Genomic DNA, 57,671 nt, shown 5'->3' with positions numbered 1-57,671 from the left:
CCCGTGCTGGTGGATAGCAGTGAGAATGCCACACTGCCAGCGAAAGGAGGCGAACTGCAACTACACAATGTGAGCTTTGCCCACACCACCGAGCAGCGTTCGGTATCGATCCTGCGTAATGCCAACCTGCACATCCCATCTGGTAGCAAAATCGCTATCACCGGTCCGTCCGGAACAGGGAAGTCCACCCTTATCGACCTGCTGCAGCGCCATTACGATCCTCAACAGGGGCAGATAACCCTGGATGGCATCGACCTGAAACACTGTGCGCTTTCAGGTTTACGTCGCCACATCGCGGTCGTCAGCCAGGAGATTGTGTTGTTTCGCGGCAGCGTAGCCGACAACATCCGCTACGCCGCACCCAATGCCACCGACGAGCAGGTCAAAGCCGCCGTCATACAGGCGCAGTTGGGTGAATTGATCGAACAGATGCCACAAGGACTGGACACACCACTTGGTGAGCGAGGACAACAACTTTCTGGCGGGCAACGCCAGCGCATCGCCATCGCCCGTGCGTTGCTTCAGCAGCCGAGTGTATTGGTGATGGATGAAGCCACCTCGGCAGTGGATGAAGCCACCGAACGGGAGATCATCACCGCTGTGGATCAGCTTTTTAAAGACCGAACCCGCATCCTGATCAGCCATCGCGCTTCAACACTGCAAAACGTCGATCGCTGGTTTGAGTTGATTAACGGTCAGTTGATCGAAGCTGCTTTGGAGGCCCGTTAAGATGAATGCCATCAGGGTGGGTATCGTTGATAGCGGCTTTGCCCCATACCAAGCGGAATGGATCGCTGACGCCGCCGCATTCATCCTGCAGGACGATGCACTTTGGCAAAGCGAGTCAGAACCGGATCAGTTGGCTCACGGCACCAAGATTATTGACGTGATCCACCACTGCGCACCCGGTGCAGAAGTTACGGTCGCTCAGGTATTCCAGGACCGTTTTACAACGACCGCTCTACAGGTAGCTGCAGCTATAGAGTGGCTGACGGAACAACAGGTCGATGTGATCAACCTGAGTCTTGGCCTGCGTACAGACCGGGAGGAGCTGCGCGCCGCGATCGCCTCAGCCGTTGAAGCAGGCATCCTGATCTGCGCATCGTCCCCTGCCAAAGGAGATCCGGTTTACCCCTCAGCGTACCCCGGCGTGTTACGTACCACCGGTGACGCCCGATGCGATAAAACAGAGTGGTCACTACTCAATACCCAATACGCTGATTTTGGAGCGCATGTTCGTTGCCTGGAGGGCAGTATTGCTGGCGCGAGCATCGGTACCGCGTATATGTGCGGCCATATCGCTCACTATATGGCTGAGCATCCAGATGCAAACCGCGCAGAGCTGGGGCGCTACCTGAAATCCTACGCCAACTACTTTGGTGCTGAGCAGCGCGGTCCGGATGAAGTCTGGACCGGGCCTTAAGGAGATAACACATGCAAACGCCAATCCTCATACTCGGTGCTGGCCCCGCAGGTGGCGCGGTAGCCTTGGGGCTAATCCGTTTGGGTTACCAAGTAGTTATCATCGGCCAGCCACGTCCATTCGATGCGGTGGAAGGGATCTCCGAGCGCGTTGTTGAAGGCCTGAAAGGCGCAGGCTTTAAGCGCGCACTCCAAGCGATTCGTGAACCGTCGGCCCGCAATGCAACGTGGAACGGCGCCAGCAACAGCGCCAATACCGAGCGTCTGATCAACCGCAGGGTCCTGGATGCAGGCATTTGGCAAGATCTATTAGAGGCGGGCGTCTCCTGCATCGATGCACGTATCAGCAAAGTACAACATACAGAGGCGGGTGTAGAGGTCACTGTTCAATACCCGGATGAGGGAGCAACCCAAACACTACAAGGAGCATTTCTGGTCGAAGCCCGAGGACGTGCCGCACCATCCGCCGGCTTAAAGCGCTTCCGCGGCTCTGAGACCGTCTCCCTGTTGCAGTACTGGCAAGGCCCGGCAACTCCCGCACAATCTGCAGCGGTTAGCTTTGAAGACGGCTGGGCCTGGTTTGCAATGACCGAGCAGGGTAAACGCTACCTGCAACTTACCTTCGACGTAGCTACAGCAAACCTGCCTCCGAAGGCGGCACTGGGCCACTTCTGTACCGAACGTCTGCTGCAGATCCCACAGGCTGCTCCGTTTATGGCGGATGCTAAACCGGTCGGTGAACCTCACGCCCGCACCAGTACACCGATCTTGTGCGAAGAAGCAGTTGGCGATCGCTGGATTCGGGTAGGGGATGCTGCTATGGCGGTCGATCCACTCTCGGGCAACGGAATTTTCCAGGCGATGTCTTCTGCACTTCAGGCCCCGGCGGTAATCAACACCCTGTTGAAATCACCACAGAATGCGGAACTGGCTAAACAGTTTCACCAATCTCGGGTAACGGCATTGTTCTATCGTTTTGCCCGTATCGGGCGCGATTTCTATCGTATGGAGGAGCAGTGGCAGAACCGGTCGTTCTGGCACACCCGGCACCACTGGCCCGACGACCAACCCATGCATGTAGCCACCACCTTTGATCAATTTGAAGTGAAAACCATGCCCGTCGTGCAAAGTGGCGAGATCAAAGCAGTTGACGTCGTCGTCACCCCAGACCAGCCGCTGGGTATCTGGCATCTGGGCGGCATTGAATTGGCCCCCGTGGTAAGCGCCGTCAAGAACCGACAACCTGGTGAGTCCATCCAAGGGGCGATTGCGAGGCTAAAACTTGAGCCGCCACAAGAGAGGTCCATTTTAAGTTGGATCCGGAGTCTGGGGAGCAACTGAACACTTAAAAACGCCGGAACGCCAATCGGAACAGAAACACCGACAACACCAAACAAACTAGCATTGCGGCACCCCAAAGTATGGTTTCCGTAGTGAGTTTGATGATGACCGATCCGTTGGGTGCCACGCTTACAAGAGGTTGAGGCGGGATTTCTTTTGGGCCAGCAGCGGTGGGGCCGAACTGGTTGAGAAACGCATCGGATACGACAATCGTCCCATCCTCCGTTCGTTCCGGCTCTTGGATCAGGCTCGTCGATATCTTGTCAACGTGTTCGTTAACGTGCGTTCCAACGATGGAAAACCCCGTAACCACCACTGTCGTTAAAAGCAAGCTAGCCACGAAAAACTCGACGAATACTTTGCCGAACTGACGTTCCTTGTAATTCATAATGATTTCGACCCACTTTTAGTTGATGGACGCGAATCTCATATGAATACGTCTTCGGCAAACGCTTGTTTGCCTTTAATGGCAATTATGTGAACAATATTCACGTTAAATATTTATCATTGAGCACAAATCATAGTTGTCATACATGATGTGCTGGCGGCTACCGAACTTTTCCCTATTTAACCCGCCGTCTTGCACATCATCGTCGATAGGCCTCAAGGCCCCCGATACATATCCATTCTTTACAAAAATTAACTTAATATTAGATTTATCGAATATATGGATAATGGTAGGATTGCGCTGCATCAGCATAACCAAACAACCATTTGAAAGGAGTCAAACAGATGAAATCTCTCGTACAAACAGTATCTGCAGTTTCACTGGCAGCGCTGGTGGCGATGCCTGTAGCAGCAGAGCAGCCATTTGAAAAAGAGATTGAAGCACGTCAAGCACACATGCAGGTTGTGAAATTCAACATGGGCATTCTCGGAGCGATGGCGAAGGGTAAGCGTGAATACAATGCTGAGTTGGCAGAAGCAGTAGCGAACAACCTTTATGCGGCAGCGTCCATGAACAACATGACCATGTGGCCACAAGGGTCTGATAACAGCGTTGCAGGCTTGGAAAATCTGACCAAGTCCAAACCCGAGATGTGGGCTGCCGACTCCAAAGTAGGCGAAAAACACGAAGCATGGGTTAAAGCCTCCGAGCAAATGGTCTCTGCAGCCGGCCAGGACCTCAGTAGCCTGAAGAAAGCGATGGGGCCTCTGGGCAAATCCTGCAAGAGCTGCCATAAAGCATACAAAGCGAAGTAACTATCTCTAACGGCTTCCCAAGCTGTGAGACCTTTCTGGCTCTGGTCTCACAGCGAATTCTATTATTCTCATCCTATTGAGGTATCATGCCTCCATTCGACAACAGAGCCTCACTACCTTGCCACACCACCAACTTCCCTTTGAGATCACGTACCCGGTTTTCACCGAATGTCTTAGTGACCATTTCCAAACGGTTATCGAGTTTATCGCCCTACGTTTTGCCAACCATGACCCGGATGAACTCGTACGCTGGATAGAAAAAGGGCGTATCCGGCTAAACAACCGATTCACTACCGTCGATCAGGTCCTAGCACCAAACGACCTTATCTCTATCAGTTTTCCTGGTCATATCGAGGAGTATGCCGATTGTAATTGGCGCATTGTGTGGGAAAACGAGGAGATTATGGCGGTCTACAAACCCCATCAACTGCCGGTCAGCCGGACTACTCGCAACCTCTACAACACGCTGATCCAGTTGATACGTCGTCAAACACCGCATTACGACGCCCATCTTCTGCACCGTCTTGATACGGAAACTGCCGGACTGATTCTGATCGCCAAAGATAAAGCCGCTGACCTTAAATGGAAAAAACAACTCCATACCCTTATCGAAAAAAAGCTATACCACGCGGAAGTACACGGAGTACCTGACTGGCAGAACAGGGTTTTGGAGTGTGAACTGGCCTCCAAAGAGAACAGCGCTATTCGTAGCCGGGTTTATGTGAAAGATCGGGAAGAAGAGGCCGGATATATCAAATCCAAATGGAGTAAGACGGCATTTCGGGTGATCACCCGACAGGATGATAGGGCCGTTGTTGAGTGTGAGCTGTTTACCGGTCGTAAACATCAGATCCGCGCACACCTTGCTTCACTGGGCCACCCCATCATCGGCGACAAGATCTATTGCTACGATGGGCATTACTACCTGAAACGCCTCAACACTCCGCTAACAGCCAGTGATCTGGACCTATTGGGTTCGCCACACCACAAACTGACCGCGGTTGAACTGATCATTCGCCCCGACCCAGCGGATACTCCCGTTCGCATAACTCTCGTCTAGGCCATACCGGGCCAGCAACTTTACAAAAGTTAACCCAGTATTAGATTTTTCACATATAGGGTGGATGATAAAATGCCGCCCTCCATTGAGCACTACCGAAAGGAATTTCACATGATACAAGTCGCTACGCGTCGCATGATCAATGTTTGGGATCTGCCTACCCGTATCTTTCACTGGACGCTGGTCGGGTTGTTTGTCTTTCTGATTATCTCAGGAGATATGGGAGAGGAACTGATCGAGTGGCACTTTTACGCGGGCTACCTGCTATCCGGCCTGATCCTGTTTCGTATCATCTGGGGCGTAATGGGCTCGGAACATTCACGTTTCACGTCATTTGTACGACACCCAAAAACCACGATTACGTATCTGAAAGGGATGTTCAACGGCAATGCAGAACATCACTACGGTCATAATCCAGCGGGTGGGATGATGGTTATTGCATTGTTGGTATTACTGGCCCTACAAATAGCAACCGGGCTGGTCTCTACTGATGATGTGATCTGGGATGGCCCGTTTTATGGCGCTGTAAGCGACCAGGTTGCAGAAATCGGCGGGGAGCTTCATGAGACCGTCCAGGGTCTTCTACAGCTACTGGTGTTACTGCATGTGGCGGCGATCATCTTTCATCGTTTCAAATACAACGATCCGCTGGTCCCGGCAATGATCCATGGTAAAAAGCCGGATATGGGTGGCGCGGTATCCACCAGGAACGTGAGTGTGGTCCACACACTGATTGCGTTGGGGTTTTCTGCAGTTTGGGTGTTATACCTGTTTAGCCTGCCATTGTAACTCCGAGTGCCCTGAGGGCCTCGTTAACACCCGAGGCCTTCTGCTACCTGATCTCTTCTGTAGAGGCGAGTGACATGCCTAAACGCTTGATATTAAGGTCTTCCGTAGTCTCAATTGTCGGAGATGGTTTGCCAATAAGATAACCCTGCGCGTATTTTACGCCCAGCGCCTTCAACACCCGTAAAATATCTTCTGACTCCACAAACTCCGCCACAGTATACATCTCAAAGCCACTCACCATTTCAGTCAGGCACTTAACAAATATTCGCTCCTGTGGACTGCGCTCCAACTCACGCACGTAAGAGCCGTCCATTTTCACGTAGGAGAGCGGCATCTGCTTCAGGTAACTGAAGGAGGAGAATCCCACACCGAAGTCATCCAGTGCGATACGACAACCCACCGCAGCCAGCTTCTCCAGGGTCAGCAGGGCAGACTGGAACTCGGACAGGAAAGCCGTTTCGGTGATCTCAATAATGATCTGGTCGGGCTTGATGCCGTGACGGTCGCACAACCGGAAGAAGGTGCGATCAAACGTAGGCGATTGGATACTTGGGGCCGATACGTTCACCGCCAGGCTAATGGGTTCGTTCCCGGGTTGGTCATTGTAGTGCGCCAGAAAACGCATAGATTCTGCCAGCACCCAGGTATCAATCTGGCTGATCAGGCCGGTACGCTCCGCTACCGGGATAAACTCACCTGGAGGAATCACACTACCGTCGTTTTCTTTCATACGCAGCAGTACTTCATAGTGACTGATGCTGTTATCGGTCACATCGAGAATAGGCTGGAAGTATAGGCAGAACAGGTCTTCTGCCATCGCGTTTCGGATCCGATCCTGCCAGTTTAGATCGGCCTGCATACGATCTTTCATCGCACGACTGGCGTCATACAGGTGCCAACGTCCCTGACCCTGTTGCTTCGCGGTATACATGGCCATATCTGCGGCAGCCAGCAGTTCTTCATCGCTGGTACCGTGGTCCGGATACATTGCCCCCCCCAAACTACAGCTGAAGTGCTGAAGAGTGCCATTTGGTAAGCACATGTGGGTATTCAAAAGGGTAGAGAGCTTCGCCATAACAGCCCGTGCTGTGGCAGCGGTTGCCCTTGGCAGTAACACCACAAACTCGTCACCGCCGAGCCTCCCCACAGTATCGGTATCGCGGGTATGCTTCTCTAACAACTGCGAAATATGCATCAACACCGAGTCACCCACGTTGTGGCCTGCGGTATCGTTGATGTACTTGAAACGGTCCGCATCGATAAACAACAGGGCGCCACGGGATCCTCGCGCGAGGGCCGCAGCAAGTGTTTTCTGGAAGGCACGGCGGTTATGCAACCCCGTTAATGTATCGTGTGATGCCAGCCACGAAAGTTTGTTTTCGGCCTCGACGCGCTGGGTCAGGTCCATACCCACAGACAGGATCGCAGGCTGGCCCACTTCCCATTCAACCAAAGAGTGCAGCCAGGTCACATAACGCAGATGGCCCTCACCATCTTTTAGCTGGCCTTCATGCTGATACTGGTGGGGTTCGTTTTCTATCAGGTCTTTAATATTCTGCTGCCAGGTTGCGGGCATGGTATCTGGCAGGTGCAATTCCGCAAATGTAGGCAGTGTTTCACCCTCATCCCTATGCGGGCTGATCAGCTCTCGTCCCCACCGATTCATCGACTGAATGTCACCGCTGGGAGTCTGTGTGATGATAATCAACGGCGCGGTATCAAGCAGATTGGAGACAAAACGTCGGGCACGGGTTTGCTCGGCCATCTGAGTATGCAGGGCAAGGGTGTTCTGCTCCACGGTTTGGTTAAGCATTTCAAGCTCGTCACACACGCGCAGTGCGGTATGCTCCAGTACATCAAGCTCATCACGCATCCAGTAGCGATTACGTTGCGTTATCTGCTCTCGCGCCTTAGCAAAGTCGTTCTCAGCCAATAGAGGCAGGGCACGGGTTATTCTGGCCAAGCGCTTGGTTGGATTAAGGATCAGTAGGATCAGCAAAATCTCGGCAATAATCCAGCCAATAGCGCCCACCAGCGCACCTTCACGGATCGTTTTAAATAGAAGATGCTCACTATCGGTAACATCCTCCAAGGCAATTAGCACAGGCTGGCTGTTGATTACTTCCAGATCATTTACTGGTACAACATGTATGCGTAAGTGACGATCGTTCGGAGCATCGTACTTGCCATTTTGAGGGCTGTTGAACTGTCGCTCTAACTCTGACAACAGAGCGAATTTTTCATCAAAATTACTCAACGCCCATACGTACAGGCCCCAGTTAGCCAGCAGTCTTTTCTGATTGATATCGTTCGCATCTGCCGGCGCCATCAAAATACTCAGGTCAATACCCAGCAGACGTTCAAAAGAGACCACCAGTTCGGAAATGTTTCGCCCTATAACCACGACACCGCGCATATTCTGACGGGTAATGAACGGTTCAATCACGAAATATGTACACTGCGTCGTACAGCTAAGCAGGGCATGAGGCTGCATGTCCTGTGTAACCCTACGTACGATGCCGGAAATTTGATCGCTCTCGGTCACTGCAACCTGGTCTTGATGGTGCAGTACGCCCAAGGTACGGCCTTTATCATCAAACATGCCCAGATAGTTGATATTGAGGTTGAAGGTCAGATTCAACCAGTGAGGGCGTAACGCTTCCTGAAGCCGGGCTTCGTCCCTTAAACGCATGGCATCTGACACGTTATCGAGATCCGGTAGCAACATCGCTAACTGGATCTGCTGATTACGGGTATCTTCCAGCAACGCCCCCAGTGCCTGATCCTGTTGAATTACCGATCGTTGTGCAGCCCGATCTGCCTCGGCGAACAGGGTGAGCGCGTACAAGGTAACCATCGACAAACTGATGGCGACCAGAACCAGACTCAGGAAAAGAACCGCTTTCCAACGTATGCTGAATTTAGTGTGCTGCATCAACGCTCACCCTTAGGGCCTGTTCAGAAGCTATACACCAGTTGCACCGCGTAGGTTTCCCATTTACGCCGTGTTTCGGACAGAACGGGGTTGTCTGCACCCGATAACCAGGCGGCACCGTCGGTATGATGGTATTCCGCACGGACGATCCAGCCTGGCGCAAAGTCCCACTGCAAGCCAAACATCCAATTTTTTCCAAATCCCAGATAGGGGGGGTTAAACTTTTTGTCTCCATCTCGATCTTTGTCATTTACGATCTGTTCACCGTAACGCAAAGATAACGAAAGGTCAGGGCGATAACGGTAGTCGACCTGCGCATAGTAGCTTTCCCCCTTGCCCCTGAAATCGTCAAATGCTGGCCCAAACCCTTTAACGTTATTAATCATCAACAGATACTCGGCCGTAAAGGTCCAGAATTCCGTATTGTACTGGCCAGAGTAAAGCAGCATATCGGAGATGACGTGGCCGCCCATCAGTGGATCAAACGGCGCTAACGGCTGGTAATCCAAGCTAGGCCGCGTGTAACTCAAAGCAAAGCGCAAACCACTGTCCAGGGCCTCATACATAACCTGGCCACCGTGCATAGATGCATCCTCAAAATGGCCCGGTGTCGATTGCTTGAAGACGTAATACTCCATCTCTTGTGCGCCGGGATCGCTGGTACCCGCGTAGAGCTCCACGCTCAGATCTCCCCAGGGGCGATGCAGGTTGCCATAGACACTACCTCCGTCCGTGGACACCAGGGCATTACGGAACTGTTCAAAGTACACACTGGCAGGGGCGAAAATGCCATTTCGGGCGGAAGGCGCATCGCGTGTGGTATTGTGCAAGCCAAGGGGTATCTTGATACGCCCGAGGCGCATGCCAAAGCGGGTATCAAAGTCGCTGTAGACGTGAATATCTGCCAATGCAAAATCAAAACGAGGATCAGAATCACTCTCCCGGCCGGCATTGCGCGATATAAGCTGTGCAGCAAAATTCACATTCTCGTGGGCCTGCCAGTAACTATTGATACCAACCTCACGAAAATCGAAACTACCACCGTCAGAGCGTCCGAAATAGTTGTTGCCGGTGGTATCGATATACGTCTGACTCACAAACCCGTGGATGGCCAGATCCTCGGTGAACTCCATGGCATGTGCTGGTAGCGATAACAATGTAATCATCGCGACAGGTACGGAGGTTGTATTCAATCTCATCTTTTTACTCAACACGGATGACATTTAAATCTCCCTCCTCAATTGTTCCTACATAGCCGATTGCACCGGGCGTGCTAAGCACCTTATGTCGCATCTCCGCTTCATCAGCGCACACTTGTGGAGCGCGGCCAGTACCCGAATACACCAACCGTCGCCAGATCCGTTCCAACTGATAGGGATAGGTTCCCAACACTTCGGTCGCAAATGCTTTGTGGGTTGGATGATCCTTGTTCAGTACAAACACTTTGACAGGTTGCCCGTCGGACCAGCGCTGGCTACGCATGGCAAACATGGCCAGCAGGGCATCACGACTCAGCGATTGGGCATAAACAGAAGGGTGTGAAATGATGACGGGGTTATCCGCTGCGGCGAACGGGGGTATTAACCACAAAAAAGCCGTCAGCAGAGGCGTGCGTAAGCATCTCAAAATCCATGGGCCAGTACTAATCCGTGCTTGCATAGGTGATTCCGTGGCAACCAACGTAGATACATCCATCGTCCAGTCAGTATAGATCGCCAATTTCGCACCCGCCGTTAAACTTGGACCTTATCGTATGGTTCTGCGTCGCATCCAATAATAAATCGCCGGAAAAGCTATAGTTAAATGCAGTATCAGCGACCAACTGGAGTAAGACATGAGCCAATGGCAGGATCTGTGTGCACTGGATGAGTTGAAACACAACGCGCGCAAAGTAATTACAACGACAAACGGACTGGAGTTGCTTCTGGTCAACATCGAAGGAGAAATCCTGGCCGTTGAGAATCTGTGCCCCCACGACAATGGTCAACTGCACGAAGGGCCGATAGAAGGTACAGATATTATCTGTCCGCGCCACGGCGCCCGCTTTTGCCTCAGGACGGGTGAAGTACTTGCGCCGCCCGCAACCGAAGACATCGATAACTTTCCAACCCGTGTAAACGGCGATCGCATCGAAGCTTTTTTACCATGACCCAGCACTTGCGATAATTCGCTAACTGCCCATAATGCGCCACGTCTAAATTGTCGCAGGTTCATCATGCTTACCAGCCAACCACCTATCCTATACAGCTTTCGTCGTTGCCCTTATGCAATGCGTGCACGCCTTGCTATCGCCTATACAGGTATCGAGGTGGAGATAAGGGAAGTTGTTCTTCGAGACAAACCGGCGCAACTGCTGGAAGCATCAACAAAAGGCACTGTTCCGGTGCTCATCTTGCCAGATGGACAGGTGATCGATGAGAGCTATGACATCATGCGCTGGGCCATCAAGACGGCAAAGGAATGTGACTGGCGTGCACATGATTCGGAGAGTGATGCATGGGTCAAACGCAACGACAACGAGTTTAAGCCCTGGCTTGACCGCTACAAATACGCTGACCGATATCCCGAGCATCCAGAAAGCTACTATCAACAGCATTGCCTTGAATGGTTCGCGATGCTCGATTCCCAACTACGAGAGCAGGGCGGATACCTGCTGGGTAGCAAGATGAGCCTGGCGGACGCCGCACTGCTTCCGTTTGTACGCCAGTGCGCCCATGTGAACCGTGATTGGTTTTACCAGCAGAAATTACCAGCGATACAATCATGGCTAGATCAATTTCTGGATTCTGCTCTGTTTAAACGAGTGATGTACAAATACCCTCAATGGCATCCTGATGACGCCCCCGCCATTTTTTAGCACGGCTACAAAAGTTGTCTACACTGCAATCTAGCCGCAACAACAGGTCAAATAACATACAAGCTTTCTGACGAGCATTATTTAGCACAACAAATGAATCTGTACTATTAATACAAAATACGTACCATGTACTTTTCAAAGCCAGGCCACACAGTATAACTTTACTTTGATGTGCATCATTCCAATTAAGAATGGATCGCGTTCAAGAATTAGTTTAGGCTGCGCTGCTGTTTAACTGGACGAGAGAATCCACTGCTGATTCTCTTAATAACCTTTTAAATTACAAGGCTTTAGCAAAAGGAGCTTGGATGAAAGTTCAGCCATCTACTCAACAGGAAGTTCTTGTTCCAGATAGCGTTCAGCTGATTTCCACCACAGACCTGAAAGGCAAAATTCTCTACGCCAACCAAGCGTTTTGTGACGTGTCCGGCTTCTCACTGGAAGAGTTGAAAGACAAACCACACAATATGGTCCGGCACGCTGACATGCCTAAAGAGGCTTTTGGCAACCTTTGGGACTCCTTAAAAAATGACCAGGCCTGGCGTGGTATCGTTAAAAATCGCTGCAAAAATGGCGATCATTACTGGGTAGATGCTTACGTAACACCGCTGTACGAAAACGGCATCAAAGTTGGCTACCAGTCGGTCCGCGTACGTCCAACTGACGCACAGAAAAAGAAAGCCGAAGCGATCTACGGCGAGATTAAAAAAGGCAAGCTGAGCAAGCTATTGCGCAGCAGTTCAATCAATACCTCGATGCTATTGGTGTCAGCAGGCATTATCGCCACCGGCGCTGCAGCCAGCCTTCTACTTCCTCAGGGAATTGCATCCATCGCCGCAACAACGCTCACCGGCATAGCCGTTGCAACTGCATGGAGCTGGCGGGTGCGCCGTGTTATCGGACTACAAACAAAAGCCCGCGCCGTCTCCTCTAACGACCTGATTAAGCTGATGTACTGTGACTCCACCGATGAAACCGGTGATATCCAACTTGGTCTAGAGATGCAAGAAGCACGCAACCGGACGGTGCTAGGACGTCTGGCTGATATCAACAAGACTATCGAACACTCCGTTTCGATCACCGATAGTGCAATAAAACGCACCGATTCAGGCATTAGCCGCCAAGACCTTGAAACGGATCAGGTGGCGAGCGCGGTCAGTCAACTTGCCTGCGCCACGGAGGAAATTGCTCAAAATACGCAACACACATCCTCTATCAGCCAAGGTGCCGTAAACATAACCGATGAAGGACGCCACGCGCTTGGGGACGTGATCAGTAAAACCTCCCATTTAGCAGAACAAGTCAGACACGCAGCCGAAACAACCTCTGAGCTGCAAACCCAGGCGGACGAAATAGGCAACGTTCTGGCCGTGATCAACGATATCGCTGATCAGACCAACCTGCTTGCACTCAACGCGGCCATTGAAGCGGCGAGGGCGGGTGAACATGGTCGCGGGTTTGCCGTGGTCTCTGACGAAGTACGCACACTGGCAACACGCACACAGAACTCCACACAGGAAATTCGTGCGGTAATCGAGCATGTACAGAACGCTGTAAACCGTACCGTTCAGATCATGCAGGAAAGCGAAACCGAAACGCAGAACGTAATCAAAGCCACACAACAAACCGATGAAGCCTTTGTAAACGTCCAGACCATGATGGGAGAGGTGGCCGACCGCTGCTCTCAGATCGCTGCAGCATCTGAAGAGCAAACGGCAGTTGTGAGCGATATTCACCGCAGTATCTGCTCAATTCGCGAGCTATCCGGTGAGAACAGCGAAGCGTCCCGCCAAACCAATGACGCCAGTCAGGAGCTGCATAAGCTGGTGGATCTACTTAATTCCATGGTTAGAGCGTTTGAGAAATAACTCTTCCGAACAAAATAAAAAGCCCCGTCAGTTGAACCTGACGGGGCTTTTTTATGTTCACCAGAAGGTAGCCCTGTAGGTTGGCCATCGCGCAGCGATGCCAAACAATTCAATTCAAAACTACGTCTTCACTGTTGGGCTTCACATTGCGAAGGCCAACCTACGCTTACTATTTTGTCGATTACATTTGAGGAATCAGCTGGTTTCCTTCTCTTTATTCTGCGCCTCAATAATCACTTTTAACTCATTGATCTGTTTAGATAAATCTTCAATCGTCAACTGTCCTTCCGCAATCGCTTTCTCTTTTTCTTCTTGCGCGTGCTCGTTCTCCATCACGTTCACCACGATACCGATCACCATGTTGAGGAATGCGAACGTCGTCAGGAAGATAAAGGTCAGGTAGAACAACCAACTGAACGGATAAACTGCCATGGTTTCGTACATTACGTCAGTCCAGTCCTCGAAGGTCATGACCCGGAACAACGTCAGCATCGCAATGGAGATATCGCCCCACAGCTCTGGATTAATCACCGCGAAGAAAGACGCACCCACCGCAGCATAGATGTAGAAAATAATAAACATCAACAGGATTACATAACCCAGCTGCGGTAACGCTTTGATCAGGGAATTCAACAGCAAACGTAGCTCCGGCACGATGGATACCATTCGCAGCACGCGGAAGATACGGATCAAACGGCCAACCAGCGCCATTTCGCTGTCCTGAATCGGTACCAGACTCACAACGACAATCAACGTATCGAAGACATTCCATGGATTTTTGAAGAAGTTCCGTTTATCTGGCTCACCGATAAAGCGGATTGTAATCTCAATCAGGAAGAAGAGGGTGATCGCACTGTCCAGCCAGCCGAAAACCATCAGTACGTTATCAGGGATATCGTAGGTTTTTGCACCGATCACCAGTGCAGAAAAAATAATGACGCCGACAACAAAAAACTCGAAGGCTCGGTTGGAACGCAGCGCATAAAAACGCGCCTGCAGCAGTTCAAAATTCATGGCTACTTCAGTCGTTAACGTATTGGTATGGAATAGAAAATCGCATTATGCCCGACGTATATTGCAACAAAGCGATGCGCTTAAACACCCAGAAAATACGGGTGTATCACATCACAGGAAACGAGCCATACCTAATAAATAAAAACGTTAAATGTTTCAATTCAAACGCTTAAACAACTAAACACAGGTGATTTATTTGGAATGATGACTCCGAGCGATGGAGCCCACATGACGAACAAGATACTATTGCCGAAACTGAAAAACGGATTTCTGAGCACGATTGATGCGCATTCTGCACACCTCCGACTGGCATTTAGGCCAGCACTTCATTACCAAAAGCCGCGCTGCGGAACACCAAGCCTTTATCAACTGGTTGCTGGAACAGGTTACTCAGCACCAGATTGATGCGGTAATTATTGCCGGCGATATTTTCGATGCCGGCGCACCGCCAAGTTACGCCCGCGAAATCTACAACCGCTTTGTGGTTGAGATGCATAAGCTGGAATGCCAGCTGGTGATCCTTGGAGGCAATCATGACTCAGTCGCCACACTCAACGAATCCCGTGGACTACTGGCCCATTTGAACGCCCAGGTTATCGCTCAGGTACAAACGGACCTGGATGATCAGATACTCGTACTCAACGACAAAACGGACCAGCCCGGCGCTATCCTGTGTGCCATCCCTTACATTCGGCCACGTGACGTGATCACCAGCAACGCCAACGAATCAGGCGTAGAGAAACAGCAGGCACTGGGCGAGGCAATCAAAGAGCACTACAACAAGCTCTTTCAACTTGCTGATAATAAAAGAAAAGAGCTTAACAAAAGCCTGCCAATTATCGCCACTGGCCACCTGACAGCGATGGGCGTCAAGAGCTCCGAATCGGTGCGTGACATCTATATTGGTAGCCTGGAGGCAGTGCCTTCCAGTGCTTTTCCGCCAGCTGACTACATCGCCCTGGGCCACATTCACCGACCACAGATCGTTGCCCAATCCGAGCAGATTCGCTACTGCGGTTCTCCCATTCCACTGAGTTTTGATGAGCTTGGCACCCAGAAACAGGTGCTGCTGGTCGACTTTGACGAGGGCAAGCTCTCTGAGATCAAGCCGCTGGAAGTGCCTTTATTCCAGCCAATGGAAGTGATCAAAGGGGATCTGCAAACAATCGAATCGGCCCTGAAAGCTCTGCCAACAGTGGAAAGAGACCTCCCCACCTGGCTCTGCATCGAAGTCGAAACCCAGGACTATCTGAACGACCTGCAACAGCGTATTCAGACCATGACCGCCGATCTGAACGTTGAAGTCCTGCAACTGCGCCGCGCACGCACTGACCGCCAGGCACGCATAGAGCGTCAGGACACAGAAACCCTCGCGGAGCTAACACCCGAAGACGTATTCGAGCGCCGCCTGACACTGGAATCGTTCGATAACGACGAGGAACAAGCACGCCTTACCCGCATCCGACAGCAGTTCAGGGAGATTGTCGCGGAAATAGAGCAGCCACAGGAAGAGGTGACCAACGCATGAGAATCCTCAGCTTACGGCTCAAGAACATCAACTCCCTGAAGGGCGAGTGGAAGATCGACTTTACCCAGACTCCGTTCTCCGACAACGGTCTTTTTGCCATTACCGGGCCAACCGGTGCAGGCAAAACCACCATCCTGGATGCGATCTGTCTGGCGCTTTACCACCGCACGCCGCGCCTGAACACCATCTCCAAAACCAGCAACGAGCTGATGACACGGGGCACCGCGGAAGCGCTGGCCGAGGTGGAGTTTGATGTAAAAGGATTGGCATACCGTGCATTCTGGAGCCAGCGACGTTCCCGAGACAAGGCGGACGGTAATCTTCAAGATGCCAAAGTGGAACTGGCCAGCATGGCAGACGGAAAGATTCTCGCATCTCAGGTTAAAGCCAAAAGCCAGATGATCGAGCAGATTACCGGCCTCGACTTTGCCCGTTTTACCAAATCGATGATGCTGTCACAGGGGCAGTTTGCGGCCTTCCTGAATGCCGATGCAAACGACCGCGCCGAACTACTGGAAGAGCTGACCGGCACAGAGATCTACGGCCTGATTTCAGAGAAAGTTCACGAACATTTCACCCTCCGTAAGAATGAACTGGCCCAGCTTAAAGCCCGAGCTGAGGGGGTTGAACTGTTAAACGCCGAACAGCTGGAGGAGCTGAAAAGCCGGTTAGACATGCTGTCCCAGCATGAAAAAGAGCTCGATACTAAACGACAGCAGATCCGTACTCACAAAGAGTGGTGGGATAAAACGACAGCCGCAGAAAAGGCGCTTATTGCCGCAAATGAAGGGCTGACCCACGCCGAACAGCAATACTTGTTGGAAAAAGACGGACTAGAGCGCCTTGCCCAGGCAGAACCTGCCGAAAAATTGCGCGCACCCTACACACTGCTGCAAAACAGCAGCGAGAAGCACCAACAGGTCATCGCACAAGTACAACACTTGACCGCTGAGATCAACAACGCTCAGCAGCACGCTGCGGTGACCCACAACACACTGGCCCACGCAGCCAATGCCCTCGAAAGTGCGCGTAAAGATCAACAAGCGCAGGAAAAACTGCTGAACGAGCAGGTGATTCCGCTGGATAATCAGCTGCAACAGGCCGACGCTGAGCTGAAACGCCTTGAAACGGATAGAGCGCGTACAGAGCAGCAGGCCGACGCACAAGGTTCCAACCTTGCCAATATCGAGCAGCGACTCAAACAGGTCACTACTGAGCTACAACGCCGCGAACGCTACAAAGTTGAACACGCACAGGACGAGAACCTTGCGACACAACTACCACGCTGGCAAACGTTGCTGGAACAACTTGAGCAGCAACAGCGCCAGCTAACTGCTCGGCAAACTCAACAAGCCGACCTGTCTCGCCACCAACACCGACTGCAATCAGAAACACAAACGCTCAATCAGCAGCTCAGTGCATGCCAACATAGCGTCGCACAGCACAAAGCGGCTCTCGAACAGATTAATGCTGAGCGCCAACAGGTTCTGGCAGGCGCGGACGAGGCTCAGCTACACGCCGAGCACCAACACCTGCATAACCAGCAGGGCGTGCGCCTGGAGCTCAAAAACACCAGCAACCGCCACCAAGGCCTCATCGCCGAGCAAACAACACAACAGAAAGAACAGACGGCACTGGGCGCATCAACCAACGCGCTGCGTACAGAAGTGCAGCAGCTGCGGGATCGATACAAGCAAAGCCACCAGCACCTGAAAGACGTCGAGAAATTGATCGAGCAGGAAAAGCGGATTACCGATCTGGCCGCTGAGCGCGCCAAGCTGCAACCGAACGAAGCCTGTCCACTGTGCGGCTCCACCGAACACCCGCTGATCGACCAATACCAAGCGCTCAACCTCAGCGAAACAGAACAGCGCCGCGAAACCCTCAAAACAGAGGTGGAAGCGATAGAGCAGCAAGGAAAAGAGCTATCGAACGCCCTCAACAAAGAGGAAGCCAAGCTTGAGCAGCACAACCAACGCCTGCAAGCGATTACCGACGAGTTAAGCCACCTGCAAACACACTGGCAGCAACTGACTGGCCAGATCGCAGTAACGCTCGGCCTTAGCCAATCTGAAGCGCTGCAAAGTTATCTGCACCACTGTGACAGTCGCTTACAGCAACTGGCAACGCAGCTGGAGCAGCTCCGCTCTATCAACCAGCGCTTCCAGGCCTCCAGCAACGAGTTGAATGTGGCAGAGCAAGAGCTGCATAAAGCCAACCACGCACTCGCGCTAAACACACAACAGCAGAATACTGTTAGCCAGCAGCTCAACCAGCTGGAATCGGAGCTGATTTCACAGAATGAGCAGATCGATCAGCTGCAACAAACACTGGAAAGCCAACTGACGGCCGTGGGCCGCACCATGCCGGACCTATCAGAGATCACCATATGGAATAGCCAGCTCCAACAGGCCGCTGCCCGTTGGCAGGAGGAGATCAACAGGTTACACGATTGCCAGAAAACCCAATCCAGCCTGGAAACAGAAGCCAACGCCTGTAAACAGCAGCACCAACAGCTTATGGAGCAGCTTGTCAGCCTGACAGACAGCTATAACAGCGCCATAGCGCACCGAGACGCTCTGCAGCAACAGCGCACCGCGCTTTTCGGAGATAAAAACGCCGATCAGGCACGAAGCGACGCACAACAACGGGTTCAGGATTGCGAAGCCCGGCATCAGCAGGCATTGGCCGCCGACCAGCAGACCCAACATAACCAGCAAAGCCTGAAGGGTCAGCTGGCAACAACTGAACAACAACAAGCAGCACTGAAACATGAGTTGGATAACCACGCGCAGGCGTGGCAGAGCGCTCTCGATGCCAGTCCATTTGATTCTCAGCAGGCGTTCGAAGGGGCTCTGCTGCCCGAGGATGAGCGCAACCGGTTGCAGCAGCTTAAACAGCAGCTTGATACCAACCTGTCCAAAGCCCAGGCAGTCAGAGAGCAAGCAACTCAGCACCTGACGTCACTCCAAGACGGCGAGCAAGCGCAACAGTGGCAACACACACCGGCGGAGCAGGTCATCGAGCAACTTGCCCTGGTAGAAGCACAACTGCGCGACACCACGGTACAACAGGGTACTGTGACACAAAGCCTGGAGGATGACGCGAAACGCCGCCAGAACCAGACAGAACTGTTTGCCGAAATCGAACGCAGCCAGGGACACTACGACGATATTGCGTACCTGCATGCACTGATCGGTTCCCAGAAAGGCGACAAGTTCCGTCGTTTTGCTCAAGGGCTCACACTGGATCACCTGGTACATCTGGCCAACCGACGCCTCGATCGCCTGCATGGCCGCTACCTGCTCAAGCGCAAATCCACCGAGGCACTGGAACTTCAGGTGATCGATACCTGGCAGGGCGATACCGTTCGTGATACCAAGACCTTATCCGGTGGCGAAAGCTTCCTAGTCAGTCTGGCACTGGCACTGGCGCTGTCTGACCTGGTCAGCCAGAAAACCAGTATCGATTCGCTTTTCCTGGATGAAGGTTTCGGCACACTGGATGCGGAAACACTGGATACCGCGCTGGACGCACTTGATAGCCTGAACGCATCCGGCAAGATGATCGGTGTAATCAGCCATATCGAAGCGATGAAAGAGCGTATCCCAACCCAAATCCAGGTTAAGAAGATGAATGGTTTGGGTGTCAGCCAGTTGGAGAGCAGATTCAGGGTAGGGGGTTGACTCCCCCACGAACCCGCTATACTTAACTGCAAACTTTAGTGATTCTTGCGAACCACAAGGCTGGCGTTCAACACGGCCACCATAGCAAGAGGGAACACTGCTGATTTTGCGTGACCCATGCAGACGCTTTGCAGGCGGGCTCACGTAATGAAAATTTTACTTCCCTGCATCCTGCTCCTTATAGCAGGATGCGCGTCAACCGAACCCACACCATTCAACCTGGGGGACCCCGTCCCACCGCTTCAGGGGTGCAACGACTACCGTGCACGAGGCGGATTTTGCGTAAACCTCCCGGAGCGTCTGCAACAGGTGCTTGACGAAGCGCATGCCAGTCATCGTTATCAAACGGATCAGAGCCTTTATCAGCGCAATGACTATTGGAGCGCCAATCTGGTAGGCGACTGTGAAGACTTTGCTCTATGGGCACGCGAACGTCTGCTCGAATATGGCATCCAGTCCGATCTAATCTATGCCCGAACTGAAAAAGGCGAAGAACATCTGGTGTTATCGGTCAATGGATGGATACTCGACAGCCGCTATCGATGGCTACACCGTCGTGACGATATGCGGTATGACTGGATCAGTATCGGCCGTTCAGACGGCACTTGGTATCGCATCAAAGGCTAAATAGAAGCTTTATTAACTAACCACCATAAGATATTGTTTTAATTAAACATATAAAGACCAATATCTTATGCCAGACACACCACCAGCCATCCCGCTATTCGATAGTTTGCAACATCTGGAAGACGGCAACCCAACCGTTAACCAGCACATCGCCAACGTCACACTCAGCGATGTGGCTGATGCCGCACTCTTGTACGAACTGGCAACCGACTGGCTACTGGAACAGCGTCACAGCGAGAACAATTACAAAACCTATCGCAGTGAACTCACCACGTTTCTGCATTGGGCCTTCGATGTGGAACAGATATCAATCGCCGATGTGAGCCGTCGCTCTCTGATGCGTTACATCGAGTACTGTATAGATCCACCTAAAGAGTTGATTGCGTATCGCAATGTGGCGCAGTTTGTTTTGGAGAAAGAGCTTCAGGAGCGCATTCCAAATCCGCTTTGGCGACCATTCCTCGGCAAAAAGCGAGATGGATTGGCGCAGCCGTACCGTATCACCGAGAAAGCCTTAAAAACCAAGCTTGCGATACTTTCAGCCTTCTTTACCTACCTGATTGACGAAGAATACACGGAACGCAACCCAGCGATGATGCTGATGAAAAACGGCCGCTTCAAAAGCGGCAGCCAAAGTCAGGTATCTGGAGAGCACGAAGAGGACATACGTGCATTTACCGACCTGCAGTGGTCCTATGTCATCTCCAGCGCACGCAGCCTGGCGGCCAAGCAACCGAACGAACATGAACGCACCCTGTTTCTGGTGAGCCTGATGTACAGCTGTTATCTGCGTATCTCAGAAGTAGCTGCCAGACCGGGGTTTTCGCCGATAATGGGGCAGTTTCGCCGCGACAGCAAGACCGGTGTCTGGGGCTTTCACATACCGCGCAGCAAAGGCGGTAAAAAGCGCACGGTAGCAGTCTCCAAGCAACTGCTAAATGCCCTCAAGCGGTATCGGCGCCATCTGGATCTGCCAGAACTTCCTACACCTAACGAGGAAGTACCGCTATTTATACGCCATCGAGCTGCAGGACACGGGCGGGACAGGGGACTGGTCAACGCGAACTTAGGGATTCGCCAGTTACGCGATGAGTTGTATATGCTGTTTAATCTGGCCGCTGAGAATGCGAGCAAGGACGGGTTTGAACAGGATGCCCAGGAGATGCGCCAAATGACGCCTCACAGCATTCGCCACACAGGCATATCTCACGATATTAATCTCAATAAACGCCCTCTGTCACATGTACAGGCGGATGCAGGCCATGACAGCATCGACACCACGTCGAAGTACCTGCATACCACACGGGTGGAACGCCATGAATCCGCACAAACCAAGCCCATTGATCACCTGGACCACGCGGAATAGGGCTCACTGTCATGTACTATGCAGATTGCTCATCCAAACCTGCAGCTAATTCGCTGTCGGTGACTCACGCCCTGCCATAGAATCTCGTGCACAAGCTAAATAAACGGGAGCAGGGCAATGGACACTGAACGCAAAGAAAACGACCCCACACTGGTATGCACCTGCAATGACCTCTATATCGAAGATATTCAGGAATCAATCGGTTATGGCGAAGATGAATACCGGGAGATATTTGCCGTGCACGGACTGCAACCGCGCTGTGGTGAATGCCAATGCCATGTGGAGGCACTGGTAAGCGAGTCACCATAAAAAATGCCCGGCTCAGATCACTCTGGCCGGGCATTGTGCTGCGAGGACAGCTCAACAGAGGTTTACGGCGTTACGATCAAACAACCACTACAGGTCGCGCTTGAAGAATCAGGATTGGTCACAACCACATCCCAAGTTCTATTGCGGCGGGGGCCACCGGATTTCACGTAAACATCCGCGGTCATTGTATTGCCGTCGACTACCGTAACGTTTGACGCTGCAGGCGTGCCAGCAGAGCCATTCAGGAAGAGTAGGCTTGCGCCATCCACAAAACCGGCACCACTGATCGTTACAGACGTAGTCCCACCCGCAGGTATACTACCCGGGGCCACACTATCGACCGCCAGAATACTACCACCAACCGGGTCGACGGTTACGGTGACATCTGCACTACCGGCATTGCCTGCAGAATCGATTACCGAAGCGGTTACCTGATGCACGCCGAGCGTAAGGTTAGACGTCTGCAGGGTCGCACCCTGACCCAAACTCTGGTCCAGACTAGATGACCAACTTATATTGCCAGACAAGCTACCATCCTCGTCATCACTGGCAGTAGCAGAGAACACCACCAAGCCTCCTTGTTCAACCACAATGTTTGATGCCGGTTCAGTAATCACAACGCTTGGCGGCATATCGCCAGCTTCACCGGATGACGTTACCTGTATCTGGTAGATATCAACGGAATCTGCCTGACCGTTTCCTTTGGTACGATCAGTATCCGTCACACGCAGATAGACAGTGCCATAGGTGCCGTAAGGCAGCTCGACAGACATCACCTGACGGCCGGTACCGTTCATTAGCGTTGCGAACGGAACGTAGTTACTGCCGTCTGTGGAGTAGGCGAGGGTAAAGTCGTCACCGTCACTGTTCGCTGGTGCACTGGCATCAACGTCCAGGATCAGCGTGGCTGCCGCAGGAATACCCGACAGCGTCCAGCGGTGCTCAAGACGACTTACACGGTTCTGAGGTTTACCCCCCTGATGCTGTTCAGCGATACGCTCATAGTCGCCAGCGTCGACCGTATTCAGATAGGAGCCGACGACTACCGAACCCGCAATGTTAGATTCAGACGATGCATAGGTGACGACCGGTACACTGATCATAGTTGGTGCAGTCAGATTCGATGTGTTACTACCTGCACTGTTGAACGCTTCAACCTGGTACACATACTCACCGGAGGACAGGTTGTTGTCCGCATAGCTAGCGCTGTCGCGAGGCAACGTAGCGATCAGCACAAGACTGCCACCGTCAATCTGACGATATACACGGTAACCGGACTCGTTGTTTTCGATCAGGGAGGCCGGATCCGTCCAGCTCAGCGCGATATCCGCATCACCGGTCTGCACCGCCATCAGATCATTCGGCGCCGTAGGTGGGGAGGTGAATATCAGATCCTCCGGTACCGTGCCGGAGATAAAGTACTGCCCGAGGCTACCGTAGTCGGTATATCCATTGGTCAGCGGATCGCCCGCACCGACCCCCTCTACAGAGAGGATATAGCGACCGGCAGCGACACTGGTATTGATCGCTGCATAGGTATCTCCTGCAACATCACTCTGCGCCACTTCAAAGCCAAACTCGTCATATAGCACGGCGCGTACATCGAGATTCATACCACGACGGCTTTGACTCGCGTAGTTGGCAACCCAGGCTGGAGTAACATCAAGGTCGATCGTGCCATCACCCACGTCCATAAAGAACAGATCGACATCATTTCTGTCTTCGATGATCCCTTTGTTGGATGGATCCACATTGGCAGGGTCATTCACCGGATTGGTTGAACTGACGACTGTGCCGCCGGTAATAACCAATGGGGTGGCGCTGGCAAAGTTCACGTCCTCATGATCGTCGGCACGATAGTTCAGATAGCCTGCGATGATCTGAAGGTCATCCTGGGTGTTATTGGCGTCGGCATACTCGCCTTTACTCCACTGGGAGACCTGTGCGTAGTACCCCACGCCCATGATAGGCCCCCAATCGGTATTCCCTGAGCCGTGCCCACTGTAATAGCCCACAGTGCTCGTACCATCATGGGACAGATTAAGGTTGTGCCCCAGCTCATGGGATGCCGCTTCGGAGATGTTGTGCGGTCCACCTACACCATCAAGAAACACCAGCGCAGGTTGGTAATAGGTATAGTTGCTTCTGCCCCACACCCCCACATAGGCCACCCCACCACAATTACAGTTGTAAATGCTGCGGTTGTTTTCATCGGCCTTACGGGTCACAAGAATATGACCAACATTCGGACCGAAAGCCGACGGTTCCTCCGTCGTCACGTCTATGTCGTACGGTGCGAAATCCTCCGCCACACGTTTCCAGGTCTCAGCGATCTCGTTCAGCTCAGTCTGCGTAAAGCTAGATTCGTCACCGTTGCTGTCATACGGGCGCATATACAGCGGATCAGTGCTGCTATTCCAGATCGTCCCGGTCACCACATGGCCATCCATATCCAGATAAACAACCCTTGATGCACCCGGCTTACTGTGCAAGGAAAACGCTTCAGCCTGAGTCACTTCGGACAGTTCGGGTGATGATTCCGGTGCCGGATCAATCCCTTCAAAGGCGGGATCTTCATAGAACACACCACCTTCGTGGTCTACACGCATATCCGGGATATCGTGCTCATGAAATTCAAATCGATGCAGCCATTCTACCGCGCGTTTTTGCGCTGCCGGCGGCAGGTCCATTAACTGCTGTTTGAGTATTCCTGGCGGTAGCTCGTTGATATCGAAAGGAGCTTTGGCGCCATACGCATTATCACTCCGTGCGAAAGATTCCATTGGAAAGAGGAGGGTGGACGCTGAAAGAAGAAGTACTTTCGCCCACCTGCTGGACTGGTTCATAACCTGGCTCCGCATATTTGAATTACATAACGACGGACACACTAAGAGGCAACTGTTCCCTCCTACAGTTAAAGCTAGTGTAAACCTATGTATACAACTGGTACTTTCTGGACGAACGTTAGCACTTTCTTGCAAGCGCTGGTTGAGATCTACTCAAAGGATTGGGCTGCGGCATTAGGCTCATTGATACAAGCGTTTGAAATACATGAAGTTATCTAATCAATTTAAATCAGGTTACGCACCAGGCCACCAAGGCATCTATAAGCCAGACGAAAACTCCGTACTCACCATCTGATTTTCTAATGTAACGCCACATTTACACCTACGAACAATTTCTTAGTCACACATCAAAACTTTCAAGTTCGGCTTAACCTGCTATCTATCTAATTACTGGGGTAGGCGTGACTTTGCTGGGTTGTTCTTTCGGTATCGAATCACCATTCGTGGTAACTTACTGCAGCACAGCTTACTGGTGAAATACAGATCGGTCTGTCCCCCAAGCCTCACTAGCTTCGAATGAATTACAGAATGTGTTGTTATGTCATTTAATACTGTTGAACTTAATCGCCAACGCCAACCATTGGAGCACCTGGATACGGTTTGGCTGTTTGGCTATGGCTCACTGATTTTTAAAGTGGACTTTGAGTACCTGGAATCACGCCCGGCCAGCATTCAAAACTGGGAACGGCGTTTTTGGCAGGGCTCGCATGACCATCGCGGTACGCATGAGCATCCAGGACGTGTGGTAACACTGATTGAGTGTGAAGGCAGCCACTGCAAGGGGGTTGCCTATCGGGTATCTACCGAGGTGTTCGATCACCTGGACGTGCGGGAAAAAAATGGATACCTGCGTTTCTTTACACCGATGACGTTTGATGACGGCAGCCAGAAGGATGGACTGGTTTACATCGCATCAGAGGACAACGCGGCGTATTTGGGTCCAGACAAGGACGAAGCGATTGCCCGGCAGATTGCGACGGCATCGGGTCCTAGCGGACCTAACGCGGAATACCTGCTGAAGCTGGCAGAATCACTGCGTGCGCTGGGAGACCACGATGAGCACGTATTCCGCCTGGAAAGACTCGTAAAAAGCGAATCGAGTTAAATTAAATTCGAATACCTCAAACCCAAAAGACAAATCCTCTTTTCGTACAGCCTTCTGATGCAGCCATTTTTTGCCACAGAGGGCTCTGAGGTCATACCAAACACCAGTGAAGCCTCCACCGACTTCAGGCGATGCTCTCTAAAAGCCGCCCCGTATTCAGCATTAGTCAAAGCAATCTTCGAGCACACGCCAACGTAGGCGTTATTTCCGGCGCTGCTGGCTTAGACGTCCAAGCCGCGCGAAAAGCCTTTGCTAAACTTAACAGACCTAACGCGATCAAATAGGGGGGAACAGCCTGTGAAACTTGCTATTTTGTCTTGTGGCCCCAATTTGTACAGCACCAAGCGACTAAAAGAAGCCGCAGAATCCCGAGGGCACACGGTTAAAGTGCTGAATACGCTGAAGTTCGCGATTGATCTCGAACGCGGTTCACCGAATCTCTATTACCATCAAAAGCAGCTCAGTGATTACGATGCTGTGCTCCCGCGTATAGGCGCGTCTATCACCTACTATGGCACAGCCGTAGTGCGTCAGTTTCAAGAGATGGATGTCTTTTGCGCCAATACCGCTCACGGAATTCTAAATTCGCGGGACAAGCTTAGAAGCTTGCAGATCCTCAGTCGCCACCACCTCGGAATCCCCAAGACTAACTACGTACGAGATAAAAAAGACGTATTGCCTGCAATCAAACGCGTCGGCAATGCACCGGTCATCATAAAACTGATCGAAGGCACACAGGGCATCGGTGTGCTTTTGGCGGAGTCCACCCGATCAGCCGAAGCGATTATCGAGTTACTGCAAAGTCAGAAACAGAATGTTCTGGTACAAAAATTTGTGGCTGAAAGCAAAGGCAAGGATATCCGTGCATTGGTCGTTGGCGATCGGGTGGTGGCGGCGATGCGCCGTGTAGCACAAGGCCAGGAGTTTCGCAGTAACGTCCACCGCGGCGGGGTGGCAGAGCCTGTTGAGCTTGATGATCACTACAAGGAAACCGCAGTGCGTGCAGCCCAGATTTTGGGCCTACAGGTGGCAGGTGTAGACATGCTGGAAGGGGCGGATGGTCCCCAGATAATGGAGGTAAACTCGTCTCCAGGGCTTGAGGGTATCGAGCGTTGCACCCAATTGGACGTGGCAGGCGCCATAATTGATTTTATCGCCGCACAGGTAGATTTCCCCGAAATCGATATCCGGCAGCGCTTAACCGTTAGCCGTGGTTACGGTGTGGCAGAAATTTACGTGCCAGCAGAATCCCACTTTATTGGCAAAACCATCTCTGAGTCGGGATTACCGGAACAGGATATCAATGTGTTAACCCTGTATCGAGGTGATACAGTTATTCCGAATCCCAAAGTATCGCGTGCCCTCGAAAGCGGCGACAAACTGCTCTGTTTTGGCAAGTTAGACGCAATGAAAAAGCTTGTGCCACTCAGTGCTAGGCGTAAGAGGAAACCTCGCATCAAGCCGTTGGACGATTAAGCATGACGTATACTTTTTGGTCTGAGCGGTTTTGTATTTATCCGCTGCAACAATCTGCCCAGATAAGTTGCACCTTGGCTAAATACCCAACTAAGACCGCACTGTTCCTGACCCAATTGTAACATCGGTACGTAGATACTTTAGATATCAGTCTTCCCCCCAGGAAACGCAGGATGCTAAAACGCTCAGCATTACTTACGCTCGTATTTTTGCTGGCTGGTGTATCGATCAACCTGACCGCCGGGACGCTCGCGATCGAAATCGAAGGTGTAACCAAGGAACAGGAACAAAATATACGTAACTTCCTTAGCCTCCAGAAACTTGAGGGGCATGAAATAACCAACCGTAGCCGCCTACGTTATTTACACAAAGCCGCAGACAAGGAAATTCGTACAGCTTTGCAGCCGTTTGGCCTGTACCGCCCCAAAGTGCTACTGAGCCTGCTTCAGGACGGGCAGGATTGGATCGCGAAATACGAGATCGTGCCCGGTGATGCCATACCGATCATGAAGCTCGATCTGAAAATCGTTGGCGAGGCACGCGACGATACTGCATTTTTACAGCTATTGAACAATCCGCGACTACGCCTGGGGGCGGATCTGCTGCATAGCGATTACGAGCACCAGAAACAACTGCTTCTTTCTCTTGCGGCCGAACGGGGCTACTACAAGGCAACATTCATTCAGCACCTGGTGGAAGTTGATCTGACACTGTATCAGGCGAGCATTGTTTTACACATGGATAGCGGCCCTCGCTTTGTAGTGGGGGAAGTAATCTTCGCCCCCAGTGTGCTAGCAAACGACTTTCTCATGCGTTATGTGCCATTCGAGTCCGGCGATCCCATCCAAAACAGCAAGCTGATCGCGCTGCAATCTTCATTGATCGACGGTGATTACTTCCAACAGGTTGAGGTTCAGCCTTTGTGGGATCAAGCCGATGACGCCACCGTGCCCATCTTCGTCGATCTGGACGCTAAAAAGCGAACCCGGTACCAGGCGGGCTTGGGATATGGGACTAATACCGGCGCGCGTACCCGGCTTGGCGTAACCTGGCGCTGGTTAAATCCACAAGGTCACAAGCTGAATAGCCAGATCATGGCTTCGGAAGCATTATCGGAATGGTCAGCGGAGTATGCAATCCCGGGCACCAAACCACAGGAGGACCTCTATACGGGTACAGTCGGCGTACGTGATGAAAACTCGGACAGCGTTAATGCCCTTCGCCACACTCTGGGTATCGCCTCACGACAGCAGGTGGGGCGCTGGCAGCGCATCTTAGCGCTCAATTACCAGCAGGAAACATTCACCTTCAGTACCACAGAGCAGGACTCAGAATTTCTGATCCCACAGATTAGTTTTAATACCGTTTCCGCGACAGATCACTTAAACGTAAAAAATGGCTACCGGCTCTCCCTGCAGTTACTGGGCGCTAACCAGGCGCTGCTTGCCGATGAGAGCTTCATCCAGGCCCGTGTGAGTGGCAAGGCCGTGTATAGCATCAATGATAAGTTACGTGTGCTAGGCCGGGTGGAAGGGGGTATAACATTCATCGACAACTTCAATGCACTACCCGCCACCCAACGATTCTACGCAGGCGGAGACAACAGTGTACGCGGCTACGATTTCCAAAGCCTTGGACTTCAAGACCAGTCAGGCGCCGTCATTGGCGGCCCGCAACTGGTGGTTGGCAGTGTCGAACTTGACTACCGTCTGACAAAAAACTGGGGGATTGCGGCTTTTATTGACAGCGGTAACGCATTTGAAGATACAGAACTGGATCTGCACACGGGTATCGGAGCGGGTGTTCGCTGGTTTTCCCCCATCGGGCCAGTTCGTATTGACCTGGCATGGCCACAGGATGGAGATGATCGAGGCGCACACCTGCACTTCAGCCTGGGAGCGGACTTGTGACTGCAGCTGCACTCTTCAAATATCTGAGACGGATTTGGCTCTTGCTTTCCGTAAGCCTGCTGTTGCTAATTTTGGCTGCGTTGCTGTACATCGTTACATCCAGCAAAGGTTTGCAACAGATGATCACGATCGGGCAACGCTGGTTACCTGGCGAACTGCAAGTGCAACAGATAGAAGGGCGGTTGCTAGATTCATTTTCACTTCACGGTTTAAGCTATCACCACCCTGGTATTCAGATATCGCTTAAACGGCTGTCACTGAACTGGGACCCACGCGCATTGTTGTCGGGAACGCTTCGTATACACTCGATCGAGATGATTGAGCCTGAACTCTCCTGGGAAGCATCGCCTTCAAACAGTTCTGCAAGAACATCCCCCGCCTTAACGGATATTGCACTTCCCTTTGGGATGCAGATTGATTCGCTCAGTATCACTCACTTATCGCTGCACAGTCCGGGGGAGGCGGAGGCGCACCCACAGGCGCTGACGATATCCCAGGCAAACATTCAGCTCCGCAGCGAACAACACACGTGGACAGTGGATCAGTTGGACATTGTGGCACCAACAGGCCAGCTGCAACTGGAGGGTCAGATTCACACGCGTGGACATTATCCTATGACCCTAAACACGCATTGGGTGTTTCACCTCCCCAATAATCCTGTACTCAAGGGCCAAGGCACCATCGAAGGGAACCTGGCTGAGCTGAAAATAGAACAACAATTGACCGGCGTTATTGCTGCCGAGGCCTCAGCGTCATTGCAGTTGCTGCAATCCCCCCCCAGGGGCACGGTTCGGATTAGAAAGCTGCACGCTGCACTTGGTGACCACCATGAACCGTTCAAGGGACATACGTTGCGCGGCGACATGACCGCTACGGGCAACCTGCAAACGGCTGAACTTACTGGCAATTGGCAAGTGAACTTACCTGAACTCGGAGACAGCACAGTTCAAGCCCGGCTTTCACTGTTTCCAGACGCGCTGCGACTCCATGAACTTCTCCTGACCCAGCAGCACACCAACGCCACTTTAGACTTGCTGGGGGATATCAATTGGCCACAAGCCGGACCCGAATTTTCCCTGAAGGGAACGTGGAAGAATCTGCGCTACCCATTGCAGGGGAGCCGTACCTCTACCAAATCAGATGGCCAGTTTACGGTTACAGGTACTCTGCAAGACTATCTGCTCAAAATGCAGTATTCCCTCGTCGGTGGCATGATCCCGTCGGGCGCATGGGAACTATCCACTCGAGGCAATACACAAGGACTTCATGATTTTTCGTTACAGGGGAGAACCCTAGATGGACTGGCACGTGTGCGCGGTTCCGTACACTGGGTTCCCGCAGTGAGATGGCAACTGCAATTGGAAGGGGAAGCATTGAATCCAGGAGTTGCCTGGGCAGACTGGCCCGGACAAATAGCCTTCCAGGCATCAAGCGCGGGGACCAAAGAAACAGGACAAGCACTACAACTACTGACAACAATCAACTCTCTGACGGGCTCGATACGCGAACACCCTGTCAAAGGTCACGCCAGATTCGCCCTCAGCGGACAGGACCTGCTGATCCCGGAACTGACTATGACGCTGGCAGGCATCGATCTTAGGGCCAAGGGCGAAGTGGGAAAAAAGGTCAATTTGGTCTGGTCTCTGAATGCTCCCAACGTGAACACACTGTTGCCTGGTGCCCAAGGTGGTCTTACCGGTAACGGCACAGTGCAGGGTCCACGAGAACAACCAACGCTTCTGGCGACACTGCAGGGTGATGAGCTTGAATTTGAAAACACCCTGATCGGCACGCTCAGCACGGATCTGGATGTTGACCTGAGCGGTCAGCGACAATCCAGAATAAACCTGCTAGCAACACAGGTAAGCACGGGCGGGCAACGGTGGCAACAGATCAAAATGGCGGGTCAGGGCACACCAGCCCAACATGCTTTGACGCTGGAGCTGAACAAGGGCACGGCGGAAATTGCACTTCGCGCTAATGGGCAGTGGGAAAAGGATAAATGGTCCGGATTCCTGAGCCGCGCCGATCTCCATACCAAACGAAACGTATGGCAGCTGCGACGCCCGGTTGCGGTACGCGCCAGTCGCACGTATGTGAACGTTGATCCGGCCTGCTGGGATAACCCTCAACTACAGGGAGATACTCTTTGCCTGTCTGGGAACTGGGCGTCATCCGAAGGAGCCCGAGCAACATTCGACAGTAAGGGTTTGCCACTTGACTTAGCCAGCCCCTGGCTACCCGAAGAGATTCAGATAGACGGTACGCTTCAAGGTACAGCCACTTACCGTAAACCGTTGAACAAGCCGCCCGAATTACGTGCTTCATTACGGGCAAATAACGCTGAGTTGGGCTCCGAACAAGATGGATGGCGCGTCAGCATGGAGGATGTAACGGCCGTTGTAAGCGGGCAGGGTGACCAACTGCACACAGATATTCGTTTATCCCTGCGACAGCCTGAGGGAAAGGCGCAGGCCCGGCTGACTATTGATGACCTTTACCACACCAGGGCTCTGGACGGGGCGCTGGATTTGGACCTGAACGATTTACGCTTTATATCCTTGTTTGCTCCCGATCTCCAGGAAATCACCGGCAAAATCGAAGCATCGCTACGCGTACGAGGCAGCCTCGATACGCCACTTGTTTTAGGTCACGTTAAGTTAATTGATGGCAGTACAGAGTTTCCGGCACTTGGTACGAAATGGGAAGCAATGAATCTGGACCTGTCCAGTCTACCAAACAGTAGTCGGTTAAAGTTGAACGGAACGCTTCAATCAGATGGCGGAACAGCTGAGCTAAACGGGTGGCTTGATCCCTTTACCAGCCAAGCCGAACTTTCACTTGATGGGCAAAACTTTCAGGCAATTGCCACACAGGATATCCAGGCACGGCTTTCGCCAACCATGACCGTTGAGCTGTCAGCAGAACGAATCTCTTTACGCGGGATAATCAACGTACCCAATGCCAAAATCGCGCAAGCGCGGGCTAAGGCAACGGCGCCAGTATCACCAGATGTCGTTATCCATGACGCATCTGCATCAGGCACGGCCACTCGCCAAGCAAGCCGCTACGTTATGGATACGAATCTTCGCATAACCTTAGGCGACAATGTCGAACTCGATATGTACGGATTTAGGGGGCGACTATTGGGCAGCATTCAGATTGAGGACGATGGGCAGCGAGCAGTAAGGGCAACCGGTGGTATTCAGGTCGCCACCGGCAAGTATCGATTGTACGGTCAGGATCTAAACATTAACCGTGGCAGCCTACTGTACAGTGGTGGCCCCGTGAATAATCCCGGACTAGACCTGAGGCTGTCAAGCCAGGTTGATGATGTGGCGGTCGGTGCCAATGTAAGTGGAACGTTGAATGAGCCACGGTTCGCGTTATTTTCTGATCCAGACATGCCTGAAAGCAGTCAGCTTTCCTATTTGATGTTCGGCCGCCCACCGGGGTCTGGCAGCACCACATCAGAGCAAGAGCTGCTGTTAAAAGCTGCGGCCTTGCTGACGATGAAGCAGGGCAATCTTATCGCTGAAAACCTTTCCGACGTTCTGCAGGTGGATGAATTGGGACTTGAGAGTAAGGACGCGCTTGGCGGGACTTCCCTTTATATAGGCAAATACCTTACCCCCCGACTGTATGTGAAATACGGCGTGGGGCTGTTGGAATCGGCCAACGCTTTTCTTATTCGCTACCGACTCAGTCGTAACTGGAGTGTTGAAACCACCACTGACACAAAAAGCAGTGGTGGAGATATCATCTATACTCTCGAACGGTAGATGGGTGCTACGGGCAATCCACTTTTATGGTTACATGCTGATACGTCGGTCACAGAGGACTATTTTTATCGTCCGAAGATAGCTTGATTGGCAAGGGATCCGTTTGACTACCGGTATAAAGCGTGCGGTGAGGGAACGGAATTTCAATGCCTTCCTTATCAAAAGCTTCTTTTATCTCTAGCTGAATACCGTTTTTTAACTCCAAAAAGTTCTTACGGCTGACCCACACAGATAACTGCAAATCGATAGACGACTCACCAAAACCTTTGAAATACACCATGGGGGCGGGTTCATCCAAGCTCAGCATGTTGTTGTCAGCGATGCGCAATAACACCTCATTTACGCGGGTAATATCTTCTCTATATGCAACACCGACAGGCAAATCCAAACGCCGAATGGGATATTTCGTCAATGTGGTCACTTCCGATTTGATCAATGTTTCGTTTGGTATCCGAACAAACAGATTGTCAAAGGTACGCAATTTAACCGATAACAGGTCTATCGATATCACTTCTCCTGTCGTGGCACCAATCTTGATGACATCACCAACAGAGAAGGGACGCTCTCCAAGCAAAAACAATCCACTAATAATATTTGACGCTGAAGTTTGAGATGCAACGCCCACGGCAACGGTTAAGATACCTGCGGCCCCCAACAGAACGCTCAGTTTAAATCCCAGCTCTCGTAAAGCCGAAACAACAAATAATCCCGCGATGGTATAAAAAACCAGCCGTCGCAACAGGATGAGGTGATGTTGACTGAGCTGGCGGCTGGCCAGCCTAGTGACGGAAGCACTGGTAAGCTTGCCAAGGACAAGTCCGGCTACAACCAGTATTAACGCACGCACCACACCAAAGGCTTTTTCCCCAAAGAGCCATTCAGATATACCGGGCCATAACGTCTCAATCACCTTACCACTCCTGTTAGCCGAAAATAGTGCCGAGGGTACGCACGAGAATTCCGGTATCCACCCGGACCCTCGGCTCCCTCAGTAAAGGTGCATGTTCAGAACAGGCAGGGGCACCTGTTCCAATAAGTATTTCTGCAGATTCCATATCCTGTTTACAGACGATGGTCACGTCTTCAGTCCACAGCCAGCCATCTGCGGAGAAAAATAAAGACAAGTACGGAACGGGAAGCTTTAGACGCTCCAATATCAGTGTTTTATCACCTTTATTGTGAATCGTGAGAGGAGTAACCGCCCGATGTGAGCGCTTGGGAATATCTTCTTTACAAAGACGCGCAGCAGTGCGAGCGGCATAACACATCTCGCCTTCACGCGTAGACGGGCCAAACCATGTGTCAGATGGGCGAAGTATAGGCAGCTCTAACAACCAATCGGAAAGCGCCTCGACATCAATACAGACCCAGACGGGCGAACTTATATACAAGGAGACGTGTTCACCGCTAGGTATATGTATTGTCGTGGATGGCCGTGCAACGATAGGCCGATCAGCCAAGGCAGGCAGCACTCGAACCCCATTCGATGTGGTACAACAGACGCACCGGTCTAGATGGCTCTCATCACCAAGCGGAAGAGCATCCGGCTCAACATGAAAAGGGATCTCAGCATCCGGCTCTATATTTTTGGATTGAGTGCGGATTTGCCATTCATGAGCAAATCGCTGGATAGATAGATCCAATGGACCCAAATGCCACCTTATAGTTTGACTGGTATCCAGTTCAAATGTGCCCCATAGGGAAGCCAAGTCAGCGGGCTTTTCCACCTTATGCATTCCTTTTACAAGCCTGGATAAACGCTGAAAACGTTCGGTTACAGCTTAGCTTATATTCTGCGCGATACCCTTCCTCGATGCCTATGGCCACGTATTTAGAGGAGCAGGGGAGCTATACCGCTGGTTCCCTTGTTCGAGGTAACGAGCACAGAACTGCCGCATTCTCTAAGGCAGTACAAAACAACGCCGATGAAAAGCCCGGCTAACCATTTTATTTATTTACAATAACTTACCACACTTAATTAATGTAAATATAATCAGTATTAATACCTTAACCGGAGGTTATCCAGAGCCCGATACCCAAACAAAACAGCGCAGAACACAAAAATACCTTTGGATGAAAGCTTAAGTTTGTTCAACAATCGCGAATGAGGCCTCTAAACCGTACAAGACAAGATCGCCAACAAAGGTTTCTCGATATGATCGAGGAATACAACCTGGATACATGTAACGCTGAAGAGGATTTCCGACGCCTTGAACGTTTCATCAATGACCTAACGAAGAAGACAAGCGAACCGTCAAAGAAGGCCTGACTAAGGAAGAGCTGGCGATCTTCGATCTTTGGCCAAAGGCATGCACAGAAGTGTTTATGCACGTATACGAGAAATACCCAGACCAAGGTAACAGCGTGTACGTCCATTGACGGGTAATCTTACAGACCTGATTCGATGCCGATAAATAGTATTATCGGCATCGACATTCCCAACGTGTTCACAGACGCACGCAACGATACTTTCCCCACGAAAAAGCAATCTTCGCAACTCTCCGCACGGTGACACAACAGCACCATAAACGTCGAATCTCACGCTTAACTTCGAACAGTCATTTCGAAAGTAGTAATCACTTACTACGAGGAGAAGGCGTTACACACGCTTAGAGATTTACGTAAGCATGAGATCAATCTCATGCTTAACTTCCATTAACACAGGAGGGAAAAGCCCCGATACCTAAAACAATGCTATATTTAACATAATATACATTATACGCATGCTTATGATGGCGACAGAATACCGTCATTTAGGACCTCTCAATGACAGTAAGTACTTAGTTCATTAGGAATAAGAAATTGGCGCCTTCGCGTTTTCGTAACTACAAATCAGCGCTGGATGGACATTAACTAGCTCACCGGTTACATCAGACTCAACAACAAGTGTTGAACTGCCCGGCTCTTTCTGAAGTTTTGCGAGAACAAGGTAAGACGTGCCGTATTTCAGCGTCAGCGCATCATCTGCATTGTAGAGATCAGCTTCAACCATCACCCGGTCGCCGACAGCTATCTCACGCCAGATAAAATCGCTTTCAACAAGAAGATCTGAAATACCGTATGTAGCCATAACCGTCACCCAGAGATTTAGCTTCGTACATGCAGCACGAAACCCTGAATAATTGGACCACAATTACAGTTTAGCGTTCAGGCTTGGACTATGCCGTGACGAATAGCCAGATGCACCAATTCAGAGTTATTGGAGACTTTTAGCTTTCGCAGGATATTTGTACGGTGAGCATGAATGGTTTTAGGACTCAGAAACATCTGCTCAGCAACCTGAGCCACGGATTGCCCGTTTGCCAGGTGCGTAAAGATCTGAAGTTCACGCTTAGTCAGCGTACCAACTGGTGACGCCTCATCATCAGCACCTGTACCAAGCTTTGCTTTGATAAACTCGGAGATATACGAACCACCACGATAGATGGTCACAACAGCCTCCAGTAGCTCTTCAGGCGCGCAACGCTTAGTCAGATACCCTTTGGCACCCGCATTGAGCACATGAGACGGAAACGGATCACTCTCCATAACCGTTAACACCAAAACACGGGCAGAAGCATCATAAGAGATGATACGCCTAATCGCGTCCAGACCGCCGTTTATATTGGTGGTAGCTTCCGGATCAGAGGTATCCGTAGGCATGGACAGATCCATGATAACGACATCAGGGCTATGCTCCTGATAGAGATCGAAAGCCTCCTGCCCATTATTGGCTTCAGCAACGATACTAATACGCCCATCAGCCTGCAATAACCGGTGAAAGCCAGCCCTCACCAGAGGATGATCATCCACCAGGAGAACACCGATACCATCTACCATAAAAATATCCCTTCCAAGCACCCTTACTAGAAAAACCTCATCCCAGAGGCCTGAAGCCATTCTAGCGAGATTAAGGCACCTTACAACACCCTAGTCTGTATCTATATCAAAAATAGCATCAGCCCCACGGTAACAACCGTAGGAATCCACATCGAGCGCACTTGCGGTAGAGATATCTTCCTCAGAGACAGATGCCGGTAGCGCCACGAGCTCATCACTGTAGCCAACCAACTGAATCCCTTCCCGCTTGCAGTGCATCAACACCTTCTCAAGCGCCTTGACCACCTTGATTTGACGGTCAGACAGGCCCTCCTGAGGCACCTTATGCTTTTCTCGACGCTTACTGGTTACCTGGCGGACGGCATAGCCATCAGAGTCCAGCAACTGAACGATTATCCCGCTCAGCTTCTCCTTAACCAGAGCAACCTTTGCGAGATCGAATGACGCTTCTGAGGTACAACAAAACGTATCACCCTCAACACCTTCTTTAAGCGCGTCAGAGATAGACTGATAGGTCCCAGGCTCGTTTATTATTTTTTCCATTTCAATATCTTGCTGAAAACTTCTTAAAAATTACCTTAGCAATAAATTATTGCCGTTTAACTTCCAAGCACCTCTGCCAACTTACGCTGACACTCGTCCAGCTCTTTGAGCAACTGATCATACCGTACATCCTGCTGCGCAATCACTGTTTCCAGGGCATGACGCTTAGATACAGCCTCTTTCTCCTGCAACAGCAACTGCTTACGAAGCACCGCATTCTCATCAGCCAACGCTTCCTGGGAAGCCTCAAGACGAGCCCTCTCTTCTTCACTCAACCGCAAAGAAACCTTAAGCTCAATCAGCTCCTGGGTGTCCGTAGCACCACCGGAACCCTGCTGCCGATCAAGCATCAAGGCCTGCTGCTTGATCTCACGCTTCAGATTGCCATTCTCAGCATTCAGGCGAATAAGATCCGATTCCAGTGCAAGCATCTGCTGCTGCAGCTTCTGCCTCTCATCGGCCGATTGCTCGCGCTCTGCAAGAAGACGAACATTCTGCTGCTGAATCTCTCGCAGTTCCGTTACCGCCCCCTCTTCCACCAAACGCGCCTGCTCCTTCACCTCCCGGTAGCGCGCATCCAACTCTGCCTTACGTTCAGCATAAGCATGATCAGCATACCCTAAAGCCTGTTGCCACAATTTATTAGCAGTCTCAACGACTGGCTCCGGAAGCTCCGGACGCTCGCGCCCTTCACGCAATCGAACGCCCAGCTGCTGCCACCATTCGTTTAATGCACGATTGATGGTGGAGATCGACCCCGTACCCAGCTGCTCGCGCACATTCTGCTGGGTAGGACGAATCCCTTGCTCCAACAGCCGATCAGCAACTTCCAGCACACGATCCGCCGTATCACTCTTCCTCGGCATACAAAAAACCCTTAATACGTATCAATTGATACGTATTAAATATTACACAGCATCAAATAGCACGCGTTTTATTCAACACCAACCCGCCAATAAACTGACATCCCTTTCAAATCGCGCAGACCAGGCGAAACTCTTCTATGCTGAACGGGTTAGCGTGATTTCAGGGAGGCATTTTATGAGTATTCGAGTAGCAATAAATGGGTATGGCCGAATTGGCCGAATGATCTTGCGCGCGCTGTACGAATCCAGACGGAACGATGAGATAAGCATTGTCGCCATCAATGACCTGGGCGACTCACGCGTCAACGCGCACCTCACCGAATTTGACAGCGTGCACGGACACTTCGGCTACAAAGTCGATGCGACACGCAACTGCATGCTGATCGAGGACGACAGCATCACGATCATCAGCGAATCTAATTTGGACGCCCTACCCTGGGCGGAGCTGGACATTGATATTGTCTTTGAGTGCACAGGCCGATTTACCGACCGAGAAGCCGCCAGCAAACATATTGCCCAAGGCGCAAAAAAAGTGATCGTCTCAGCGCCAGCAAAAGACGTAGACGCAACCATCGTGTATGGCGTAAACCACCAAAGCCTGACACAAGAACACCAGATCATCTCCAACGCCTCCTGTACCACCAATTGCCTGGCACCCATGGCCAAAATACTGAACGACGCAATCGGCATCCAGGAAGGCATCATGACGACGATCCACGCCTACACCAACGATCAGCATCTGTCAGATACATACCATTCAGACTTGCACCGCGCCCGCGCCGCTGCACTTTCAATGATCCCAACCAAAACAGGCGCAGCCCAGGCAGTCGGCCTCGTGCTACCCGAATTGGCCGGTAAACTGACCGGTCTCGCGGTACGCGTACCTACACCCAACGTTTCTCTGGTCGATCTGAGCTTTGTTGCAGGCAGATCCACTAACGAAGAAGAGATCAATCAACTTATCAAAGATGCTGCGCGAGGAGACCTGCGAGGCGTGATCGAATACAACGAACTTCCACTCGTTTCTGTTGATTTCAACCACCACCCCGCCTCATGCATCTTTGACAGCACACAGACACACGCAATTGGCTCGATGGTAAAAGTGTTTGCTTGGTACGACAATGAATGGGGATTTTCCAACCGCATGCTGGATACCGCGGTTGCACTATTTAGCGCTGAATAAACACGCCAACAAACGGACACAAAAAAGCCAGCATAATGCTGGCTTTTTTGTGAGAATTTGGAGCGGAATATCGGGCTCGAACCGACGACCTGAACCTTGGCAAGGTTCCGCTCTACCAACTGAGCTAATTCCGCATAAAGGTGTTTTGCCTGATGACTATTGGTGCCCGGAGCCGGAATCGAACCGGCACGCTCGCAATGAGCGGGAGATTTTAAGTCTCACACGCATTCATTATATACCACACAGAAACGTCCTAAAACCTCACCTAAATCTCGCTTAATCCGCTTGAAAGAACCGAAAAAAGGGATCTATTACGGATCACGTAGCAAAAACATATCAAATCTTATTAACGCAATCCAATAAAATCCGTAGCAAATACTCACCTTTTTGCTACTATACCTGTTGCAAATACGTAGCTGATTTTGAGGTGCAGGATGGCGCAGATTGAACAGGTTTTTAGCCAAGACTGGGTGGATAAAAGAATTAAGGAGGTAGACAACAGAACAGGGAAGCACAACACCCAAGACTACAAGGACATCTACACCAAAGCACACGGATTGAGGTTGCGCATCAACTCCGGCGGCCGGATGACCTATTACATCTATGAGCGAATCAAGGGCGAGAAAAACCCCAAACGCATAACGATCGGTGAAGCACGCAAGATACCCTTGGTTTCCGCACGAGGAACAGCAAAGCGGCATCAGGATCTGATCGCGAACGGTAAGGATCCTGCGACACATATTGCGACTGACCCTAAGGGCCCCACTCTACGTGAAATCTTCAAAGACAAAACTGAGGGCCGCGGGGTGAAATCAGACTCCAATCCGAACGGGCTGTCTAAGGGAACCCTGAAAACATACAGAGCTGATTTGAATGCTCTAGGAGAACTGATTGATAAACCGATTAACACTATTACAGATAAAGACGTTCTTGATCAGCACAAAATCAAGTCGCTAGCCAGTGGGCCCAGGATGGCGGATCGCGGGATGGTAATGCTGCGCACACTCGGCAACTATGCAATGCTTAAATACAAGGACGCTGAGCGAAACTTTATCGTCACCCGAAACCCTGCTGACATTATGAAGGTCGAACAAGCCTGGAACGTGAATGGCGGTAACACAAAGCGCCGGAATGTCGCAATTGATCAGACGCACATTAAGCAGTGGTGGGAAGCCATTGAAGGATTCAAAGACTACAAGACAGACAGAAACAACAAATCAGCACCACTTGCGCTCAGTGCATCATACTACTTCCGCTTCCTTCTGCTGACAGGTGTTCGAGCTGAAAACGCTGCAATGATCGAGTGGAGGCACGTCAATCTGTCACGAGGAACAATCTCATTTGATGACTCCGATGCGCTCAAGATTATAAAGAACGATGAGCGAGTAACAAACATGCCGCTGTCTGACTATGTCGCAGACATGCTGCGAGAGCTTCATCAGCACCGACAGCCGAAGAACAAGTGGGTGTTTCCAAATGCCTCTGGAGGCCATGTTTCAGCTGGGATGAACGACTGGATGAAGAGACTTCGCAAAGCCACTGGAATGCAGTACACAGCAAACGATATGCGCCGCACATTCATGACAATCGCAGAAGCCTGCGGGCTGAACTCTCACACCATAAAACGCCTCGCCAACCACACCCGAGCCCACAGCGATGTTACGTCCGGCTACATTGTCGCAAACGTAGAGCACCTGCGATCCCAAACCCAGCTGATCACAAACTTTATCCTCGAGGAGGTCGGCAAAGAAGTGCACCACGAAAACGAATTGGCGTTATCTACCGACCTTCTGGAATGGAGCATAGCAAAATCAAAAGAAACTGGAGACCAGGTGCGTGATATTGTTGAAGACTGGGCTCGTACAGGACGCCTTGCTGAACAGTTTCCCAGTCTGTCTTTAAACCAGATCCGCATGATTCAGAGCGGCGCGCACCCATAACTGCCCGCTTGCACACAAGATGCACGTCGACGTCAGTGTCTTTTAAATAAAAAGAGGTAGAAGTTATCCTCTTTAGGCAACTTGCGGCCTAGCCCGCCAAGAATTCTTGCGCCAATCAGTAGATTATAATCACAATTGATACTTAACAGCAGGAAGCCGTAAGCTTCTTCAGGCGACGCAGGCATGCAGATACAAGACACCTTAATGCCGCCCCACATTTTTTTGGGGCTTTTTTACTTTTATTTGTTTTCAAATAATTTTGTTGTTGGCCGGCTTCGCCGAAGTTGAACCAGTGAACTGGTCCAAGAGAGCAGTAGAAGAAGGAAATCCTGATGAAATCAGACTTAAAGCCAATTAACAGAAGAACCCAGAGAAGCAAGTTTGGAAACAATTAAGAGTGATTTTAGCATTTTTTTCGCCAAAAGTAAATTTATAAAGCACAATATATGCCAACTTTTAGCAAAAATAGGAAAATATAATCTTTTGTCAATATTTCCGGACACAAGTCCAGATGCACATATAGACGTCAATTGTTTGCAGCATGACAGCCCACAAGGCATCATCAGTTGACCTTGATGACACCTTTTATCAATTCCTCAGTTGTCAGGATGTAAAAGCCACTACGCTCGTAGGTATCGATCCAGCACTGATTGGGACCACGCATTAATTGATCGCAGCCGACGGATCCGCTGACCAACATATCGATGCCCGGCACCAGTCGTCCACGCCCCTCTTTTGCCAGCCTATAGTCTTTACTCCCGCTACAACAAGCCTGCCATTGCTCTTTTGATAGTTCATTACTGGTCAGGCAACTCCAAGTTTCAGGTGCCTCAGCATGGATAACCCCCACCAGCCCCCACCCCGTATCAATGGTGATGGCCAGAGGCATGTGCTCTTGGATCAGGCGTATATAACCAGCCAATTTATTTGGGTGTAATCCATAACTCCATTCGCCACCATTACCCAGGTGATGCGCCCGCACCTGCTCATCATGCTGCCCCTCAAGCAACATCAGCTCCCGACCACCCAACACTGAAAAGAACCAAGACTCCTCCAACAGGCGCAAAGCACCTGGCGAATCCATCCCCTGGTCGATCAGATCACCCGTTGCAAACAGCCGATCATGCTCAAAGTCGAAATCCCTATCTTCTAACAGGTCATACATGTCCCCCCAAGAGCCGTGTATATCGCCAACATAGTAGTCTTTGCCAGAGTCATTTTTGGATATATATCGATGCTGAGTCAGTCCCTTCACCTGTCAATTCCCCTCTTTTAATTCTTGCTCAAGCCTTGTGATCTCATCTTGTATAGCCTTCTTCTGCTTCAACAGTTCCAAATATCGCTGCTGGATATCAATTTTATCCTTCAGCTTTAATACATCTTCCTCAGAAACAGAGTCGATTTCAGCGACCGTTTTACACTCACTTTCCGCTGCCTCTGCGCTGCTTTTCACCTGTACAAAGATGTTATCCCCAATCCGTATATCAACGCCACAGAGCCTATCCTGAGCACGGTTTATAAGACTTTCCAGCTCCTTATGGGCCTTCAACCCCGAGGATATCGGCGGCAAGTACCGTATAACCTCCACCTCATCACTCGGCTCATTTCCATAAAGCAGACGCATTTCTTCGGCTTTGATTTTGTGACTTAAGCTCTGTATGTCTTTCTCAGTAGATTCCACATCCCGCTGGATTAAGGAAACATCATCGCCCTGATGCTCACCAGTCTGTTTCAGCTTACGTAGCTCACGGGCTTCATCTCTCAGCAATTTACGACGTCGTTGAAGAGTGCCCAGTCCATCCAGCTCAGATTCAAGCTGACTCAACTGCGCCTTAGTACTTAGAATTTCTTCCAGTAATGCTTTAACCCGATCAGGGAATGGTTTTGGTTTTCGGCCCCTGCGTTTACCCTTCTGTGTTGTGCTGATCGGCTCAGGCTTCTCAACGCCTAGCCGATCCCACTCATCCATCGTCTGCTCAAGAGTTCGCTTAGCAAGGGCAAGCTTACGATCAAGGATCGATAATTCATCTTTGGGTGGACGTCCGACGGGGGATGCACTCGCTGAAGCTGGAATAGACAGATTGTCTAAAGGTACGTGCTCCACACCCTCAAGTTTTTCCTGCTCAACAATCTCTTTCAGGACAAAATCCAGCTTTGCTTGCTCGTATTCACGACGCTCGCTTCGAGACTTTGGACGCGCACCAGGCCCCTTCCTTTGCGCAATCTCATCCGCATCGTCCCCTTCTGTTTTAAGCAGAGCATCTAATTCATCCACTCTTCGCTTCTGACGCAACGCCGCCCGACGCAACTTTTCCAGAGGGGGAAGCGATGGCCTTCCATCACTACTCATACTCGTACCAACTGCACCAAATACACATAATATACAAAATATTAAATATTTTTCTAAAAAAAATCTATAAAAACCACACTTTATTAACATTTTTATATTGATTTAATTCCAGTCAATTATATAATTAAGCTGTATTCAATTGATCAGACAAGAGGACATCTATGAAAACACTGACGAAGGAAGAGCTGCTTTCGCTTCCATTCTCTCCCTCAGCCTGCAACATCCTGAACGATGAGTTTTGTCGACATGATGAAGGGGATGAATATTTTCGCTTTGAATCATGGGCGTATGGCGACATTAGCCTGGAGACAGAGTGCGGGATCGCTATCAGCTTTGGTTGGCGAGCAGAAGGCGGTGAAGAAACCTATAAAAGCGCATTCGATTTTAATATCAGCCGTGATGAAAACATCACGATAGAACTTTACAACGCCTGCGTTGTTGATGATGAAGCCGACGAACTCGCACACTGGGAGATTCAGGATGCCCTTGATGAACTACTGAACGACAACGATTGGGAAACAACCGTACAAGAGCAACTGCCAGCTCCTGGATTTGAAGCAATAGACCTAAAGGAAACAAAATATATGAAAAATTACACGGTAGAACGCGATAACGATCGCGCCATAAAGTTTACCGGCGAGCAGATTGCCTCAGCAACAGACTCAACAACCGGCGGCCGAGAAACAATGAACCTGTACCGCACGCAACAAGGCAAATACATCTGCGAAACTATTGTCGATACATACTCACAGGGCAACATCTGGAGCAGTTACAACGGTGCTGTATGCGAACGTGAAGATGAAGTCATCGAATTCTTCGGTTTGTCATCACAGGCAAAAGAACTGTACGCAGACGCCAATATCAATGCCTTTTTAGAAGTGGCATAACCCTATTAACTCATTACTAATCCACTGGAGATAATCCTATGTTTGAAAACCCAATCACTACCCCAGAAGCGATCAATGCTCTGCTGCCGAAGCTGTATTATGGCGATGCAACCAGCGATCACACTCAGCAGCAGTTTGCCAGCGAGATGACCGAGCAGGCAAAAAGCATCGATTTCAATCAGCAAGAATGGTATGCGGCAATGGAAGCTTTGCAAGGCTTCAGCCTCTCTGATTTTGCCGAACAACTGTCACAAGAACAGCTTGTGGAAAGCTGGAAGAGCTGTATTACTGCAAATTGGGAGCACTACGATCTTGCTCACCACTTCGTCAATCAAGAATGGCTATTGGATAAAGACGCGCACTATAATTTCTTCTGCAAAGTAGTTGCTCTGTCCCATAAAGAGATGACGGCAGTGGTATTTGTGGCACACAATTTCTGGACCAAGAACGATGAATTCTTGCCGATATTTGAGGCGATCATTACCACTTAGACACTAATCCCCTTCCCTCCCTGAAGGCCGTTATAACAACCCAAATATGTACGGCCGCCCCTATAAGACAGCCAACACATTTTACTGAAAAGTCTACTTCAACGTATTAATGGATCAATCCACCCCCAATGCCTTGAACACCGCATCGACTGGATCCGTATAAAAGCGCGTCTGGAACTTGGTGAACAACTCTGCTGGAATGGATGGGATATCAGCTGCACTGCTCATCGGCAGGGCGACCCGCTGCGACCTGAAGGCACTCAGCAATGCTCTCAACTGGTGTCACACTGCCTCCCAGACTCATATCACCCTGCACCACCATTTGCCCCAGTGCCGGTTTACCTAAAAGGCCAGATGGAAAGGCGACCAGGCTGGATAGCGCCAGATGATTCAGTGGTCCCGTGTTTTGAAGCTCGACCACAAGCAGGTGGAAATCATGGTCCATCACCTTGGCCGAAACACTGATCCGCGATGCATTGGCCTTGAAGAAATTAAAAGCGATCTTAACTTGCTGCTTGGCCGCACTGGAATTCCACAGGCCTGAGGTAGCCAGCTTGCCAGTACCCTTGGTTACCTGAAGCTCCAATCGGTACAGTCCAGGCATCCCCTTGTTGCTAAGGCCAATGGTGTGGATTTGCCAAGGCCCTCCTGGATAAGTACACCGCCGCCCTGCTCTTTAACCATAACAAAATGTTCTTACAAGCTGTTGTTGTCGATGTAGCTGAAATGCACATCGTAAAACTCCATACCACCGACCTTCTACAACCGCTCATTAATCCGGCTACGTATCTGCAATGCATACTCCAGGCATTCCGCACATCGTCTTTTCTGAATTCACCGTATGAATACAGGAGCTTCAGCTGGCCGGAAACCGTCTTGCGCACCGCAATCACATCACGCTGGTTCAGGTTATTGCACAGTTTAAAGTATTTATCGATGGCATCGGCGAAGCTGCGCTTACACATCTCACGATAATACTCGGCCAGGTAATCAACGATCAGACCATATTTATTTGTAAAGAACTCTGGCTGCGTCTTGGGTATCTCCCAGCCAGGGATATAAGGCATGGAAGCAGTCGAAGAAAGCGGACTCAATCCGTTTGATAATCTCCACATGGACTCTCTACCAAGCAGCACAATAGTGGTTATATTCAGTGTCGAAGCGATACAGACTAGCCTCCTGATGCCGACACCGAGCTTCGACACTGGTGAAGTGAAGTCCTGCTGATTACTGATGGCGCAAGGCGAACAAAACAATTGTAACAAACAGAGGCTCATACATTTTGTGGTGGGTACACCGGATTATCTCTGGTTTTACCCCTATCAACTCCGGTGTAGATAATCGTGATCTTAAGATGAGCAAGAGTATCCAGAAAACAAGAATGATTACCTGCTCTGTTCTTCAGTACATCTTATGACCATAGCGAAAGCTCACGACTTGAGCCATTGATAGGCGTGGCACTGTACGTGTATTGGAGGAGCATTCGAGAAAGTGCTTAAAAGAACAATGTGATCCACATCAAAGTCCTACCCAGAAACATATTATGTAAATGAACTCAGAGCAGATCCTTATGTCACTATAATCGTGTCTGCAAAACGGTGGATTATCGCGAGACAATGAAACGGCAAAGATTGTTATTTAGCCTGTTGTTGGCCCTGTTTTTTACTGCCTTCAGCAGCCAGTTTTTCACTAGCGGCATGCCACATTCCGGATCACAGATTAACAGTGCCGCATGTAACGTTACAACTGATACGATGTATCTTAATTCAGATGCCATCAGCGTCAGCCAACAGTCCGGTTGCTCAGCCGAGTGTACCCTTGCCTGCTTAAGCCCTTGTGGGGTATCTAGTGCATTTATAGGCGCTAGTCAGTACAGCAGCCTTGATATGCCTGACAGCTACAACAAACCTGTTTTTGCGTCTTCCCCCCTTCCCCCATTTACAGAACCCTCTATAAGACCTCCTATAGCCTGATTTCCCCATAAAACTCAGCCTTCTCTGACCAGAGACGGGCTTCATATATTTTATTGAGGAAATCACAATGAAACATGATCACAACACTCCATGGTGGAAAAACGGCCATAACCTGATGATGGCAGGCTGTGTTGCTATTGCCGGATACTTCTTTCTTTTCACTGACACAAGCTGGCAAACAGCGCTGTTTTTTCTGGTTTGCCCCTTAATGCATATTTTCATGATGAAAGGTATGGGGAACGACTGCCATCAGGAAAAGGAAGCCTCCGCTGAGCCGACAGAACCAGAAAAGACAGGTCGTCAGTCAGCAAAACAGAGCACATACATTCAAAAAGACTTTTAACAGAGGGATCTGCAATGAAAACCAACAAAGCTAAACAAACTTCATTTATGCTGATCGGTTTTTCCAGCTTTCTTTACTCACTATCGGCTTTTTCTGCCCCGACAGTGTATATCCCCTTAGGCTCAGGTAATGGCGTGGTAGCGGTCGATGCCGCAACTGATAAAGTCATTGAACACTATACAGGGGTTAAAAATCCCCACGGTCTGGTCGCGACACCGGATGGAGAATACTTACTGGCCGGCAGCATTTATGAAAATGCTGAGAAAAACAATGCTGGTGATGAAAATAACAGTAACCTGTTTCTGATCCATCCCGCTCATGGTCATGTGATGCAAACGATTCCAGTGGCTGGTTGGTCACACCACCAAGCAATTACGCCAGATGGGCGCTACGTTCTATCAACTCATCCGACTCGCAATCATGTCAGTGTGGTTGATATGCAAAGCACCTCGCAGATAAAGCTGATCGAAACCAACAACGCTCCTTACTACGTCCTTGTTACCGATGATGGGAAAAGAGCATATGTAAGTAACAGCGGTGCCAACACAATTCAGGAGGTCAGCATTGAAAAATGGGAGATAACACGTACCTTCGATGCAGGCCCTTCGCCAGAACATATGGTGTTATCCAAAGACGAATCTATGCTCTACGTAAACAACTCCCGTAAAGGCACTCTTTCAATCATCCCTTTAAATTCGCCAGAGAAGAGGCAGGAATTTAGTATTGCAGCAAATCTACATGGATTGGATATCAGCGATGATGGTAATCACCTGTATATCAGTAGTAAGTCTGAAAGCAAGCTTATTGTCTTCACACCGGAAACAGGCGATAAAGTGACGGTACCGCTATCTCCTAAGCCCTATCATCTGAATACCATCACGGGTACAGGCAAGGTATATATATCCAGCCGTTCAGAGCCAACTGTCTGGGTGATTGACCAATCATCTTTTCAGTTGATCAACAGCTTTCAGCTTCCAGCTGGTGAGGGGCACCAGATGAGCATTATAAATCAGTAACCGAAAGAAAAAGCTGGCGTCAGGAATATCCGGTTGCCAGCTTTTTTATACGAAGATTAGCTTTCTTTATCCAGAACAGCCTTACGCTTTTTATACTCATCCTCGTCAATCTCTCCCCGCGCATATCGCTCTGCCAGGATGTCCTGGGGAGAGGCTTTCTCTTCATTGTTGCCCTTACCTGAAATCAGTCTGACCAGAAACCAAATGACCAGCACCAAAATTACCAGCCAGAATAACATCCCCATACCATGACCAAACATGTACCATCCTGAACCGTCATTCCACATATCTATCTCCCTATCTCCAATAAAAATTCTGCACTAAGAATCAGGCTGTTACCTCAAACCAGGTCACCATTCCGGCGGCCTGATGCTCAATCATATGGCAATGTATCAACCATTTTCCCGGCAATCCGGCCTGAAAGCGGATTACAACTTTTTCACCCCGCTCCATCAGCAGAGTATCGTGCCATATACCCTCCTGATAGCGATTAGAGTTGGTTTGAAAGTGATGACCATGCAGGTGCATCCCATGGGGCCATCGTGTGTTATTGTCCATCACTATCTCAACCACATCCCCAGACTTGGCGGTCAGCAGCGGCTCATCCGGTAAGTTAGCAACACCATTAAACGCCCAGATCTGCTTATGCTGGATAAGTTCTCTTACTCCCATACTTTTGTTCTGATAAACCGCTTTACGCAAACCGCCCATCGCACCGCCCTCCATCATCAGTTGCACGTGGTGATCTGCTTTTCTATCAGACAAACTGAATAAAGGGTTCGCAGGCAGGGCAGTGGGACTATCATGATGAATCGCTACGCTGGGTAACAATACATCCCAGAAAGCTCCCGCATAACGTTTTTGGGTACTGACCTCATATATTGGCTGTTCACCCTGCCAGTCAGCGGGTATATCAACTATCAGGTCATACCGCTCCGCCGGAGCAAGAATCAATGGATCCTCAAACCGTATAGGCGCTGCCAACGGCTGACCATCCTTGGCAACGATCCAGGCGTTAACCCCGGTAAACTCCGAGGCCATAATCCTTGAAGAGGCCATAATCCTTGAATTTGCAGCATTGAGTACCCGTAAACGATTTCGGGAACCGGCCCGAACCTGAAGCCGGGGTTTGACCTGGCGGTTGACGGTAAGGACATTGCCCATTCTCCCGCCATGGGACCACTCATGCATATTGCCTAAAGACTTAAGATCCAGCTGAGCATCTTTATTAAGACGCCAGTCATCCAGCACAAGGAGATGATCCTGATCCACCGGATATTCTGTGCTTTCCTCTACAATCAAAGGCAGATATAGCCCTCGGGCCAGTTGCTGATAGGTATTGTGGTGGGCATGCACCCAGTAGGTACCCGCATCCTTGGGCGTAAAACGGTATACAAACTCTTCTCCCGGTTCAATTGCCTGCTGAGTAAGGCCACTGACACCATCCATCGCGTTGTCGATGCGCAGGCCATGCCAGTGTAGGCTGGTTGCTTCTGGCAGTTGGTTTTTAACGACAATCTCGACCGGCTGATTCTGTTTCAGCCTCAGTACTTCCCGGTCTAGCCCCCACAGCACAGTCGGCTGGTATGAATCACCAAACCATGCCCGCTGCTCAGGCTGCAAAATAAGCTCGATTTTCTGCCCGGCATAAACCAGCCGCGCCTGAATACCCAGGGGTAAAGCACATAGACTCGTTGCCGCCAGTTTTAGGAACTCTCTGCGTTTAAGAGCCATCATCAACTCCTGAATTACATTTTGTGCTCACGGCGGACAATGCCATTTTGTTGTTGTACTTCACGAATGAACTTCACTATGGCTGCCATATCAGAAAAGCCCACGCCAGGTTGCGGTGGCATATCTCCGTAGGGCCAGTGATGACTTTTGACGCCGTTGCGTACAGCCGAGTAGAACGCCCTGTTGGAATGGTGTCCCGGATTATAGATATCATGAATCAGAGGCGGGCCCAGAAGGGTACCTTCACCGTTAATACCATGACAGCCCGCACAGCTTTTGTTATAAGCCTGCTGGCCATTTTTAGCAGTAGGTGATAAATCGCCCACCTTGACCTTAACATGACCATTGAAGTGCTCAGCCAGTACTGCCTGACTGTTCAGAACAAGACTCATAACCATTAGGCCTACTACAGATTTGTACATATTCATCGCCACATTTCCTTTAATTAAATCGTTAATTACCTGCGGCTGACCTAACAGCAGTACGCAGGCTTTCTAAAGTCAGAAGTTCCGGCAGTAAGAGGCCTTCAGGTGCATTTGGACCGTAAATGGCGTTAAAGGGGATACCCGATCGCCCGTGACTACTCAAGAAAGACTCGATCGTCTTATCCGGCAGACTCCAATCCCCCTGCATAAAAACAACATCATACTGTTCAAGCAGATTCCGACCGTCTTCTGCATCTAACACTGCCGCCTTGTTGTATTTACAGGTAATGCACCAATCCGCTGTAATATCGACCAGCATCACTTTGCCCTCGTCCACTAATTCATCAATCCGCTCTGGTTGAAATACTTCTTGGGGGTAAGGCCGCAAAGGAGCGTCCACTTGATTTACAAATGGCATAAAAAGCAACACCAGGGCAATCCATAGAGTAGCTGGACGCCAACGAATCAACTGTGGGCTCCACAACAACAGCCAAGCGGCACCAACTACGGTTACGCCTAACAGCGTCAGGCTGTTCAGGTGGTTGCTTAATAGCCAGATTAACCACGCCGCAGCCAGCAACAACCCAAATGCCAGAATACGTCGCACTCCTTTCATCCACCGTCCGGGTTTAGGCAGTTGACCGATTAAACCTGGCCAGAGGCTTAACGCCAGATAGGGGGTTGCCAGACCAATACCCAATGCAGAAAAGACCCAGAAAATTTCAAATGACCCCTGACTCAAAGCGAAAGCAACGGCGGTTCCAAGAAAGGGTGCTGAACAGGGTGTTGCGAGTAACGTCGCCCCCACCCCCTGCATGTAAGATGCTATACGGGCCGAATGGTGAGTTTCGCTACCAGCGGAAGCCAGCGCTGTCTGCCATTTAGCTGGTAAAGAGAATTCAAACCAGCCAAACATATTTGCGGTGAACAACAACATTACGAGCAACATGAACAGAAGGAAAAACGGGTTCTGGAATTGAATCCCCCACCCCACGTAATAGCCTGCCAGTTGCAAGCCACTCAGACTCAGGGCAAGAATCCAGAAAAAGCTCAAAACGCCTAAAGCTGTCAGAAGCAGCTGTACTCGAGCTTCTCTCCTTGGCATATTGCCTGCTTCAGACAGGTGCATTAGCTTTATCGACAGCACCGGCAGTACACAGGGCATTACATTCAGGATCAAACCGCCCGCCCAGGCCATTAACAAGATGCTGAGCCATTTGAGGCTGCCTGACGTTACGCTTTGATCCGGACGCGTAACGTTTTCAACCTGAACTGCGCCATCATAAGCCTGCAAGCTATCAACATAGGTTATCTTAATTGGATGCTCCGGTAAGTCTGCACTGATCCCTTCAGGTGCGTTCCACCATACCTGAACTTGTGTATCCTTAACTTCGATGACGGGATCAGGCCATTCATGCAGATCATAATTTTCGATAAACAGATCCGGATTTTCTGCCACGCTCGGAAGATTCAGAGTCAAATAGAGCCCCTGCTTATCAGCTACTAGCCGGTAGCTGCTCTGCACCTCTTTGAGGGAAGAAGGCACCTTTGACATAAACTTATTGATCAACCGCTGGCTGGACCAGTCTATGCCTGTTTCGCCATTCAGCTCCAATTGAACAGTTGTCTGCAACGGCAAACAGATCTCGTTGCAAACATAAACTTGGGCTTTACCTTGAAGCGAAAGGGCACTCCTGGATGAGTTGAGCGGGTAGCGAACAGGTATAACCACTTCATCGCTATACCCATACGACTGCAAACCAAGAAGGCTAAAGCGTTTCGGTGCAGGCCAGTACCATTCAGGCTCTGGTACTAAAGCATCATGTTCAAGTGTCAACGAAGGTGCTGCACCAGCCGCCCCGGGTGTTCGCCAGTATGTCTTCCATCCGGGCTGCAACTTGATGTGAAGCCCCAGGAGTAATTCAGACTGCCCGGCCAGATTATTTACGGGAGTGATTAAACGCACCTGGACCGGGCCATCCTCTTGCCAGGATCCGACAGCAGCCAGCACCTGAAGTGGGAAAATCAATGCAAACAGGCACAGTAAGAGTCTCGGCATGTTTCGATCTTCCTGTTACTGGCGCTGCTTTAGGGATTCCAGGGCCTGTTTCAAAGCCCGAAGCCTCTGTGCACCATGAACTGAGATGGTAGTCCCAGTGACATTATGGCGAATAAAGTTCCCTGGTGTGCCAGTTACGCCCCCAGCCTGGCCATTAGCCATCTGCTGCAACACCTTCTGCTTGTATTTCTCACTATTCAAACACTGTTTGAACGCCTCTTGGTCGAGGCCGATTTCAACAGCAAGCGGAGCGAGCTTATCGATCGGGAAGCCTTTACCGTTGGAACGGGTTCTCTCATAAATCAGGTCAGTGTATTGCCAGAAAGCATCGTTCCCTCCCAACTCACCCGCACACTCGGAAGCCTCTGCCTGCTTCTGTGCCCCTGGGTTATGAAAATTCAGAGGAAAATGCCGGTAGACCCAATTCACCTCAGGATTCTGCTCGATAAACTGCATAGCCGTTTTGTGGAAGCGCTTACAGAATGGGCATTCAAAATCAGAATATTCGATCAGGCTGAACTCTGCCTTCTGCTCACCGCGGATATAGTCAGACTCCGGATCTACCGCAGAAACATTTGCCATACGGTCTTCCAGGGCCTTTCTCTGCTGTTCCGCTCGGGCCTGATTCTGTTTTTCGATGAATTGCAGAATTACTTCCTCAACCCGGTTCTCGAACGCCTCACTCTGCATATACTCCTGCCACTTCTGCGACAGTTTCTCATCCATCTCATCGGCTTTCAGCCAGCCGCTAAATAACACCAATAAAATAATTCCGGATGCCCGGATAAGCCTTAATTTCATGATCACTCTCCCTGCTGAACTTAAGCGTGCATTCAAATCGCCGAAACGCTTAAGTTGCTTTAAATTCAACGCGATACGTTGTAGAAAACGCCACAAATCCGTTACTTACGAATTTAGAGGCTAGCCCCGGGGAGGATGAAATACGGAGGAAGAATAGCCAGATCGGATGCGTTCAAGATCTTTCTTAGACCAGATGGATGAATTGCGATCATCCCAAAAGTCGGGTATGGAAAATCCGGGATATACCCTCGCTTCTGCTACGCTTAGGTGTTCACAGAATTGATAGCCTTCATCACAATTTGCCGTTTCAGCAGAATGGTTTAAATCCGTCATTAAACCAGCTTCCATTCTGCACTGATCAGGTGTGGCAAACACGTCTGCCACACCCGTTCCCGTGAACAGAACGAGTAACATAGCTAACTGTAGGACCATTCGTTTCATGTAGAAGCCACCAGCAGGCCAATGGCCCGAGTATCAAACACGAACCACATTCTGTATAGAAAACAACCAGCTTAATTCCCTTTGATCAACGCCAATCAAGTGATCAAACGTTACATAAAATAAAGCTTCCAGAGGCAGGAAGGTCAAGTCAAAAGGCCGCTTTCTAAATAAAAAAACCTGCGGGACTGCATATCAATTACAAATTTCTGCTTGACCTTCCCCCAGGTGGAAGCGGTAGATTGAACAACTATTGGGACAATAAAGGCTACGCAAGCTTTACAAGGCATAGGCTCTTTAACTAGCATCAAGCAAAAGCTGTCCAAAAAACAACCAGAACATCGATTCGATCTTGGGTATGATGACTTTCTTAAAACAGGCAACGATCCTGCTTCTGATGCTGTTCGTCCAGCTTCAGCCAGTGCAAGTACATGCAGTGATTCTGGACGCCGAACAGGACGGTCATGTTGCGGGGATGCTCAGTCATTCTCACCACCATGAAATGGAAGAATCAAGTCATCACTCTGGGGCCGAGGATCATAGCTCAGACTGTCACCCTGCTCATACCTTATCGCCTCCTACAATCTACGCCCCTGGAATCCATCTTTCGCATCAAACAGCTTCTGAGCAGCAAACAACCGGACTACTCTCAGTTCATATCGCATTAGACCCCCCTCCTCCTAAACTCGCTTGAGCCCACTTGTATCGTTTTAAGTTTATAAAGGGCCTGAGAAGCAACTCAGGACTCACGTATGGTTATGGAGTGTATACACAATGAACAAAATGATTGCTGCTGTTTCTTTGGTACTTATGGCGTCTGTTTCTTCGCAACTGGTTATGGCCCACGGTGGTGCTACAGGAATCGTCAAAGAACGAATGGACCTTATGGATAACATGAAAGATGCTGTTAAACAGCTGAAAGCTATCTATAAGGGTGATGAGGAATATGATCCCGATACAATCAGAAATGCCGCGTTGGTTATTCGCGATCATTCTGGTGACGCTATGTCCAAGCTATTCCCAGAAGGCAGCCTGAAAGGTAAATCCGAAGCAAAACCAATAATCTGGCAAGAGTGGAATCGCTTTAAAAAGCTGGCAGACGACCAAGAGAAAATCGCCCAAGGTCTTTACAACGCAGCGGAGAATCAAGGGACCGCCTCCGGAGGAGGCATGATGGGAACTAACACCATGATGGGGCAAAACATGATGGATAGCCATTCAATGATGGGCTCCGGTTCAATGATGGGTAATAGCAAGCACATGCAACAGAATATGACCAATCCAGAGCATTTAGGTAGCATGCCTTCAGACATGGTATTCAAAATGCTGACGGATACCTGTTCTTCCTGTCATACCCGTTACCGTAAAGAGAAAGATAAGTGAGGTGAGAACATGAAAAAGACCTTACTCTATTCCTTCACATTAACGGCACTGGCTGCAATAGCATGGGTCAGTTTGCCTCTTTCCGCCAACATAGATAAAACACAGATAAATGCCGAAGCTGGAAATGTTGCACGGGGGGCATACCTGGCCAGAGCTTCAGGCTGCATTGCCTGTCATACAAATATTGAAGCCGGAGGTCCCGCACTTGCAGGCGGAGCACCTCTAAAAACACCGTTCGGAACTTTCTATGCGCCGAACCTGACCACCGATAAACAGCACGGCATAGGTAATTGGACGTTAGAGGACTTTGCCACGGCACTAAGGTCGGGAATTTCGCCAGAAGGAAGCCCCTATTATCCGGCCTTTCCTTATGACTTCTATACGAAGTTAAGTGATCAGGACATTGCCGATCTGTGGGCAGCTTTCCAGACTGTACCTTCGGTAAATACAGCCAGTACGCCCCATGAACTGAGCTTCCCGTTCAATGTCCGTGAGGGACTGAACCTCTGGCAAAGCTTGTTTTTTAAAGCAGGCCGTTATAAGCCTTCTGAAGGTGAGGAAGAGCAGTTCAACCGGGGCAAGTATCTGGTCGAAAGTGCAGCCCACTGCGCCGCATGCCATTCCCCTCGGAACTTGTTCGGGGCACTCGATGAAGATAATAGCTTTGCAGGATCGCAGTCAATGTTAGAGGGAGAAGGCTCCATCCCGGCAATTACTCCCGAGGCATTGAAAGCAGCTGGATGGAGTCAGAGCGACCTTTCCTATGCCCTGAAGTCAGGCATTAAACCTGATGGCGATGTCTTCGGCGGGAGTATGGGTGAGGTTGTGCGTGATGGAACTGCTTTTCTTCAGAAACAGGACCTGGATGCCGTTGCCCACTACCTTCTAAATCGCAAATAGCATTCATTAAAAAGTCCCTGACAGATTGACATGTCAGGGACTTTTTTGAATAAGCCATCCTATTTTCTGCGTTCAATCTCATTTTGGTTCTATATGCCGCTCCGGCTCTTCCCTGATAACTGTATTGATCACCAGCCTCAAGCAAGCTCCCCAGATCCTCTCTGGAGACGAATACCACGGAACTGGCCATCGAAAATGTATCGATCGATAGCCCCACTACGCGTAACGGTCGATCGACCAGAGTGACTTCATCCCCTAACTGAATACCGGTAAGCCGAGAAATCACTTCAGGTATGACCGCTTCACCGGCGTCTGGTAACGATTTACCCTGAGCCACTGACCAGGGGCCTGCGTTGATATATTTCGGGGAAACACCAATGATATAAGAGAACCAGTCTTGTCCGCCTATCTTGAGCGGGCCGTTCAGATAAAGGACTGCCGACACCGCTTTTACACCGGGTATCTGCTCAACCCTGTCAACCTTCCAGTCCCATACCATAGAACTGGCCATGTGCATGTTGGAGACGCCCTTCTGCATTACCCAGACATCTGCGTCCATCTTCTTCAGATAGACGACCATTTGGTGATACCTCTTTATAAGCAAAGTATATGCTGGGATTATCGACAATCATGTCAGCTCAGATCACTTCCACTACAGCTTTCATTCCTTCTTCGTAATGCCCAGGGAGATGACACGCAGCTTCAAAGATCCCCTTTTTGCTGAAGGTCCAGGTCATCTGACGGATCTCGCCCGGCTTTAAAGTGACAGCATTGCCTTCATCATGTTTCGTCTCCGGCATACTGCGCATTAAAGCAGCATGCTCTCGCATCTCAGCCTTATCACCGATTACAAATTCATGCTTCAACTTATCATGATTGAATATATAGAAGCGGATGGTATCACCCTGATTAAATTTAAATTCTGCGGGTGAAAAGCTCATATTCGGGCCCAAACTCACATGTATCTTTTGATTGACATCGCTAATTCGACCCGGATATCCCGCGGCGGTGAGTAAATGGCCTTTTTCCATATGCGTATGGCCGTTTTCATGGTCCCTTATGGGGCCATGATCAGTGATGCCTGCAAACAATGGGCTGCCGTAAATCGCAGCAGCTATGATCAAGTTAAATAGATTACTCATGGTTAAACCTCATTTAATCTTGATAGTTCGGAACAGAATAGTTGCTGTGAATCCCCAACAGTGAGGAAAGGAATAAATGGAATACCTCCTTCAACATAGAGAACGTTGTTCTGGGCAGATAGTTCCGTTAATTATCAGCGGTTTCTCCATGGTGGTCAGTCTGTAGTGGTCAACTAATTCCGGACAGTAAATTAAGCTGTTCTTCGGCTCGCGCAGGAGCCAATCCCTTGTTGTGCTGATGAGGCCTTTGGTGA

At 50.3% G+C, this 57,671-nt stretch carries 49 protein-coding genes, 1 tRNA gene and 1 pseudogene (1 of these 51 running past the window's edge); 27 read left to right on the top strand and 24 right to left on the bottom strand.

Going from position 1 to position 57,671, the window contains the following annotated elements:
• The 3 genes in view from QKW35_RS15915 to qhpG are tightly spaced (at most 11 nt apart) and all read left to right on the top strand, a layout consistent with a single transcriptional unit that may run on beyond the window.
• Positions 1-729 carry the 3' portion of an ABC transporter ATP-binding protein gene (locus QKW35_RS15915; RefSeq protein WP_282354653.1) on the top strand. The gene continues 996 nt to the left of window position 1, outside the view, so the window shows 729 of its 1,725 coding nt (coding positions 997-1,725); its start codon lies beyond the left edge, outside the window; its stop codon occupies positions 727-729.
• A gap of 1 nt (position 730) precedes the next feature.
• A complete protein-coding gene (qhpE, locus tag QKW35_RS15910) occupies positions 731-1,423 on the top strand; it encodes a subtilisin-like serine protease QhpE (protein ID WP_282354651.1) in 693 nt (230 codons plus the stop codon).
• 11 nt (positions 1,424-1,434) lie between these two features.
• Entirely contained in the window at positions 1,435-2,763 is a 1,329-nt protein-coding gene (gene qhpG, locus QKW35_RS15905; protein WP_282354649.1) for a flavin-dependent monooxygenase QhpG, read from the top strand.
• A gap of 4 nt (positions 2,764-2,767) precedes the next feature.
• On the opposite strand, the gene QKW35_RS15900 is transcribed toward qhpG, so the two are convergent.
• Positions 2,768-3,151 carry a hypothetical protein gene (locus QKW35_RS15900; protein ID WP_282354648.1) on the bottom strand — a complete coding sequence of 128 codons (384 nt, stop codon included), beginning with the start codon at positions 3,149-3,151 and terminating at the stop codon, positions 2,768-2,770.
• A gap of 344 nt (positions 3,152-3,495) precedes the next feature.
• Here QKW35_RS15900 and QKW35_RS15895 point away from each other — a divergent pair, with 344 nt between their 5' ends.
• The 3 genes from QKW35_RS15895 (at position 3,496) to QKW35_RS15885 (ending at position 5,815) form a co-directional block, all read left to right on the top strand.
• Positions 3,496-3,966 (top strand): c-type cytochrome, encoded by a 471-nt coding sequence (locus QKW35_RS15895; RefSeq protein WP_282354646.1) that lies wholly within the window; start codon positions 3,496-3,498, stop codon positions 3,964-3,966.
• Between the two features lie 118 nt (positions 3,967-4,084).
• The gene (locus QKW35_RS15890) at positions 4,085-5,026 is read left to right on the top strand and encodes an RluA family pseudouridine synthase (protein WP_282354645.1); all 942 of its coding nucleotides are present in this window, start codon (positions 4,085-4,087) and stop codon (positions 5,024-5,026) included.
• Positions 5,027-5,137: 111 nt separating this feature from the next.
• Positions 5,138-5,815 (top strand): cytochrome b/b6 domain-containing protein, encoded by a 678-nt coding sequence (locus tag QKW35_RS15885; protein WP_282354644.1) that lies wholly within the window; start codon positions 5,138-5,140, stop codon positions 5,813-5,815.
• Between the two features lie 43 nt (positions 5,816-5,858).
• On the opposite strand, the gene QKW35_RS15880 is transcribed toward QKW35_RS15885, so the two are convergent.
• The 3 genes from QKW35_RS15880 to QKW35_RS15870 are packed head-to-tail and all read right to left on the bottom strand — an operon-like array spanning position 5,859 to position 10,469.
• Positions 5,859-8,750, bottom strand: a complete 2,892-nt coding sequence (locus QKW35_RS15880; protein ID WP_282354643.1) for a bifunctional diguanylate cyclase/phosphodiesterase — start codon at positions 8,748-8,750, stop codon at positions 5,859-5,861.
• Between the two features lie 23 nt (positions 8,751-8,773).
• Positions 8,774-9,949, bottom strand: a complete 1,176-nt coding sequence (locus tag QKW35_RS15875) for a porin family protein (protein WP_282354637.1) — start codon at positions 9,947-9,949, stop codon at positions 8,774-8,776.
• A gap of 4 nt (positions 9,950-9,953) precedes the next feature.
• Positions 9,954-10,469, bottom strand: a complete 516-nt coding sequence (locus tag QKW35_RS15870; protein WP_282354617.1) for a type 2 periplasmic-binding domain-containing protein — start codon at positions 10,467-10,469, stop codon at positions 9,954-9,956.
• A gap of 115 nt (positions 10,470-10,584) precedes the next feature.
• Between QKW35_RS15870 and QKW35_RS15865 the strand changes: the two genes are divergently transcribed.
• From QKW35_RS15865 to QKW35_RS15855, 3 genes are all read left to right on the top strand, one after another.
• Entirely contained in the window at positions 10,585-10,899 is a 315-nt protein-coding gene (locus QKW35_RS15865; RefSeq protein WP_282354615.1) for a Rieske (2Fe-2S) protein, read from the top strand.
• Between the two features lie 66 nt (positions 10,900-10,965).
• Positions 10,966-11,607 (top strand): glutathione S-transferase, encoded by a 642-nt coding sequence (locus tag QKW35_RS15860; protein ID WP_282354612.1) that lies wholly within the window; start codon positions 10,966-10,968, stop codon positions 11,605-11,607.
• A gap of 308 nt (positions 11,608-11,915) precedes the next feature.
• A complete protein-coding gene (locus tag QKW35_RS15855; protein ID WP_282354611.1) occupies positions 11,916-13,475 on the top strand; it encodes a methyl-accepting chemotaxis protein in 1,560 nt (519 codons plus the stop codon).
• A 195-nt stretch (positions 13,476-13,670) separates the two neighbouring features.
• Here the strand turns inward: QKW35_RS15855 and QKW35_RS15850 are convergent, their stop codons facing one another.
• Complete coding sequence (locus QKW35_RS15850; RefSeq protein ID WP_282354609.1) at positions 13,671-14,489, bottom strand: ion transporter; 819 nt, start codon at positions 14,487-14,489, stop codon at positions 13,671-13,673.
• Positions 14,490-14,772: 283 nt separating this feature from the next.
• Between QKW35_RS15850 and sbcD the strand changes: the two genes are divergently transcribed.
• The 5 genes from sbcD (at position 14,773) to QKW35_RS15825 (ending at position 22,005) form a co-directional block, all read left to right on the top strand.
• Entirely contained in the window at positions 14,773-16,017 is a 1,245-nt protein-coding gene (sbcD, locus tag QKW35_RS15845; protein ID WP_282354608.1) for an exonuclease subunit SbcD, read from the top strand.
• Positions 16,014-19,703: an AAA family ATPase gene (locus tag QKW35_RS15840; protein WP_282354607.1), complete on the top strand. Its 3,690-nt coding sequence runs from the start codon at positions 16,014-16,016 to the stop codon at positions 19,701-19,703. The genes sbcD and QKW35_RS15840 overlap by 4 nt, the downstream gene beginning before the upstream one ends.
• Positions 19,704-19,820: 117 nt before the next feature.
• Positions 19,821-20,330 (top strand): transglutaminase-like cysteine peptidase, encoded by a 510-nt coding sequence (locus QKW35_RS15835; RefSeq protein WP_345774500.1) that lies wholly within the window; start codon positions 19,821-19,823, stop codon positions 20,328-20,330.
• Between the two features lie 67 nt (positions 20,331-20,397).
• Entirely contained in the window at positions 20,398-21,696 is a 1,299-nt protein-coding gene (locus tag QKW35_RS15830) for a tyrosine-type recombinase/integrase (RefSeq protein WP_282354604.1), read from the top strand.
• A gap of 117 nt (positions 21,697-21,813) precedes the next feature.
• On the top strand, positions 21,814-22,005 hold the full coding sequence (locus tag QKW35_RS15825) for a bacterioferritin-associated ferredoxin (RefSeq protein WP_282354603.1): 192 nt from the start codon (positions 21,814-21,816) through the stop codon (positions 22,003-22,005).
• A gap of 62 nt (positions 22,006-22,067) precedes the next feature.
• Here the strand turns inward: QKW35_RS15825 and QKW35_RS15820 are convergent, their stop codons facing one another.
• Entirely contained in the window at positions 22,068-24,851 is a 2,784-nt protein-coding gene (locus tag QKW35_RS15820) for a zinc metalloprotease (protein WP_282354602.1), read from the bottom strand.
• Positions 24,852-25,389: 538 nt separating this feature from the next.
• Here QKW35_RS15820 and QKW35_RS15815 point away from each other — a divergent pair.
• The 5 genes and pseudogenes from QKW35_RS15815 (at position 25,390) to QKW35_RS15795 (ending at position 33,124) form a co-directional block, all read left to right on the top strand.
• A complete protein-coding gene (locus tag QKW35_RS15815) occupies positions 25,390-25,956 on the top strand; it encodes a gamma-glutamylcyclotransferase (RefSeq protein ID WP_282354600.1) in 567 nt (188 codons plus the stop codon).
• Between the two features lie 297 nt (positions 25,957-26,253).
• Positions 26,254-27,177, top strand: a pseudogene (locus tag QKW35_RS15810) (ATP-grasp domain-containing protein); the annotation flags it as partial.
• A complete protein-coding gene (locus tag QKW35_RS15805; protein WP_425608010.1) occupies positions 27,178-27,432 on the top strand; it encodes a cation:proton antiporter regulatory subunit in 255 nt (84 codons plus the stop codon). It abuts the pseudogene before it with no gap.
• A gap of 173 nt (positions 27,433-27,605) precedes the next feature.
• Positions 27,606-29,342: an autotransporter assembly complex protein TamA gene (locus tag QKW35_RS15800; protein ID WP_282354598.1), complete on the top strand. Its 1,737-nt coding sequence runs from the start codon at positions 27,606-27,608 to the stop codon at positions 29,340-29,342.
• Positions 29,339-33,124 (top strand): translocation/assembly module TamB domain-containing protein, encoded by a 3,786-nt coding sequence (locus QKW35_RS15795; RefSeq protein ID WP_282354596.1) that lies wholly within the window; start codon positions 29,339-29,341, stop codon positions 33,122-33,124. The genes QKW35_RS15800 and QKW35_RS15795 overlap by 4 nt, the downstream gene beginning before the upstream one ends.
• 49 nt (positions 33,125-33,173) lie before the next feature.
• On the opposite strand, the gene QKW35_RS15790 is transcribed toward QKW35_RS15795, so the two are convergent.
• The 6 genes from QKW35_RS15790 to QKW35_RS15765 form a co-directional block, all read right to left on the bottom strand.
• Positions 33,174-34,034: a mechanosensitive ion channel family protein gene (locus tag QKW35_RS15790; RefSeq protein ID WP_282354594.1), complete on the bottom strand. Its 861-nt coding sequence runs from the start codon at positions 34,032-34,034 to the stop codon at positions 33,174-33,176.
• A 13-nt stretch (positions 34,035-34,047) separates the two neighbouring features.
• Entirely contained in the window at positions 34,048-34,851 is an 804-nt protein-coding gene (locus tag QKW35_RS15785) for a hypothetical protein (protein WP_282354592.1), read from the bottom strand.
• Positions 34,852-35,912: 1,061 nt separating this feature from the next.
• Positions 35,913-36,194, bottom strand: a complete 282-nt coding sequence (locus QKW35_RS15780; protein WP_282354590.1) for a hypothetical protein — start codon at positions 36,192-36,194, stop codon at positions 35,913-35,915.
• 77 nt (positions 36,195-36,271) lie between these two features.
• A complete protein-coding gene (locus QKW35_RS15775; protein ID WP_282354588.1) occupies positions 36,272-36,943 on the bottom strand; it encodes a response regulator in 672 nt (223 codons plus the stop codon).
• A 90-nt stretch (positions 36,944-37,033) separates the two neighbouring features.
• Positions 37,034-37,486 carry a response regulator gene (locus QKW35_RS15770; protein WP_282354586.1) on the bottom strand — a complete coding sequence of 151 codons (453 nt, stop codon included), beginning with the start codon at positions 37,484-37,486 and terminating at the stop codon, positions 37,034-37,036.
• Between the two features lie 56 nt (positions 37,487-37,542).
• On the bottom strand, positions 37,543-38,352 hold the full coding sequence (locus tag QKW35_RS15765) for a DNA-binding protein (RefSeq protein WP_282354585.1): 810 nt from the start codon (positions 38,350-38,352) through the stop codon (positions 37,543-37,545).
• Between the two features lie 175 nt (positions 38,353-38,527).
• On the opposite strand from QKW35_RS15765, the gene gap reads away from it, so the two are divergent.
• Complete coding sequence (gene gap / locus QKW35_RS15760) at positions 38,528-39,535, top strand: type I glyceraldehyde-3-phosphate dehydrogenase (protein WP_282354583.1); 1,008 nt, start codon at positions 38,528-38,530, stop codon at positions 39,533-39,535.
• Positions 39,536-39,593: 58 nt separating this feature from the next.
• Here the strand turns inward: gap and QKW35_RS15755 are convergent.
• A tRNA-Gly gene (locus QKW35_RS15755) sits at positions 39,594-39,669 on the bottom strand.
• A 300-nt stretch (positions 39,670-39,969) separates the two neighbouring features.
• Between QKW35_RS15755 and QKW35_RS15750 the strand changes: the two genes are divergently transcribed.
• Entirely contained in the window at positions 39,970-41,475 is a 1,506-nt protein-coding gene (locus QKW35_RS15750) for a tyrosine-type recombinase/integrase (RefSeq protein WP_282354581.1), read from the top strand.
• 562 nt (positions 41,476-42,037) lie between these two features.
• Here QKW35_RS15750 and QKW35_RS15745 read toward each other — a convergent pair.
• Both QKW35_RS15745 and QKW35_RS15740 read right to left on the bottom strand, forming a co-directional pair.
• Positions 42,038-42,730: a metallophosphoesterase gene (locus QKW35_RS15745; protein WP_282354579.1), complete on the bottom strand. Its 693-nt coding sequence runs from the start codon at positions 42,728-42,730 to the stop codon at positions 42,038-42,040.
• A 3-nt stretch (positions 42,731-42,733) separates the two neighbouring features.
• Positions 42,734-43,750 (bottom strand): hypothetical protein, encoded by a 1,017-nt coding sequence (locus tag QKW35_RS15740; RefSeq protein WP_282354577.1) that lies wholly within the window; start codon positions 43,748-43,750, stop codon positions 42,734-42,736.
• A 236-nt stretch (positions 43,751-43,986) separates the two neighbouring features.
• Here QKW35_RS15740 and QKW35_RS15735 point away from each other — a divergent pair, with 236 nt between their 5' ends.
• Both QKW35_RS15735 and QKW35_RS15730 read left to right on the top strand, forming a co-directional pair.
• Complete coding sequence (locus QKW35_RS15735; protein ID WP_282354575.1) at positions 43,987-44,712, top strand: hypothetical protein; 726 nt, start codon at positions 43,987-43,989, stop codon at positions 44,710-44,712.
• A 38-nt stretch (positions 44,713-44,750) separates the two neighbouring features.
• The gene (locus QKW35_RS15730; protein WP_282354574.1) at positions 44,751-45,203 is read left to right on the top strand and encodes a hypothetical protein; all 453 of its coding nucleotides are present in this window, start codon (positions 44,751-44,753) and stop codon (positions 45,201-45,203) included.
• 211 nt (positions 45,204-45,414) lie between these two features.
• Here the strand turns inward: QKW35_RS15730 and QKW35_RS15725 are convergent, their stop codons facing one another.
• Both QKW35_RS15725 and QKW35_RS15720 read right to left on the bottom strand, forming a co-directional pair.
• Positions 45,415-45,807, bottom strand: coding sequence for a hypothetical protein (locus QKW35_RS15725; protein WP_282354573.1), 393 nt, complete (start codon positions 45,805-45,807; stop codon positions 45,415-45,417).
• Positions 45,808-45,817: 10 nt separating this feature from the next.
• Complete coding sequence (locus QKW35_RS15720) at positions 45,818-46,270, bottom strand: BREX system Lon protease-like protein BrxL (protein WP_282354675.1); 453 nt, start codon at positions 46,268-46,270, stop codon at positions 45,818-45,820.
• A gap of 973 nt (positions 46,271-47,243) precedes the next feature.
• Between QKW35_RS15720 and QKW35_RS15715 the strand changes: the two genes are divergently transcribed.
• Both QKW35_RS15715 and QKW35_RS15710 read left to right on the top strand, forming a co-directional pair.
• On the top strand, positions 47,244-47,519 hold the full coding sequence (locus tag QKW35_RS15715; protein WP_282354571.1) for a DUF2933 domain-containing protein: 276 nt from the start codon (positions 47,244-47,246) through the stop codon (positions 47,517-47,519).
• 14 nt (positions 47,520-47,533) lie between these two features.
• Positions 47,534-48,535: a YncE family protein gene (locus QKW35_RS15710; protein WP_282354569.1), complete on the top strand. Its 1,002-nt coding sequence runs from the start codon at positions 47,534-47,536 to the stop codon at positions 48,533-48,535.
• A 56-nt stretch (positions 48,536-48,591) separates the two neighbouring features.
• Here QKW35_RS15710 and QKW35_RS15705 read toward each other — a convergent pair whose 3' ends face one another.
• Genes QKW35_RS15705 through QKW35_RS15685 form a run of 5 tightly spaced genes read right to left on the bottom strand, consistent with a single transcriptional unit; the run spans position 48,592 to position 53,650 of the window.
• On the bottom strand, positions 48,592-48,822 hold the full coding sequence (locus QKW35_RS15705) for an SHOCT domain-containing protein (protein ID WP_282354567.1): 231 nt from the start codon (positions 48,820-48,822) through the stop codon (positions 48,592-48,594).
• A 40-nt stretch (positions 48,823-48,862) separates the two neighbouring features.
• Complete coding sequence (locus tag QKW35_RS15700; protein WP_282354565.1) at positions 48,863-50,269, bottom strand: multicopper oxidase family protein; 1,407 nt, start codon at positions 50,267-50,269, stop codon at positions 48,863-48,865.
• Positions 50,270-50,283: 14 nt separating this feature from the next.
• The gene (locus tag QKW35_RS15695; protein ID WP_282354563.1) at positions 50,284-50,697 is read right to left on the bottom strand and encodes a c-type cytochrome; all 414 of its coding nucleotides are present in this window, start codon (positions 50,695-50,697) and stop codon (positions 50,284-50,286) included.
• 25 nt (positions 50,698-50,722) lie between these two features.
• Positions 50,723-52,753, bottom strand: coding sequence for a protein-disulfide reductase DsbD family protein (locus tag QKW35_RS15690; protein ID WP_282354561.1), 2,031 nt, complete (start codon positions 52,751-52,753; stop codon positions 50,723-50,725).
• A gap of 15 nt (positions 52,754-52,768) precedes the next feature.
• Positions 52,769-53,650, bottom strand: coding sequence for a DsbA family protein (locus QKW35_RS15685; RefSeq protein WP_282354559.1), 882 nt, complete (start codon positions 53,648-53,650; stop codon positions 52,769-52,771).
• A 1,116-nt stretch (positions 53,651-54,766) separates the two neighbouring features.
• Here QKW35_RS15685 and QKW35_RS15680 point away from each other — a divergent pair.
• Together QKW35_RS15680 and QKW35_RS15675 are read left to right on the top strand one after the other, a co-directional pair.
• Positions 54,767-55,375 carry a c-type cytochrome gene (locus QKW35_RS15680; RefSeq protein WP_282354558.1) on the top strand — a complete coding sequence of 203 codons (609 nt, stop codon included), beginning with the start codon at positions 54,767-54,769 and terminating at the stop codon, positions 55,373-55,375.
• Between the two features lie 9 nt (positions 55,376-55,384).
• Positions 55,385-56,275, top strand: coding sequence for a c-type cytochrome (locus QKW35_RS15675; protein ID WP_282354555.1), 891 nt, complete (start codon positions 55,385-55,387; stop codon positions 56,273-56,275).
• Here the strand turns inward: QKW35_RS15675 and QKW35_RS21345 are convergent.
• Positions 56,157-56,834, bottom strand: a complete 678-nt coding sequence (locus QKW35_RS21345; RefSeq protein WP_425608009.1) for an ABC transporter permease — start codon at positions 56,832-56,834, stop codon at positions 56,157-56,159. The genes QKW35_RS15675 and QKW35_RS21345 overlap by 119 nt on opposite strands.
• A 79-nt stretch (positions 56,835-56,913) precedes the next feature.
• Positions 56,914-57,417 (bottom strand): cupredoxin domain-containing protein, encoded by a 504-nt coding sequence (locus QKW35_RS15670; protein WP_282354553.1) that lies wholly within the window; start codon positions 57,415-57,417, stop codon positions 56,914-56,916.
• Positions 57,418-57,671: the final 254 nt, after the last annotated feature.

This window comes from Pontibacterium granulatum (assembly GCF_029961155.1).
GTDB classification, from domain to species: domain Bacteria; phylum Pseudomonadota; class Gammaproteobacteria; order Pseudomonadales; family Balneatricaceae; genus Pontibacterium; species Pontibacterium granulatum.
Note: the sequence above shows the minus strand (reverse complement) of the source record. Positions and strands in the feature narration are given on the sequence as shown.

Bases quoted from the DNA above. Each gene is read 5' to 3' on its own strand.
- qhpE (WP_282354651.1), top strand. From the start codon at position 731: ATGAATGCCATCAGGGTGGGTATCGTTGATAGCGGCTTTGCCCCATAC.
- qhpG (WP_282354649.1), top strand. From the start codon at position 1,435: ATGCAAACGCCAATCCTCATACTCGGTGCTGGCCCCGCAGGTGGCGCG.
- QKW35_RS15900 (WP_282354648.1), bottom strand. From the start codon at position 3,151: ATGAATTACAAGGAACGTCAGTTCGGCAAAGTATTCGTCGAGTTTTTC.
- QKW35_RS15895 (WP_282354646.1), top strand. From the start codon at position 3,496: ATGAAATCTCTCGTACAAACAGTATCTGCAGTTTCACTGGCAGCGCTG.
- QKW35_RS15885 (WP_282354644.1), top strand. From the start codon at position 5,138: ATGATACAAGTCGCTACGCGTCGCATGATCAATGTTTGGGATCTGCCT.
- QKW35_RS15880 (WP_282354643.1), bottom strand. From the start codon at position 8,750: ATGCAGCACACTAAATTCAGCATACGTTGGAAAGCGGTTCTTTTCCTG.
- QKW35_RS15875 (WP_282354637.1), bottom strand. From the start codon at position 9,949: ATGAGATTGAATACAACCTCCGTACCTGTCGCGATGATTACATTGTTA.
- QKW35_RS15865 (WP_282354615.1), top strand. From the start codon at position 10,585: ATGAGCCAATGGCAGGATCTGTGTGCACTGGATGAGTTGAAACACAAC.
- QKW35_RS15860 (WP_282354612.1), top strand. From the start codon at position 10,966: ATGCTTACCAGCCAACCACCTATCCTATACAGCTTTCGTCGTTGCCCT.
- QKW35_RS15855 (WP_282354611.1), top strand. From the start codon at position 11,916: ATGAAAGTTCAGCCATCTACTCAACAGGAAGTTCTTGTTCCAGATAGC.
- QKW35_RS15850 (WP_282354609.1), bottom strand. From the start codon at position 14,489: ATGAATTTTGAACTGCTGCAGGCGCGTTTTTATGCGCTGCGTTCCAAC.
- sbcD (WP_282354608.1), top strand. From the start codon at position 14,773: ATGCGCATTCTGCACACCTCCGACTGGCATTTAGGCCAGCACTTCATT.
- QKW35_RS15840 (WP_282354607.1), top strand. From the start codon at position 16,014: ATGAGAATCCTCAGCTTACGGCTCAAGAACATCAACTCCCTGAAGGGC.
- QKW35_RS15835 (WP_345774500.1), top strand. From the start codon at position 19,821: ATGCAGACGCTTTGCAGGCGGGCTCACGTAATGAAAATTTTACTTCCC.
- QKW35_RS15830 (WP_282354604.1), top strand. From the start codon at position 20,398: ATGCCAGACACACCACCAGCCATCCCGCTATTCGATAGTTTGCAACAT.
- QKW35_RS15825 (WP_282354603.1), top strand. From the start codon at position 21,814: ATGGACACTGAACGCAAAGAAAACGACCCCACACTGGTATGCACCTGC.
- QKW35_RS15820 (WP_282354602.1), bottom strand. From the start codon at position 24,851: ATGAACCAGTCCAGCAGGTGGGCGAAAGTACTTCTTCTTTCAGCGTCC.
- QKW35_RS15815 (WP_282354600.1), top strand. From the start codon at position 25,390: ATGTCATTTAATACTGTTGAACTTAATCGCCAACGCCAACCATTGGAG.
- QKW35_RS15800 (WP_282354598.1), top strand. From the start codon at position 27,606: ATGCTAAAACGCTCAGCATTACTTACGCTCGTATTTTTGCTGGCTGGT.
- QKW35_RS15780 (WP_282354590.1), bottom strand. From the start codon at position 36,194: ATGGCTACATACGGTATTTCAGATCTTCTTGTTGAAAGCGATTTTATC.
- QKW35_RS15775 (WP_282354588.1), bottom strand. From the start codon at position 36,943: ATGGTAGATGGTATCGGTGTTCTCCTGGTGGATGATCATCCTCTGGTG.
- QKW35_RS15770 (WP_282354586.1), bottom strand. From the start codon at position 37,486: ATGGAAAAAATAATAAACGAGCCTGGGACCTATCAGTCTATCTCTGAC.
- QKW35_RS15765 (WP_282354585.1), bottom strand. From the start codon at position 38,352: ATGCCGAGGAAGAGTGATACGGCGGATCGTGTGCTGGAAGTTGCTGAT.
- gap (WP_282354583.1), top strand. From the start codon at position 38,528: ATGAGTATTCGAGTAGCAATAAATGGGTATGGCCGAATTGGCCGAATG.
- QKW35_RS15750 (WP_282354581.1), top strand. From the start codon at position 39,970: ATGGCGCAGATTGAACAGGTTTTTAGCCAAGACTGGGTGGATAAAAGA.
- QKW35_RS15735 (WP_282354575.1), top strand. From the start codon at position 43,987: ATGAAAACACTGACGAAGGAAGAGCTGCTTTCGCTTCCATTCTCTCCC.
- QKW35_RS15730 (WP_282354574.1), top strand. From the start codon at position 44,751: ATGTTTGAAAACCCAATCACTACCCCAGAAGCGATCAATGCTCTGCTG.
- QKW35_RS15725 (WP_282354573.1), bottom strand. From the start codon at position 45,807: ATGCCTGGACTGTACCGATTGGAGCTTCAGGTAACCAAGGGTACTGGC.
- QKW35_RS15720 (WP_282354675.1), bottom strand. From the start codon at position 46,270: ATGCCTTATATCCCTGGCTGGGAGATACCCAAGACGCAGCCAGAGTTC.
- QKW35_RS15715 (WP_282354571.1), top strand. From the start codon at position 47,244: ATGAAACATGATCACAACACTCCATGGTGGAAAAACGGCCATAACCTG.
- QKW35_RS15710 (WP_282354569.1), top strand. From the start codon at position 47,534: ATGAAAACCAACAAAGCTAAACAAACTTCATTTATGCTGATCGGTTTT.
- QKW35_RS15705 (WP_282354567.1), bottom strand. From the start codon at position 48,822: ATGTGGAATGACGGTTCAGGATGGTACATGTTTGGTCATGGTATGGGG.
- QKW35_RS15700 (WP_282354565.1), bottom strand. From the start codon at position 50,269: ATGGCTCTTAAACGCAGAGAGTTCCTAAAACTGGCGGCAACGAGTCTA.
- QKW35_RS15695 (WP_282354563.1), bottom strand. From the start codon at position 50,697: ATGAATATGTACAAATCTGTAGTAGGCCTAATGGTTATGAGTCTTGTT.
- QKW35_RS15690 (WP_282354561.1), bottom strand. From the start codon at position 52,753: ATGCCGAGACTCTTACTGTGCCTGTTTGCATTGATTTTCCCACTTCAG.
- QKW35_RS15680 (WP_282354558.1), top strand. From the start codon at position 54,767: ATGAACAAAATGATTGCTGCTGTTTCTTTGGTACTTATGGCGTCTGTT.
- QKW35_RS15675 (WP_282354555.1), top strand. From the start codon at position 55,385: ATGAAAAAGACCTTACTCTATTCCTTCACATTAACGGCACTGGCTGCA.
- QKW35_RS21345 (WP_425608009.1), bottom strand. From the start codon at position 56,834: ATGGACGCAGATGTCTGGGTAATGCAGAAGGGCGTCTCCAACATGCAC.
- QKW35_RS15670 (WP_282354553.1), bottom strand. From the start codon at position 57,417: ATGAGTAATCTATTTAACTTGATCATAGCTGCTGCGATTTACGGCAGC.